At 72.4% G+C, this 47,433-nt stretch carries 4 protein-coding genes; all 4 read left to right on the top strand.

From position 1 onward, the window contains the following. A partial coding sequence (locus ACT2CW_RS49390) for a type I polyketide synthase (protein ID WP_445521343.1) occupies positions 1-6,252 on the top strand: 6,252 nt, incomplete at its 5' end. Between the two features lie 25 nt (positions 6,253-6,277). Then, complete coding sequence (locus tag ACT2CW_RS49385; RefSeq protein ID WP_445521342.1) at positions 6,278-20,551, top strand: type I polyketide synthase; 14,274 nt, start codon at positions 6,278-6,280, stop codon at positions 20,549-20,551. 77 nt (positions 20,552-20,628) lie between these two features. Further along, positions 20,629-45,462, top strand: coding sequence for a type I polyketide synthase (locus ACT2CW_RS49380; RefSeq protein WP_445521341.1), 24,834 nt, complete (start codon positions 20,629-20,631; stop codon positions 45,460-45,462). Between the two features lie 45 nt (positions 45,463-45,507). Further along, a partial coding sequence (locus ACT2CW_RS49375; RefSeq protein ID WP_445521340.1) for a type I polyketide synthase occupies positions 45,508-47,433 on the top strand: 1,926 nt, incomplete at its 3' end.

The following is a 47,433-nucleotide window of genomic DNA, read 5'->3' as shown; positions in this document are numbered from 1 at the left end:
ACCCGCGGTGCTGTTGACGCGGGTGAGGGTGTGTCGGATATGGCGGGGTCGGCGGTGTGGGGTTTGGTGCGGTCTGCGCAGGCGGAGAATCCTGGGCGTCTGGTGCTGGTGGACACCGACGACATCGAGGGTGTCGGGGGTGTGCTTCCCGGGGTGCTCGCTCTGGGTGAGGAGCAGGTGGTCGTACGGTCCGGTGCGATGCGGATACCGCGTCTGGGCCGGTCGCTGCCCTCCTCGGCTGACGCTCCGGAGTCGGGGGTGTTCGGTTCCGGCGCGGTGCTGGTGACGGGCGGCACGGGTGTGCTGGGCGGTTTGGTGGTCCGGCATCTGGTGGCGCGGCATGGTGTGGAAAAGCTGGTGCTGCTGTCGCGTCGTGGTGCGGAGGCCGAGGGCGCTGCGGAGTTGCGGGCTGAGCTGGAGGCGGCCGGGGCTGAGGTGGTGATCGCGGCGTGTGATGCTGCTGATCGTGAGGCTCTGGCCGGTGTGTTGTCGGGGTTGCCGGATGGCTTCGCCCTGAGTGGTGTGGTGCATGCGGCGGGTGTACTCGACGACGGGTTGTTGACGTCGTTGACGCGTGAGCGGGTCGAGCCGGTGCTGCGGGCGAAGGTGGACGCGGCCTGGAACCTGCACGAGCTCACTGCCGGGCTGGACCTGTCGGCCTTCGTGCTGTTCTCCTCGGCCGCGGGCACCCTGGGCGGCCCCGGGCAGAGCAACTACGCGGCGGCGAATGTGTTCCTGGACGGTCTGGCGTCGTGGCGTCGGGCGCAGGGGTTGCCGGGTGTGTCGATGGCGTGGGGTCTGTGGGCCGAGGCCAGCGGCATGACCGGACACCTCGGCGAGCGGGATCTGCGCAGGGTGTCGCGTTCGGGCCTGGTGCCGCTCTCCTCCGAAGAGGGGCTGGAGCTGTTCGACGCGGCTCTGGTCGCGGATGAGGTCGTGCCGGTCCCGGTGCGGCTGGACGTTCCCGCGCTGCGTGCGCAGGGTGCCGAACTCCCCGCCGTCTTCCGCAAGGTCGTGCCCAGCGCGCCGACGCGCCGTACGGCACGCTCGGAGCAGAGCGAAAGCCTTCCTGACGAGCTGCGCCGGCGTCTCGTGGGTCTCCCGCGGACGTCCCAGGACCAGATGTTGCTGGAGCTGGTCCGCACGCAGACCGCGGCGGCCCTCGGGCACGCCACCCCCGAGACCGTCAACACACGACGGCCGTTCAAGGAGCTCGGCTTCGACTCCCTGATGGGCGTCGATCTGAGGAACCGGCTCACCGCGGAGACCGGTCTGCGGCTGCCCGCCACGCTGGTCTTCGACTACCCGACCCCGATGGCACTCGTCGGCCACATCCGCGACGAGATCCTGGGCGGCGAGAGCGCCACCTCGTCGGCGGGCGCGGCGCTGGTGGCCGCGTCGGACGCGGCCGTGGACAGCGACCCCATCGTGATCGTGAGCATGAGCTGCCGCTTCCCGGGCGGTGTGCGGACGCCCGAGGAGCTCTGGAACCTGGTCATGGCGGGCACGGACGCGATGTCCGAGTTCCCGTCCGACCGCGGATGGGACCTTGAGCGCCTGTACGACCCGGATCCCGACCGGGAGGGCACGTACTACGCCAAGAACGGCGGGTTCCTCTACGACGCCCACCAATTCGACCCCGCCTTCTTCGACATGAGTCCGCGCGAGGCGCTGGCGACCGACCCGCAGCAGCGGCTGCTGCTGGAGACCTCGTGGGAGGCGTTCGAGCGGGCCGGTATCGATCCTGTGACCAAGCGGGGCAGCCGCTCCGGTGTGTTCGTGGGCGTGATGTACAACGACTACGGCACCCGGCTGCGGAACGTCCCCGAGGGCTTCGAGGGGTCCCTGGGCAGTGGAAGCGCGGGCAGCGTGGCCTCCGGCCGTATCTCGTACACCCTCGGCCTCGAGGGACCCGCGGTCACGGTGGACACAGCGTGCTCGTCGTCCCTGGTCGCGCTGCATCTGGCGGCGCAGGCGCTGCGCCAGGGCGAGTGCGACCTGGCGCTCGCCGGTGGTGTCTCGGTGATGTCGTCGCCCGGCGCGTTCGTGGAGTTCAGCCGCCAGCGCGGGCTTTCGCCCGACGGCCGGTGCAAGCCGTTCGCGAACGCCGCGGACGGTACGGGCTGGTCCGAGGGCGTGGGCATGCTGCTGCTCGAGCGGCTGTCCGACGCCCGGCGCAACGGCCACGAGGTGCTGGCCGTCGTCCGGGGCTCGGCGGTCAACCAGGACGGTGCGTCCAACGGTCTGACGGCGCCGAACGGCCCGTCGCAGCAGCGGGTGATCCGGCAGGCGCTGGCGAGTGCCCGTCTGTCGGCGGCCGATGTGGATGTGGTGGAGGCGCACGGTACGGGGACGACCCTCGGTGACCCGATCGAGGCCCAGGCGCTGCTGGTGACCTACGGCCAGGGGCGGCCCGAGGGCCGGCCGCTGCTGTTGGGTGCGCTGAAGTCGAACATCGGCCATACGCAGGCCGCCGCCGGTGTCGCGGGGATCATCAAGATGGTGATGGCCATGCGGCACGGGAAGCTGCCGCAGACCCTGCACGTGGATGAGCCGTCGCGCGAGGTGGACTGGTCGGCGGGCGAGGTGCGGCTGCTGACCGAGGCGGCGGAGTGGCCCGAGACCGGGCATCCGCGCCGGGCCGGTGTCTCCGCGTTCGGTGTGAGCGGCACCAACGCGCACACCATCATCGAGCAGGCTCCGCCGGTTGAGGACGAGGCCGAGACGAGCCCGGTTTCCGAGGGCGACAGTGGTGTGACCGCATGGCTGCTGTCGGGGCGTGGCGCCGACGCGCTGCGGGCCCAGGCGGCACAGCTCAGGGCCTTCCTGCTGGAGCGGACCGAGTTGAGCGCGCTGGACGTTGGCCACTCGCTCGTCGCGACGCGCTCGATGTTCGAGCACCGCGCCGTGGTGTCGGGTGCGAACCGTGCGGAACTCCTCGCCGGGCTTGAGACCGTCGCCGCGGGCGAGGTCGCCCCGGGAGTGATCCAGGGCGTCGCGAACACGTCGGGCCTGAGGGCGTTCCTGTTCTCGGGCCAGGGTGCGCAACGGTTCGGCATGGGACGGGAGCTGTACGACGAGTTCCCGGTGTTCGCCCAGGCGCTGGACGAGGTGTGCGCGCATCTGGACGGGCAGCTCGACCGGCCGCTCCGCGAGGTCCTGTTCGCGGCCGAGGGCACCGAAGACGCCGAGCTGCTGGACCGGACGGCGTTCACCCAGCCCGCGCTGTTCGCCGTCGAGGTGGCGCTGTTCCGGCTGCTGGAGCACTGGGGCGTCACCCCGGACGTACTGATCGGCCACTCGGTGGGCGAGGTCACCGCCGCGTATGTGGCGGGGGTCTTCTCCCTGGAGGACGCGTGCGCACTCATCGCGGCGCGTGGCCGGCTGATGCAGGCGCTGCCCGAGGGCGGCGCGATGGTCGCGGTGCAGGCGTCGGAGGAGGAGATCGCGGGCTCGCTGGCCGGGCGTGAGTCCGAGGTGAGCATCGCGGCGGTCAACGGCCCGACGGCCGTGGTCATCGCGGGCGATGAGGTTGCCGCGCTGGAGATCGCCGGACAGTGGGCGGAGCAGGGCCGTAAGACCCGTCGCCTGCGGGTCAGCCACGCCTTCCACTCGCCCCGCATGGACGCGATGCTGGACGACTTCCGCAAGGTCGTCGAGGGGCTGACGTTCGCCCCGCCGGCCATCGCGCTGGTCTCCAATCTGACCGGTGAGCCGGCGGGCGCGGACGACGTGTGCTCGGCGGACTACTGGGTGCGGCATGTGCGGGAAGCGGTGCGGTTCGCGGACGGGGTACGCGCCCTGGAGAAGCTCGGGGTCACCTCGTTCCTGGAGGTGGGCCCGGACGGTGTGCTCACCGCGATGACGCAGGACTGCCTGGTGGCGGACGCGGGTTCGGCTTCGGTCGTGGTACCCGTCCTGCGCAAGGACCGCCCGGAGGCTCAGGCGCTGACGGCGGCGCTGGCCGAACTGCATGTCCACGGTGTCACGGTCGGCTGGGAGCAGGTCTTCGCCGGGCGCGGCGCGCGGAAGGTCGAGCTGCCGACGTACGCCTTCCAGCGGCAGCGCTACTGGCTGGAGGACCGCGCGGAGACGTCGGGCGGTTCCACGGCGGCGGACAGTGTGGACGCGCGGTTCTGGGACGCGGTGGAGCGCGAGGACCTGGAGGCGCTGGCGGAGGCGCTGGATGTCGAGGGAAGCGGTTCACTCGGTGAGTTGCTGCCCGCGCTGTCCTCGTACCGCCGTCAGCAGCGCGAGCGGGCCACGGTCGACGGCTGGCGGTACCGGGTCTCGTGGAAGCCGGTCCCGGAGGTCACGACGGGATCGCTGTCGGGTACGTGGCTGCTCGCCGTGCCCGCCTCGCTCGCGGACAGCGAGCTCACCCAGACGATTTCCCAGGGGCTGGAGAAGTCCGGCGCCCGTGTCGTACCGGTGGCGATTGACACCGACGCGGACCGCGACCGGCTGGCTCGGAGGCTGCTTGCCGCGGTCGATGGCGAGTCCGATGTCCGGGTGCTGTCGTTGCTCGCGCTGGACGAGGAGCCGTACGCCGGGGAGCCGGTGGTCGCGTCCGGACTCGCGCTGACGTTGTGGCTGGTGCAGGCCGTGGCGGGGCTGGGCGTGCACGTTCGGCTGTGGTGTGCCTCGCGGGGCGCGGTGTCGGTGGGACGTTCCGACCGGCTGGCGAGCGCCGCGCAGGCGCAGGTGTGGGGCCTCGGCGGGGTAGCGTCCCTGGAGTACCCGCAGATCTGGGGCGGTCTTGTCGATCTGCCCGAGACGCTGGACGAGCGCGCGGTGGCGCGGCTGGCCGGTGTGCTCTCCGCCGAGAGTGGCGAGGACCAGGTCGCGGTGCGTGGCTCGGGTGTGTTCGCCAAGCGGCTGGTGCGGGCCCCCGCGCCGGAGGCCACGGGTGCCGATGCCTGGCGTGCGAGTGGTTCGGTCCTGGTGACCGGTGGCACCGGCGGGCTCGGTGGCCATGTGGCGCGGTGGCTGGCGCGTACGGGTGCCGAGCATTTGGTGCTGACGAGCCGTCGTGGCATGGAGGCCGAGGGCGCCGCCGAGTTGAAGGCGGAGCTGGAGGAGCTCGGTGCCCGGGTGACCGTGGCGGCGTGTGACGCGGCGGACCGGGATGCGCTGGCCGCGGTGCTGGAGGCGATCCCGCAGGAGTTCCCGCTGACCGCCGTGGTGCACACGGCCGGTGTGCTCGATGACGGTGTCCTGGACGCGTTGACGGTGCAACGGGCGGCCGGTGTGCTGCGCCCGAAGGTGGACGCGGCCCGCAATCTGCATGAGCTGACCGCGGGGATGGATCTGTCGGCCTTCGTGTTGTTCTCCTCGGCCGCGGGCACTCTCGGCGGTCCGGGTCAGGGCAGCTACGCGGCGGGCAACGCCTACCTCGACGCGCTGGCGTCGCAGCGGCGCGCGGACGGCCTCCCGGCCACGTCCATCGCCTGGGGCGCCTGGGCCGGGAGCGGCATGGCGGTCGACGGGGAGCTCGAAGAGCAGATGAGGCGGGGCGGCATGGCCCCGATGAATCCCGAATTGGCGATCTCCGCGCTCCAGCGGGCCATGGACCTGGACGAGACCTTCCTCCTCGTGGCCGATGCCGCATGGGAGCGCCTCGGGGCCGAGCTGGGAGGGGACCGGCCGGCACCGCTACTGGCCGAGCTGACCGGGACACAGCGGCCCAACGCCTCGCCGGTGCCCGCCGACCCGGCGGCCACCGAGTCGGCGGCGGCGGAGCTGCGCGCGAGCCTGGAGCCGCTGCCCTCGGCGAAGCGCCAGCGCAATCTCCGCAAGCTGGTGCGCCAGCACGTGGCCGCCGTCCTGGTGCACGCGACTCCGGACGCCATCGAGAACGATCGCTCGTTCACCGAGCTCGGCTTCGACTCGCTGACCGCCGTCCAGCTGCGCAACCGGCTGGGCGCGATCACCGGCCTGGAGCTGCCGACCACGCTGGCATTCGACTACCCCAATCTCACCGCACTGGCCGCGCACCTGGAGACGGGCATGTTTCCGCAGGGCGGTGGGGCTGAGCAGCACGACCCCGAAGAGGACCGGATCCGCGAGGCGTTGGCCGCCATCCCGCTCGCGCGTTTCCGCGAGGCCGGACTCATGGACACCCTGCTCGAACTCGCTCACCTGTCGGAGAACGGTTCCGAGTCGGCGCCGCAAGAAGAGATGAGTAGCGCGGTCGACACGATGGATGTCGATGACCTCGTCCAGAGGGCTCTGGGCGGCGCTGACCTTTGATGTTGTTGGAAGTGTGGAGCTACTGATGGCTACGTCCTCCGAAAGAGTTGTCGAAGCGCTGCGCGCTTCCCTGCGCGAAAACGACCGCCTCAAGCAGCAGAACCAGCGTCTGGTCTCGGCCTCGAAAGAGCCCATCGCCATCGTCGGGATGAGCTGTCGTTTCCCCGGGGGCGTGCGCACGCCCGAGCAGCTCTGGCAACTCGTCGTGGATGGCGTGGACGCCATCTCCGAGTTCCCGACCGACCGCGGCTGGGACAACGAGTCGCTGTACCACCCGGACCCGGACCACTCGGGGACGAGTTACACCCGTGAGGGCGGCTTCCTCTACGACGCCGACGAGTTCGACCCGCAGTTCTTCGGAATGTCCCCGCGTGAGGCGCTGGCGACCGATCCGCAGCAGCGGCTGCTGCTGGAAGCCTCGTGGGAGGCGTTCGAGCGGACCGGGATCGACCCCGTCTCCCTGCGCAGCAAGCCGGTCGGGGTCTTCGTCGGCACCAGTGGCCTGGACTACGCGACCCACCTCTACGAGGTCGGGGGCGAGCTCGAGGGCTATCTGACGGGCAGTGCGGCCAGCGTGGTGTCGGGCCGCATCTCCTACACCTTCGGCCTCGAAGGGCCGGCCGTCACGGTGGACACGGCCTGTTCGTCGTCGCTGGTGGCGCTGCATCTGGCGATCCAGGCGCTGCGCCAGGGCGAGTGCGAACTGGCCCTGGCCGGTGGTGTGTCGGTGATGTCGTCGCCCGGTTCGTTCGTGGAGTTCAGCCGGCAGCGCGGGCTCGCGGTCGATGGCCGGTGCAAGCCGTTCGCGGAGGGCGCGGACGGTACGGGCTGGTCCGAGGGCGTGGGTCTGCTGCTGGTCGAGCGGCTGTCGGACGCGCGGAAGAACGGCCATCCGGTGCTGGCGATCGTCCGCGGTTCGGCGGTCAACCAGGACGGTGCGTCCAACGGTCTGACGGCGCCGAACGGCCCGTCGCAGCAGCGGGTGATCCGGCAGGCGCTGGAGAGCGCGGGGCTGTCCGCGGCCGAGGTGGACGCGGTCGAGGCGCATGGCACGGGGACCACGCTGGGCGACCCGATCGAGGCGCAGGCGCTGCTCGCCACGTATGGCCAGGGGCGGCCCGAGGGGCAGCCGCTGTGGCTGGGTGCCATCAAGTCCAACATCGGTCACACGCAGGCCGCCGCCGGTGTCGCCGGCATCATCAAGATGGTGATGGCCATGCGGCACGGCACCCTGCCGAAGGTCCTGCATGTGGACGAGCCATCGCGGCAGGTGGACTGGTCGGCGGGGCAGGTGCGGCTGCTGACCGAGGCCACCGCGTGGCCGGAGACCGGGCAGCCGCGTCGGGCGGGTATCTCCTCGTTCGGGCTGAGCGGGACCAACGCCCACACCATCATCGAGCAGCCCCCGGCGGCCGATCCCGAGGGGCAGCAGAAGGCGACGGCGCCCGAGGGCGGCGAGGCGCGGCAGCCCGCCGTACTGTCGTGGCTGGTGTCCGGCAAGAGCGCGGAGGCGCTCTCCGCCCAGGCGAGCCGGCTCCACGCCCATGTGACCGCCCGTCCGGAGCTGGCCGCGACCGATGTGGCCTTCTCCCTGGCCACCACCCGTTCGGTCTTCGAGCACCGCGCTGCCGTGGTCGCCGAGGATCGGGACGGCCTCCTCCGCGGTCTGGAGGCCCTGGCTCAGGGCGAGAACACGGCCCAGGTCGTCCAGGGTGTGGCACGCGTCGAGGACACCCTTGCCTTCCTCTTCTCCGGCCAGGGCGCGCAGCGTCTGGGCATGGGGCGTGAGTTGTACGACGAGTTCCCGGTGTTCGCCCAGGCGCTGGACGAGGTGTGCGCACAGCTAGATGTGGTGCTGGACCGTCCGCTGCGGGATGTGGTGTTCGCGGCGGAGGGGAGCGCGGACGCCGAGCTGCTGAACCAAACGGCGTTCACCCAGCCCGCGCTGTTCGCCGTCGAGGTGGCGTTGTTCCGGTTGCTGGAGCACTGGGGTGTCACTCCGGATGTGGTGATCGGCCACTCGGTGGGCGAGATCGCGGCCGCGCATGTGGCGGGGGTGTTCTCGCTGGAGGACGCCTGCACACTGATCGCGGCCCGGGGGCGCCTGATGCAGGCGCTGCCCGAGGGCGGCGCGATGGTCGCGGTCCAGGCGTCGGAGGACGAGATCGCCTCGTCACTCGCCGGTCGTGAGGCCGAGGTCAGCATTGCCGCCGTCAACGGCCCGACCGCCGTGGTCATCGCCGGTGACGAGGCCGCTGTACTGGAGATCGCCGGACAGTGGGAGCAGGAGGGCCGCAAGACCCGCCGCCTGCGGGTGAGCCATGCCTTCCACTCGCCCCGCATGGACGCGATGCTCGACGACTTCCGGCGGGTCGTGGAACGCCTGTCGTTCGCTTCACCCTCCATCGAACTCGTCTCCAACGTCACCGGCAAGGTGGCGGACGCGGAGGTGTGCTCGCCTGAGTACTGGGTGCGGCATGTGCGGGAGGCCGTGCGGTTCGCGGACGGCGTACGGGCGCTCGAAGCCCAGGGCGTGACCACCTTCCTCGAGGTGGGCCCCGACGGTGTGCTCGCGGCGATGACGCAGGACTGCCTGGCGGAACGGGCCGAGTCCGACCCGGCACCCGTGGTCGTGCCGGTGCTGCGCAAGGACCGCTCGGAGGCCGTGGCCCTGACCACGGCGCTGGCGCGGCTGCATGTGCACGGGTCCGTCGTCGACTGGCGGTCGGCGTTCAACGGGCTCGAGACCAGCAGGGTCGATCTGCCGACCTACCCGTTCCAGCGTCAGCGCTACTGGATCGAGAAGTCCACCGACTCGGCCGGAATCGACGCCGGTATCCGCGACGAGGTGGACGCCTGGTTCTGGCAGGCCGTGGAGCGCGAGGATCTCGAATCGCTCGCGAGGACACTCGACTTCGATGACGAGGCGACGCTGGGCGCCGTACTGCCCGCGCTGTCGGCGTACCGGCGCAGCAGCCGTGAGCAGTCCACGATTGATGGCTGGCGTTATCGGGTGTCGTGGAAGCCGGTTGGGGATGTGGCCGGTGGGTCGTTGTCGGGGACGTGGCTGGTGGTGGTTCCGGCGTCGGGTGCCGGGGACGAGCTGGTGGCGGGGGTGGTCTCCGGGCTCGAGCGGCATGGTGCGGGTGTGGTGTCGCTGACGGTGGACGAGGGGGATCTGGATGCCGGGGTGTTGGGGGAGCGGCTGCGTGGGGTGGTCGCGGATGTGCCCGAGCTGGGTGGTGTGTTGTCGCTGCTGGCTCTGGATGAGGAGCCCTGCCCCGGGCATCCCGCGCTGTCCAATGGCTTTGCCTCGACGTTGATGTTGGTGCGGGCGTTGGTTGAGGCGGATGTCGAGGCGCTGTTGTGGTGTGCTTCGCGGGGTGCGGTGTCGGTGGGTCGTTCGGATCGGCTGGCTGGTGTGGTGCAGTCGCAGGTGTGGGGTCTGGGCCGGGTGGTGGGGTTGGAGCATTCGGCGGTGTGGGGTGGTCTGGTCGATCTGCCCGAGGTGCTGGATGAGCGTGCGATCGCGCGGCTGGCCGGTGTGTTGTCCGCCGAGGGCGCCGAGGACCAGGTGGCGGTGCGCGGTTCGGGGGTGTTCGCACGCCGTCTGACGCGGTCGGCCGCTCCCGTGGCCGACGGGACGACGTGGCGGGCGCGTGGCACGGTGCTGGTGACGGGCGGTACGGGTGCGTTGGGCGGGCAGGTGGCTCGCTGGTTGGTGCGCAATGGTGCCGAGCATCTGGTGCTGACCAGTCGTCGTGGCATCGAGGCGCCGGGCGCGCCTGAGCTGTGCGAGGAGCTCGAGGCCCTGGGTGCCCGGGTGACCGTGGCGGCCTGCGATGTGGCCGACCGGGAGGCGCTGGCGGCGGTGCTGGACGCCGTGCCGGAGGAGCTTCCGCTGCGGGCGGTCTTCCATGCGGCGGGTGTGGAGCAGGCCGCCGAGCTGGCGGGGATGAGCCTTGCGGACGCCGCCTCGGTGGTGTCCGGGAAGGCGGCCGGTGCCGGGCACCTGGACGCGCTGCTGGGCGATCGTGAGCTGGACGCGTTCGTGGTGTTCTCCTCGATCGCGGGTGTGTGGGGCAGTGGTGGCCAGGCCGCGTACGGTGCGGCCAACGCTTATCTGGACGCGCTGGTGGAGGACCGCCGTGCGCGGGGTCTCGCCGGTACCGCGGTGGCCTGGGGCCCCTGGGCCGAAGGCGGCATGGCGACCGCCGAGGGGATGGAAGCAGAGCTTGTCCGCCGTGGCCTGGCGGTCATTCCTCCCACGCTGGCCCTCACCGCGTTGCAGCGAGCGGTCGCGGGTGACGACGGTGTGCTGACGGTCGCCGATGTGGACTGGGAGCGATTCGCCCCCGTGTTCACCTTGGAGCGCCCGAGCCCGTTGATCAGTGATCTGCCCGAGGTCCGGAGGGCACTCGACAGCGCGGGCTCGTCCGCCCGGGCAGGCGACGCGTCGACAGGTCTGCGGGCACGGCTGGCGGGGCTGACCGATGCCGAGATCGACCGGGCCCTGCTGGAACTGGTGCGGAGCCAGGCCGCCGCGGTCCTGGGCTTCGCGGGTGCGGAGGTCGTTGAGCCGGGGCGTGCGTTCAAGGAGCTGGGTTTCGACTCGCTCACGGCGGTGGAGTTCCGTAACCGGCTGAACGCGGAGACCGGGCTGGTGTTGCCGGCCACGCTGGTCTTCGACTACCCGAGCGCCACGGTGCTGGCCGACCATCTGCGTGCCGAGGTGCTCGGGACGCAGGGCGACGTGGCGGCGCCGTCGGCGGTGGCGGCCCGGGTCGATGACGACCCGATCGCGATCGTCGGGATGAGCTGCCGCTTCCCCGGCGGTGTCGGAAGCCCCGAGGACCTGTGGCAGCTGGTGGCGGGCGGTGGCGACGCCATCTCCGACTTCCCGGCCAACCGCGGGTGGGACGTCGATGGAATGTATGACCCGGATCCCGAGCGGTTGGGCACGTTCTACGCGCGCGAGGGCGGCTTCCTGCACGAGGCGGGCGAGTTCGACGCGGGCTTCTTCGGGATCTCGCCGCGTGAGGCCCTCGCCATGGATCCGCAGCAGCGACTGCTGCTGGAGACCTCGTGGGAGGCGTTCGAGCGGGCCGGTATCGCTCCCATGTCCGTGCGCGGCCGACAGATCGGCGTGTTCGTGGGCGCCGCGACCTCGGGCTACGGGGTCGGGAGCGACGGCGCGGCCGGGGAGCTGGAAGGGCAGATCCTGACCGGCAACGCGACATCGGTCGTATCCGGGCGCATCTCCTACACCATGGGTCTGGAGGGGCCCGCGCTGACGGTGGACACGGCGTGCTCGTCGTCGCTGGTCGCTCTCCACCAGGCGGCGCAGGCGCTGCGCCAGGGCGAGTGTGAGATGGCGCTCGCCGGTGGTGTGACGGTGATGGCCACGCCCGGCGCGTTCGTGGAGTTCAGCCGTCAGCGTGGGCTCGCCCCCGATGGCCGGTGCAAGCCGTTCGCGGACGCCGCGGACGGTACGGGCTGGTCCGAGGGTGTGGGCATGCTGCTCGTCGAGCGGCTGTCGGATGCTCAGCGCAACGGCCACCAGGTGCTGGCGCTCGTGCGGGGCTCGGCGGTCAACCAGGACGGTGCGTCCAACGGTCTGACGGCGCCCAACGGCCCCTCCCAGCAGCGGGTGATCCGCCAGGCCCTCGCCAACGCCGGAGTGCCGGCCGCCGAGGTGGACGTGGTGGAGGCGCACGGTACGGGTACCACGCTGGGTGACCCGATCGAGGCGCAGGCGCTGCTGGCGACGTACGGCCAGGAGCGGCCGGAGGGCCGTCCGCTCTGGCTGGGCGCGCTCAAGTCGAACATCGGCCATACGCAGGCCGCCGCCGGTGTCGGCGGAATCATCAAGATGGTGATGGCGATGCGGCACGGGGTGCTGCCGCGGACGCTGCACGTGGATGAGCCGTCGCGCGAGGTGGACTGGTCGGCGGGCGAGGTGCGGCTGCTGACGGAGGCGACGGAGTGGCCCGAGACCGGGCATCCGCGCCGGGCGGGTATCTCCGCCTTCGGTGTCAGTGGCACCAACGCGCACACCATCATCGAACAGGCCCCGGTGGCGGACGAGGCGGAGCCTGCCCCGGCGGCCCCGGCCGACGATCAGTCCATCGTGCCCTGGGCGCTCTCCGCCCGGAGCGCGGAGGCTCTGCGTGCGCAGGCCGAGCGGTTGCGGTCGCATCTGCTGGAGCGTGCCGAGCTCGGCACGCTGGACGTGGGCTACTCGCTGGTGGCCTCGCGCTCGGTGCATGAGCATCGCGCGGTGGTCTCGGGTGCGAACCGTGCGGAGCTGCTGCGCGGCATCGAGGCCGTCGCGGCCGGTGACGTGGCCCCGGGAGTGGTGCGGGGCGTCGCGACGCCATCGGGCCTGATGGCCTTCCTGTTCTCGGGCCAGGGCGCGCAGCGCCTCGGCATGGGGCGCGAGCTGTACGAGGCGTTCCCCGCCTTCGCCGACGCGTGGGACGAGGTGTGCGCCCATCTCGATGTGTCGCTGGACCGTCCGCTGCGGGATGTGGTGTTCGCGGCGGAGGGGAGCGCGGACGCCGAGCTCCTGGACCGCACGGCGTTCACCCAGCCCGCGCTGTTCGCGGTCGAGGTGGCGTTGTTCCGGCTGTTGGAGCACTGGGGTGTCCGCCCGGATGTGGTGATCGGTCACTCCATCGGTGAGATCGCCGCCGCGCATGTGGCCGGGGTGTTCTCGCTGGAGGACGCGTGCACGCTGGTCGCGGCCCGGGGGCGCCTGATGCAGGCGTTGCCGGAGGGTGGCGCGATGGTCGCCATCGAGGCGTCGGAGGAGGAGATCGCGGCGTCGCTTGCCGGTCGTGAGGCCGAGGTGAGCATCGCGGCCGTCAACGGCCCGACCGCCGTGGTCATCGCCGGTGACGAGGCCGCCGCGCTGGAGATCGCTGAGCTGTGGGCGGAGCAGGGCCGTAGGACCCGCCGCCTGCGCGTCAGCCACGCGTTCCACTCGCCGCGCATGGACGCGATGCTGGACGACTTCCGCGCCGTCGTCTCCGGGCTGACCTTCCAGCCGCCGTCCATCGCCCTGGTCTCGAATGTGACGGGCGAGCCGGCGAGCGGCGATGAGGTGTGCTCGCCGGAGTACTGGGTGCGGCATGTGCGCGAGGCCGTGCGCTTCGCGGACGGGGTACGGGCTCTGGAGAAGCTGGGCGTGACCCGGTTTGTCGAGGTCGGCCCCGACGGTGTGCTGTCCGCCATGGCCCGGGACTGCCTGGTGGCGGACGCGGGTGCGGCTTCGGTCGTGGTGCCGGGGCTGCGCAAGGACCGTCCGGAGGTCCAGGCGCTGACGGCGGCGCTGGCCGAGCTGCATGTCCACGGTGTCGCGGTCGGCTGGGAGCAGTTCTTCGCCGGGCGCGGTGCGCGGAAGGTGGAGCTGCCGACGTACGCCTTCCAACGCCAGCGCTACTGGCTGGAGGACACGAGCGGAGCGCCGGGTGGTTCCGCCGCAGAAAGCGTGGACGCGCGCTTCTGGGACGCGGTGGAGCGTGAGGACCTGGAGGCGCTGGCCGAGGCGCTGAACATCGACGGCAGTGGCTCGCTGGGCGAGTTGCTGCCCGCGCTGTCCTCGTACCGCCGTCAGCAGCGCGACCGGGCCACGGTCGACGGCTGGCGGTACCGGATCTCGTGGAAGCCGGTCCCGGATGCGGCGACGGGTTCGCTGTCGGGTACCTGGCTGCTCGCGGTGCCCGCCTCACTCGCGGACAGCGAGCTCATCGTCACGATCACTCAGGGGCTGGGGAAGTCCGGCGCCCGTGTCGTACCGGTGGCGGTTGACACCGACACTGACCGCGATGGTCTCGCCGAGGCGCTGCTGGGCGCGCTCGGTGAGGAGTCCGAGGCGAGTGTGCTGTCGTTGCTCGCGCTGGACGAGGAGCCGTCCGCCGGGGAGCCGGTGGTCGCGTCCGGACTCGCGCTGACGCTGCGGTTGGTGCAGGCCGCCGCGGGCCTGGAGGCGGGCCTTCGGCTGTGGTGTGCCTCGCGGGGCGCGGTGTCGGTGGGACGTTCCGACCGGCTGGCGAGCGCCGCGCAGGCGCAGGTGTGGGGCCTCGGCCGGGTCGCGGCCCTGGAGCACCCGCAGATCTGGGGCGGTCTCGTCGATCTGCCCGAGACGCTGGACGAGCGCGCGGTGGCGCGGCTGGCCGGTGTGCTCTCCGCCGAGAGCGGCGAGGACGAGGCGGCGGTCCGTGGCTCCGGGGTGTTCGGCCGACGGCTGGTGCGCGCGGCGTCCACGGGCGGCGAGGCGTGGCGGCCGAGCGGCTCGGTGCTGATCACCGGTGGTACGGGTGCCCTGGGCGCGCAGGTGGCGCGCTGGGCCGTGCGCGAGGGCGCCGAGCATGTGGTGCTGACCAGCCGTCGCGGTCTCGCGGCGGAGGGTGCCGCCGAGCTGAGGGCTGAACTGGAGGGGCTCGGCGCCGAGGTGACGGTGGCGGCCTGTGACGCGGCCGACCGGGACACGCTGGTCGAGGTGGTCGAGGGGATTCCCGAGCGCTTCCCGCTGCGCGGTGTGGTGCACGCGGCCGGTGTGCTGGACGACGGTGTGCTCGACGGTCTGACCGTTGACCGGCTGGCCCGGGTGCTGGGGGCGAAGGTCGAGGGTGCGCGGCTGCTGCATGAGCTGACGGCGGACCTGGAGCTGGACGCCTTCGTGATGTTCTCGTCGTTCGCCGGTGTGGTGGGCGGTGCGGGGCAGGGCGCCTACGCGGCGGCGAACGCGTACCTGGACGCGTTGGCGGTGGCGCGCCGTGGCGCCGGGCTCCCGGGTACGGCGGTCGCGTGGGGACCGTGGGCCGAGTCCGGTATGGCCGCGAGCGGTCGCGCCGGGGAGCGGGTACGCGGTGGCGCGGTGTCCGCGATGGCCCCGGCGCTCGCCGTGGACGTGCTGAGCTGGGCCGTGGGCCAGGAGGAGGCCTCGCTCGTCGTCGCGGACGTCGACTGGGAGCGCCTGGCCCCGTCGCTGGCCGCGGCGCGCGGTGGCGCGCTCGTCGGCGACATCCCCGAGGCGCACATCCATCTGGCCACGGGCGTCGACAGTGTCGGCGCGGAGGCGGCCACCTTCGCCGGGAAGCTCGCCGGACTGTCGGCGGCCGAGCGGAACGCGGCCGTGCTGGAGCTGGTCCGCGGCCACGCGGCCTCGGTGCTCGGCCACGCCTCCGCGGATTCGATCGAGCCCGGCCGGGCCTTCCGGGACCTCGGGTTCGACTCCCTGACGGCGGTCGAGCTGCGCAACCGGCTGGACCTCGCGACCGGCCTCCGCCTCCCGGCGACGCTGGTCTTCGACTACCCGACCGCCGCCGAACTGGCCGACTACCTGGACGCCGAGGCGTTCGGCACGGCCCAGCCGGCCCTCGACGCCATCGCGCCGAGCGCGGTGGCCGTGGACCACGACCCCATCGCGATCGTGGCGATGAGCTGCCACTTCCCCGGGGACGTGCATACGCCGGAGGACCTGTGGCGGCTGGTGGCCGAGGGCGGCGACGCCATCTCCGGGTTCCCCGCCGACCGCGGCTGGGACCTCGACGGGCTGTACGACCCGGACCCCGAGCGGCTCGGCACGTCCTACGCCCGGGAAGGCGGATTCCTCTACGGCGCCCCGGAGTTCGACGCCAGGTTCTTCGGGATCTCGCCGCGTGAGGCGCTCGCCATGGATCCGCAGCAGCGGCTGCTGCTGGAGACCTCGTGGGAGGCGTTCGAACGCGCCGGAATCGCCCCCGAGTCGCTGCGCGGCGCGCGGGCGGGTGTGTTCGTCGGCACGAACGGCCAGGACTACGCCGGGCTGTGGGTGGACGCCCAGGGCGACCTCGAAGGCCACTTGGGCACGGGAAGCGCGGCCAGTGTGGTGTCGGGCCGCATCTCCTACACCTTCGGTCTGGAGGGACCCGCGGTGACGGTGGACACCGCGTGCTCGTCGTCGCTGGTGGCACTCCACATGGCCATGCAGGCGCTGCGTCAGGGCGAGTGCGATCTGGCCCTGGCCGGTGGTGTGTCGGTGATGTCGACGCCGGGCGCGTTCGTGGAGTTCAGCAGGCAGCGCGGGCTCGCCCCCGACGGCCGGTGCAAGCCGTTCGCGGACGCCGCCGATGGCACGGGTTGGTCCGAGGGTGTGGGCATGCTGCTCGTGGAGCGGCTGTCGGACGCGCGGAAGAACGGCCATCCGGTGCTGGCGATCGTGCGCGGCTCGGCGGTCAACCAGGACGGCGCCTCCAACGGTCTGACGGCGCCGAACGGCCCGTCGCAGCAGCGGGTGATCCGGCAGGCGCTGGCGAGTGCCCGCCTGTCGGCGGCCGATGTGGATGTCGTGGAGGCGCACGGTACGGGTACGACGCTGGGCGACCCGATCGAGGCCCAGGCGCTGCTGGCCACCTACGGCCAGGGGCGGCCCGAGGGGCAGCCGCTGTGGCTGGGCGCCATCAAGTCCAACATCGGCCATACGCAGGCGGCCGCCGGTGTGGCCGGTGTTATCAAGATGGTGATGGCGATGCGCGAGGGCGTGTTGCCGGAGATCCTTCACCTGGATGAGCCGTCGCGCGAGGTGGACTGGTCGGCGGGCGAGGTCCGTCCGCTGACGGAGGCCACCGCGTGGCCGGAGACGGGCCGGCCGCGCCGGGCGGGCATCTCCTCGTTCGGGCTGAGCGGGACCAACGCCCACACCATCATCGAGCAGGCCCCGGCGGCCGAGGAGCCCGCCACTCCGCGGACCGCGGCCCCCGCTCCCGAGGCGGTCGGGTCGACGGCCGTGGTGCCGTGGCTGGTGTCGGCCAAGAGCCAGGAGGCGCTGCGGGCGCAGGCCGAGCGGCTCGCCGCGCATGTGTCGGCCCGGGGTGACCTCGGCGCGCTGGACGTGGGGTATTCGCTGGCGTCCCGGTCGGTGTTCGAGCACCGTGCCGTGGTGGTCGGCGAGGACCGGGAGACCCTGCTGCGCGGCCTTGAGTCCGTGGCCGGGCGCGGGATCGCCTCCGGCGTCGTCCAGGGGCAGGCGGTGCCGGGCGGTAAGACGGCGTTCCTGTTCTCGGGCCAGGGCGCGCAGCGTCTGGGCATGGGGCGGGAGTTGTACGACGCCTTCCCGGCCTTCGCCCGTGCGCTGGACGAGGTGTGCGCGTACCTGGATGTGCTGCTCGACCGTCCGCTGCGGGATGTGGTGTTCGCGACGGAGGGCAGTGCGGACGCCGAGCTGCTGGACCGGACGGCGTTCACCCAGCCCGCGCTGTTCGCCATCGAGGTGGCGCTGTTCCGGTTGCTGGAGCACTGGGGTGTGACGCCGGATGTGGTGATCGGCCACTCGGTGGGCGAGATCGCCGCGGCCCATGTGGCGGGGGTGTTCTCGCTGGAGGACGCGTGCACGCTGATCGCGGCTCGCGGTCGGCTGATGCAGGCGTTGCCGGAGGGCGGCGCGATGGTGGCCATCCAGGCGTCCGAGGCGGAGGTCGCCGCCTCACTCGCCGGTCGCGAGCACGAGATGAGCATCGCGGCGGTGAACGGTCCGGCGGCCGTGGTGATCGCGGGTCATACGCAGGCGGTCCAGGAGGTGGCGGACACATGGAAGGCGAAGGGGACAAAGACTAGGCGTTTGCGGGTCTCTCATGCGTTTCACTCTTGCCTCATGGACAGTATGTTGGACGCGTTCGGCCACGTGGTCCGTGAGGTCTCTTTTGCACCGCCGACCACGGCGCTGGTGTCCAATGTCACCGGTGGGCTGGTGACGGAGGCGGAAACGAGTTCTCCGGATTATTGGGTTCGGCATGTGCGTGAGGCGGTGCGGTTCGCGGATGGGGTACGTTCGCTTAAGGCGTTGGGTGTGACCAGGTTCTTGGAAGTGGGGCCCGACGGCGTGCTCACCGCGATGGCCCAGGACTGTCTCGCGGAAAGCGCCGAGGACGCTTCGGCGGCAATGCTGGTCCCCGTGTTGCGCAAGGAGCGCCCCGAAGCGGGGGCGTTGATGACGGCGTTGGCCGAATTGCACGCACACGGTGCCACGGTGAACTGGGAACCGGTATTCGCCGGTCGCGGTGCCGGCAAGGTGGAGCTGCCCACTTACGCGTTCCAGCGCGAGCGGTTCTGGCCGGAGACATCCGTTGCCGGTGGAGGCCGGGATGCCGGTTCGACCGGCGCGGCGGATTCGGTGGACGCGCGATTCTGGGAAGCGGTCGAGCGCGAGGATCTCGAAGCGCTCGCCGAGGCCCTCGACGTCGATGGCAACGCGCCGCTGAGCGCGGTGCTGCCCGCGCTGTCCGCGTATCACCGGAGCAATCGCGAACAGTCCACGATTGATGGCTGGCGTTATCGGGTGTCGTGGAAGCCGGTTGGGGATGTGGCCGGTGGGTCGTTGTCGGGGACGTGGCTGGTGGTGGTTCCGGCGTCGCGTGCCGAGGACGAGCTGGTGGCGGGGGTCGTCTCCGGGCTCGAGCGGCATGGTGCGGGTGTGGTGTCGCTGACGGTGGACGAGGGCGACCTCGACGCCGGGGCGTTGGGGGAGCGGCTGCGTAAGGCGGTCGCCGACGCGCCTGAGCTGGGTGGTGTGCTGTCGCTGCTGGCGCTGGATGAGGAGCCCTGCCCCGGGCATCCCGCGCTGTCCAATGGCTTCGCTTCGACATTGACGCTGGTGCAGGCGTTGGTTGAGGCGGATGTCGAGGCGCTGCTGTGGTGTGCTTCGCGGGGTGCGGTGTCGGTGGGTCGTTCGGATCGGCTGGCTGGTGTGGTGCAGTCACAGGTGTGGGGTCTGGGCCGGGTGGTGGGGTTGGAGCACTCGGCGGTGTGGGGTGGTCTGGTCGATCTGCCCGAGGTGCTGGACGACCGTGCGGTGGGCCGGTTGGTGGGGGTCCTGTCCGGTGGTGGGGACGGTGAGGACCAGGTCGCCGTACGCGGTTCTGGGGTTTTCGTTCGGCGTCTGGTGAGGGCTGAGGCCGGGGCCGGCGCTGGTGAGGGCGCGGAGCGGTCCTGGCGGGTCGGCGGCTCGGTGTTGGTGACCGGTGGTACGGGTGCGCTGGGTGCGCGGATCGCGCGGTGGGTGGCGGGCCAGGGCGCCGAGCATCTGGTGCTGACGAGCCGTCGTGGCCTTGACGCGCCGGGCGCGGCCGAGCTGTGCGAGGAGCTCGAAGCCTTGGGCGCCCGGGTGACGGTGGCGGCCTGCGATGTGGCCGACCGCGACCAACTGGCCGCAGTGCTGGACGCCGTGCCGGAGGAGTTCCCGCTGCGGGCGGTCTTCCACGCGGCGGGTGTGGAGCAGGCCGCCGAGCTGGCGGGGATGAGCCTTGCGGACGCCGCCTCGGTGGTGTCGGGGAAGGCCACCGGAGCCGGCCATCTGGACGCACTGCTCGGCGACCGTGAGCTCGACGCCTTCGTGGTCTTCTCCTCGATCGCGGGTGTGTGGGGCAGTGGTGGCCAGGCCGCGTACGGTGCGGCCAACGCCTATCTGGACGCGCTGGTCGAGGACCGGCGGGCCCGGGGTCTCGCCGGTACCGCGGTGGCCTGGGGCCCCTGGGCCGAGAGCGGTATGGCGGCCGGAGAGGGCGGCGACCAGCTGGCGCGTCGGGGTCTGCCCGCGATGGCGCCGGGCCTGGCGATGGCCGCGTTGCAGGGGGCGGTCGCGGGTGACGACGGTGTGGTGACGGTCGCCGATGTGAACTGGGAGCGATTCGCCCCCGCGTTCACCATCGGGCGGCCGAGCCCGCTCCTCGGCGAACTGCCCGAGGTCGTAGCGGCCCTGGAGCAGGCCCGTGCCGCCGAGGAGAGCCACGCGGAGGGCGGATCGCGCCTGAAGGAAAGGCTTCTCGCGCTGGCTCCGGGCGAGCGGGAGCGCGCCGTACTCGACCTGGTACGCGGTCACGCGGCCGCGGTTCTCGGATTCTCCGGTATGGAGGGCGTGGAATCCGACCGCGCCTTCAAGGAATTGGGGTTCGACTCGCTCACGGCGGTAGAATTCCGAAACCGGCTGAACGCGGACACCGGTCTGCGGCTGCCCACCACACTGGTCTTCGACTATCCCAACGCAAGGGCCCTCGCGGAACACGTACGAGCGGGCGTCCTCCCCGACGAAGGGACATCCGCCACTCCGCTGATCGCGGATCTGGAAAAACTCGAGGCATCACTCTCCACGGCTGAGCCGGACAACGCCGAGCGAATGGCCATCGCATCCCGACTCCAGGTACTCCTTGCCAAACTGAATGGCGGAGAGGGTGGAGCGACGGAAGCCGAGAGCATTACGCAGCGGCTTGACGAGGCGTCGGACGACGATCTCTTCGATTTCATCGAGAACGAGCTCAGCTAATGGTGACCGCCGAGGTGCAGTTCTCTGGCCTCCTTTCATTCTTCAGTCTTCTTTGACTCGTAATAGGCAAGGTTTTCATGGTGAACGAAGATAGGCTTCGGGACTATCTCAAGCGGGTAACGGCAGATCTGCACCAAGCTCGCCAACGCCTGCGCGAGCTGGAGGCAGGAGAGCAGGAGCCCATCGCGATCGTGGCGATGAGCTGCCGTTTCCCGGGCGGTGTGGGGAGCCCCGAGGATCTGTGGCGGCTGGTGGCCGGTGGTGGCGACGCCATTTCCGACTTCCCGTCCAACCGTGGGTGGGACGTGGACGGGATGTACGACCCGGACCCCGAGCGCTCGGGCACGTTCTACTCCCGTGAGGGTGGTTTCCTTCACGACGCGGGCGAGTTCGACGCGGGCTTCTTCGGGATCTCGCCGCGTGAGGCCCTTGCCATGGATCCGCAGCAGCGGCTGCTGCTGGAAACCTCATGGGAGGCCTTCGAGCGGGCGGGCATCGCTCCGGGGTCGGTGAAGGGCCGCCGCGGCGGTGTGTTCGTGGGCGCCGCCACCTCGGGCTACGGGGCGGACGTCGACGGCTTCCCGGAGGAGATCGAAGGCCATCTGCTGACCGGTACGGCGACCTCGGTCGTATCGGGCCGTATCTCGTACACCTTCGGCCTCGAGGGCCCCGCGGTGACGGTGGACACGGCGTGCTCCTCGTCGCTGGTCGCCCTGCACCTTGCGGTTCAGGCGCTGCGCCAGGGCGAGTGCGACCTGGCGCTCGCCGGTGGTGCGACGGTGATGTCGACACCGGGTGCCTTTGTCGAGTTCAGCCGGCAGCGCGGTCTTGCCCCCGACGGCCGCTGCAAGCCCTACGCGGACGCGGCGGACGGCACCGGCTGGTCCGAGGGCGTCGGCATGCTCCTCGTGGAGCGGCTGTCCGACGCACGCAAGAACGGCCACCCCGTGCTGGCCATCGTGCGTGGCTCCGCGGTCAACCAGGACGGCGCGTCCAACGGTCTGACCGCCCCCAACGGCCCCTCGCAGCAGCGGGTCATCCGGGACGCGTTGACGAGCGCCCGCCTGACCCCGTCCGATGTGGACGTCGTGGAGGGGCACGGAACCGGTACCTCCCTGGGCGACCCGATCGAGGCGCAGGCCCTGCTCGCCACTTACGGCCAGGACCGGCCGGAGGGCCGTCCGCTCTGGCTGGGCGCGCTCAAGTCGAACATCGGCCATACGCAGGCCGCCGCCGGTGTCGCGGGTGTCATCAAGATGGTGATGGCCATGCGGCACGGCGTGCTGCCGCAGACGCTGCACGTGGACGAGCCCTCGCGCCAGGTGGACTGGTCGGCGGGCGAGGTGCGGCTGCTGACCGAGGCCACCGCGTGGCCCGAGACCGATCAGCCGCGCCGGGCGGGCATCTCCGCCTTCGGCGTCAGCGGCACCAACGCGCACACCATCATCGAGCAGGCCCCGCCGACTGACGAGGACGAGGCAGAGGCGAGCCCGGCGTCCGACGGTGACACCGGCGTCGCCACCTGGCTGCTGTCGGGTCGTGGCGCCGACGCGCTGCGCGCCCAGGCCGCCCGGCTCCGGGCGTTCCTGCTGGAGCGGGCCGAGTTGAACCCGCTGGACGTCGGCCACTCGCTCGTCGCGACGCGCTCGATGTTCGAGCACCGCGCCGTGGTGTCGGGTGCGAACCGTGCGGAACTCCTCGCCGGGCTCGAAGCCGTCGCCGCGGGCGAGGCCGCCCCCAATGTGCTTCAGGGCGTGGCCGGGTCGGCGGTCAAGACGGCGTTCCTCTTCTCCGGCCAGGGTGCGCAGCGCCTCGGGATGGGCCGGGAGCTCTACGAGGCGTTCCCGGTGTTCGCCCAGGCGCTGGACGAGGTGTGCGCACACCTGGACGTGGTGCTGGACCGTCCGCTGCGGGATGTGGTGTTCGCGGCGGAGGGGAGCGCGGACGCCGAGCTGCTGGACCGGACGGCCTTCACCCAGCCCGCGCTCTTCGCCGTCGAGGTGGCGCTGTACCGGCTGCTGGAACACTGGGGTGTCACGCCGGATGTGCTGATCGGTCACTCCATCGGTGAGATCGCCGCCGCCCATGTGGCCGGGGTGTTCTCCCTGGAGGACGCGTGCACGCTGGTCGCGGCCCGGGGGCGCCTGATGCAGGCGCTGCCCGAGGGCGGCGCGATGGTCGCCATCGAGGTCTCCGAGGAGGAGATCGCGCCGTCGCTCGCCGGGCGTGAGGCCGGGGTGAGCATCGCGGCCGTCAACGGCCCGACCGCCGTCGTCATCGCCGGTGACAAGGGAGCGGTCCTGGAGATCGCCGCCCAGTGGTCGGAGCAAGGGCGCAAGACGAGCCGGCTGCGGGTCAGCCACGCCTTCCACTCCCCGCGCATGGACGCGATGCTGGACGACTTCCGCCGTGTGGTGCGGGGACTGTCCTTCCAGAGCCCCACCCTGGCGCTGGTCTCCAACGTCACGGGTGAGCCGGTCGGGGCCGACGAGGTGTGCTCGCCGGAGTACTGGGTGCGGCATGTGCGCGAGGCCGTGCGCTTCGCCGACGGCGTTCGCTCCCTCGCGGCCCAGGGCGTCACCGCCTACATCGAGGTGGGCCCCGATGGTGTGCTCTCGGCGATGGCGCGGGACTGCCTCGCGGGGGAGACGGCTTCGGCCCCGGCCGTGGTGCCGGTCCTGCGCAAGGGGCGCCATGACGCCCAGGCCCTGATGGCCGCGCTGACCGAGGCCCACGTCCACGGTGTGACGGTGGACTGGGAGCGGGTCTTCGCCGGGCGGGGCGCCCACACGGTCGAGCTGCCGACGTACCCCTTCCAGCGCCGGCTCTACTGGCTCGAGGGCACGAACGCGGGTTCCGGCGGTTCCGCCGCGGACAGCGTGGACGCCCGCTTCTGGGACGCGGTGGAGCGCGAGGACCTGGAGGCCCTGGCCGAGGCGCTGAACATCGACGGCAGTGGCTCGCTGGGCGAGTTGCTGCCCGCGCTGTCCTCGTACCGCCGTCAGCAGCGCGACCGGGCCACGGTCGACGGCTGGCGCTACCGGATCTCCTGGAAGCCGGTCTCGGAGACCCCCGCGGCCACGCTCTCGGGCACATGGCTCCTGGTCGTCCCCGCCTCCGGCGACGATGACGCGTTCGTGGAGTCGGCGTCCGCCGCGCTCCGGCGGCACGGTGCCGAGGTCGTTCGTGTGGTGGCCGACGAGGCCGACCTCGCCCCCGGCGCACTGGCCGACCGGCTGCGTGAGATCGCCACCGACCCGTCCGGGATCGGCGGTGTGCTGTCCCTGGTGGGCGTGGACGAGCGGCCCTGCGCCGAGCACCCGGCGGTCTCCCGCGGCCTCGCCCTGACGCTGACGCTGGTCCGGGCCCTGGCCGAGGCCGACATCCGGACCCGGCTGTGGTGCGCCACCCGGGGTGCCGTCTCGGTGGGCCGCTCCGACCGGCTCACCAGCGCCGTGCAGGCGGAGATCTGGGGCCTCGGCCGGGCGGCCGCGCTGGAGCACCCCCGCAGCTGGGGCGGCCTTGTCGACCTGCCGGAGACGCTGGACGAGCGCGCCGCCGCGCGACTGGCCTGGGCGCTGTCCGCGGAGGACGGCGAGGACCAGGTGGCGGTGCGCGGATCCGGGGCGTACGCCCGGCGCCTCGCCCGCGTCACGGTCGGCGACGAGTCGGCGGAGCGCGGGTGGCGGCCCCGGGGCACGGTGCTCATCACCGGTGGCACCGGCGCCCTGGGCGCGCAGGTGGCGCGCTGGGCCGTGCGCGAGGGCGCCGGGCATGTGGTGCTGACGAGCCGTCGTGGCCCGTCGGCCGAGGGTGTTTCCGAACTCACCGCGGAGCTCGAGGAGCTCGGCGCCGAGGTGACCGTGGCGGCCTGCGACGCCGCCGACCGCGACGCCCTCGCCGCCGTGCTCGCCGCCATTCCGGAGCGGAATCCGCTCAGCGCCGTCGTGCACGCGGCGGGCATTCTGGACGACGGTGTGCTGGACGGCCTGACCGTCGGGCAACTCGCCGGGACCCTGGCCGCGAAGGTCGAGGGCGCGCGCCATCTGCACGAGCTGACAGCGGAGTTGTCGCTCGACGCGTTCGTGCTGTTCTCCTCGTTCGCCGGCGCCGTCGGCAGCGCGGGCCAGGCCGCCTACGCCGCCGCCAACGCCTACCTCGACGCACTGGCGCAGCAGCGCCGCGCCCAGGGCCTGGCCGCCACCGCGGTCGCCTGGGGCCCGTGGGCCGAGAGCGGCATGGCCGCGAGCGGTCGCGCCGGGGAGCGGATGCGCGGCGGGCCACTGCCCCCGATGGCTCCCTCGCTCGCCCTGGACGCGCTGCGCTGGGCCGCCGGTCATGACGAGGCCGCCCTGGTCGTGGCCGACATCGACTGGGCCGCCATGGCCGCCATGCTGAGCGCGGGCCCCAGCGCCCTCGTCAGCGACATCCCCGAGGCGCGTGAGCTCCTGACCGCCGCGGCCGGGACCACCGGCCGGGCAGCCCCCGGCCACGAGCTGCGGGACCAGCTGGCCGGACGGTCGGACGAGGAGCAGCGCCTCCTCCTGCTGGACCTCATCCGCACCCACGCGGCCTCGGCCCTCGGCCACTTCTCGGCGGAGTCCGTCGAGCCGGGCCGCGCCTTCCGGGACCTCGGCTTCGACTCCCTCACCGCCATCGAGCTGCGCAACCGGCTCGACCTGGCCACCGGTCTGAGCCTGCCCGCGACCCTCATCTTCGACTACCCGACCGCCGAAGCGCTCGCCGACCATCTGTGGCAGGAGCTGGGCGGAGCCCACGCCGAAGCGGCCACCTCGGCGGTGGCGCACCGGGCGCGGCCGGTTGACGACGACCCCATCGCGATCGTGGCGATGAGCTGCCGCTTCCCCGGCGGGGTGGAGACCCCGCAGGAGCTGTGGCGGCTCCTGGCCGAGGGCGGCGACGCCATCGGCGGATTCCCCGGCGACCGTGGCTGGGACGTCGAGGGCATGTACCACCCGGACCCCGAGCACCCGGGCACCTTCTACGCCCGCGAGGGCGGATTCCTCTACGGGGCGCCCCAGTTCGACCCCGCGTTCTTCGGGATCTCGCCGCGCGAGGCCGTGGCCATGGACCCGCAGCAGCGGCTGCTGCTGGAGACGTCCTGGGAGGCGTTCGAATACGGGGGCGTCAAGCCCGCCGCGCTGCGGGGCACCCGGACCGGTGTGTTCGTGGGCACCAACGGCCAGGACTACTCCACGATCATGCTCGACGCCCCCGAGGACTTCGGCGGCCATGTGGGCACGGGCAGCGCGGCCAGCGTGGTGTCCGGGCGCATCTCGTACACGTTCGGCCTCGAGGGGCCGGCCATGACGGTGGACACGGCCTGCTCGTCCTCGCTGGTGGCGCTGCACCTCGCGGTGCAGGCGCTGCGTCAGGGCGAGTGTGATCTGGCGCTCGCCGGTGGTGTGTCGGTGATGTCGACGCCGGGTGCCTTCGTGGAGTTCAGCCGGCAGCGCGGCCTTGCCCCCGACGGGCGGTGCAAGCCGTTCGCGGAGGGCGCGGACGGTACGGGCTGGTCCGAGGGTGTGGGCATGCTGCTCGTGGAGCGGCTGTCCGACGCGCGCAAGAACGGCCACCCGGTGCTGGCGATCGTGCGCGGCAGCGCCATCAACCAGGACGGCGCCTCCAACGGTCTGACGGCGCCCAACGGCCCGTCGCAGCAGCGGGTGATCCGGCAGGCGCTGGAGAGCGCGGGGCTGTCCGCGTCCGAGGTGGACGCGGTCGAGGCGCACGGCACCGGTACGACGCTGGGTGACCCGATCGAGGCCCAGGCGCTGCTCGCCACCTACGGCCAGGAGCGGCCGGAGGGCCGCCCGCTGTGGCTCGGCGCCATCAAGTCCAACATCGGTCATACGCAGGCCGCCGCGGGCGTCGCCGGGGTCATCAAGATGGTGATGGCCATGCGCGCGGGTGTGCTGCCGCGGACGCTGCATGTGAACGAGCCGTCGCGGCAGGTGGACTGGTCGACGGGTGAGGTGCGTCTCCTGACGGAGGCCACCGTGTGGCCGGAGACGGGTCAGCCGCGCCGGGCGGGTATCTCCTCGTTCGGGCTGAGCGGGACCAACGCGCACACCATCATCGAGCAGGCCCCCGACCTGGAAGAGGCCGTGGCCGCCGAGGCGGCCGGGCCCGAGACGTCGGTGTCGGCGGCTGTGGTGCCGTGGCTGGTGTCCGGCAAGAGCCGGGAGGCGCTGCGGGCGCAGGCCGAGCGGCTGTACGCGGACGTGGCCGCCCGGGAAGAGATCGGTGCGCTGGACGTCGGGCACACGCTGGCGTCCCGGTCGGTGTTCGAGCACCGCGCCGTGCTGGTGGGCGAGGACCGGGAGACCCTGCTGCGCGGCCTGCGGGCCGTCGCGGAGGGCGGAGTCGCCTCGGGAGTCGTCCAGGGGCAGGCGGCCACGGGTGGCAAGTCGGCGTTCCTGTTCTCGGGTCAGGGCGCGCAGCGTCTGGGCATGGGGCGTGAGTTGTACGACGCCTTCCCGGTGTTCGCCCGGGCGCTGGAAGAGGTGTGCGCACACCTGGACGTGACGCTGGACCGCCCGCTCAAGGACGTGATGTTCGCGGTGGAGGGGAGCGCGGACGCCGGGCTGCTGGATCAGACGGCGTTCACCCAGCCCGCGCTGTTCGCGGTCGAGGTGGCGCTGTTCCGGCTGTTGGAGCACTGGGGTGTCCGCCCGGATGTGCTGATCGGCCACTCCATCGGTGAGATCGCCGCCGCGCATGTGGCCGGGGTGTTCTCGCTGGAGGACGCGTGCACGCTGGTCGCGGCCCGGGGGCGCCTGATGCAGGCGTTGCCGGAGGGTGGCGCGATGGTCGCCATCGAGGCGTCGGAGGAGGAGATCGCGGCGTCGCTTGCCGGTCGTGAGGCCGAGGTGAGCATCGCGGCCGTCAACGGCCCGACCGCCGTCGTCATCGCGGGCGATGAGGCCGCGGCGCTGGAGATTGCCGGGCAGTGGGCGGAGCAGGGCCGTAAGACCCGCCGGCTGCGGGTCAGCCATGCCTTCCACTCGCCCCGTATGGACGCGATGCTGGACGATTTCCGTGGCGTCGTATCCGGCCTGTCCTTCCAGGCGCCGTCCATCGCCCTGGTCTCGAATGTGACGGGCGAGGCGGCGGACGCGGCCGAGGTGTGCTCGCCGGAGTACTGGGTGCGCCACGTCCGCGAGGCCGTGCGCTTCGCGGACGGCATGCGGGCACTCACCGCCCAGGGCGTCACCAGGTTCCTGGAGGTCGGCCCCGACGGTGTGCTCTCCGCCATGGCCCGGGACTGCCTGACGGAGGACCAGGCCGCGGCCTCGGCCGTGGTGCCGGGGCTGCGCAAGGACCGCCCCGAGACCCAGGCGCTGACGATGGCGCTGGCCGAACTCCACGTCCACGGCGCCTCGGTGGAGTGGGAGTCCGTTGTCGCCGGGCGCGGTGCGCGCATGGTGGAGCTGCCGACGTACGCCTTCCAGCGCGAGCGGTACTGGCCCGAGGTGTCCCTCTCCCTGAACGGCTGGGACACGTCGGCCGCCGCGGATTCGGTGGACGCCCGGTTCTGGGAAGCGGTCGAGCGCGAGGATCTCGAAGCGCTCGCCGAGACGCTCGACGTCGACGGCGAGACACCGCTGAGCGCGGTGCTGCCCGCACTGTCCACGTACCACCGCAACCGGCGCGACCAGTCCACGATCGACAACTGGCGTTACCGGGTGGCGTGGAAGCCGGTTCCGGACGCGGCCGGTGGGTCGCTGTCGGGGACGTGGCTGGTGGTGGTCCCGGCGTCGCGTGCCGAGGACGAGCTGGTGGCGGAGGTCGTCTCCGGGCTCGGGCGGCATGGCGCGGATGTGGTGTCGCTGGTCGCCGATGAGCGGGACCTGGACGCCGAGGCGCTGGGGGAGCGGCTGCGTGGGGCGATCGCCGACACGCCTGCCCTGGGCGGCGTGTTGTCGCTGCTCGCCCTGGACGAGGAGCCCTGCCCGGGACACCCCGCGCTCTCCAGCGGTCTCGCCCTGACGCTGACCCTGGTGCGGGCCATGGCGGACACCGGCATCGAGGCCCCGCTGTGGTGCGGTACCCGCGGCGCCGTGTCGGTGGGCCGCTCCGAACGGCTCAGCCACCCGACACAGGCGATGGTGTGGGCGCTCGGCCGGGTGGCCGCGCTGGAGCTGCCGCAACTGTGGGGCGGTCTGGTCGACCTGCCCGAGTCCCTGGACGAGCGCGCGGTCGCGCGGCTGGCCGGTGTGCTGTCCGCAGACGCCACCGAGGGCGCCGAGGACCAGGTCGCGGTGCGCGGTTCGGGGGTGTTCGCACGCCGTCTGACGCGGTCGGCCGCTCCCGTGGCCGACGGGACGACGTGGCGGGCGCGTGGCACGGTGTTGGTGACCGGTGGTACGGGTGCACTCGGTGGTCAGGTGGCCCGCTGGTTGGTGCGCAATGGTGCCGAGCATCTGGTGCTGACGAGCCGTCGTGGCATCGAGGCGCCGGGCGCGTCCGAGCTGCGCGAGGAGTTGGAGGCGCTGGGCGCCCGGGTGACCGTGGCGGCCTGTGATGTGGCCGACCGGGAGGCGCTGGCCGCCGTGCTGGACGCCGTGCCGGAGGAGCTTCCGCTGACGGCGGTGGTCCACGCGGCGGGTGCCAACGCGGCCGGTCCGCTGGCCGAGACCGGGCTGGCCGACGCCGCCGCCGTGGTCTCCGGCAAGGTGGCGGGCGCCGTCAACCTGGACGCGCTGCTGGGCGACCGTGAGTTGGACGCGTTCGTGGTGTTCTCCTCGATCGCGGGTGTGTGGGGCAGTGGTGGCCAGGCCGCGTACGGTGCGGCCAACGCCTATCTGGACGCGCTGGTGGAGGACCGCCGTGCGCGGGGTCTCGCCGGTACCGCGGTGGCCTGGGGACCCTGGGCCGAAGGCGGCATGGTGGCCGGCGACGAGGGCGACCACCTGGCGCGCCGCGGTCTGCCCGCGATGGCGCCGGGTCTGGCGATCGCCGCTCTGCAAGGGGCGGTCGCTGGTGACGAGGGCGTGGTGACGGTCGCCGATGTGGACTGGGAGCGATTCGCCCCCGCGTTCACCATCGGGCGGCCCAGCCCGCTCCTCGGCGATCTGCCCGAGGTCCAGCGAGCGCTGGCGAGCGCCGGAAGCGCCGAAGGCACCTCGGCCGGCTCGGCACTGCGGGAGCGCCTCACCGGGCTCACCGAGGCCGAGATCGACCGGACCCTCCTCGACCTGGTGCGCGCCCACGCCGCCGCGGTCCTCGGCTTCGCGGGCGCGGAGTCGGTGGAGCCCGCGCGTGCGTTCAAGGAGCTGGGTTTCGACTCGCTCACGGCGGTGGAGTTCCGTAACCGGCTGAACGCGGAGACCGGGCTGGTGCTTCCGGCCACGCTGGTCTTCGACTACCCGAGTGCCACGGTGCTGGCCGACCATCTGCGTGCCGAGGTGCTCGGGACGCAGGGCGACGTGGCGGCGCCGTCGGCGGTGGCGGCCCGGGTCGACGACGACCCGATCGCGATCGTCGGGATGAGCTGCCGCTTCCCCGGCGGTGTGCGCAGCCCGGAGGAGCTGTGGAACCTCGTGGCGGCCGGTACGGACGCCATCACGGACTTCCCCTCCGACCGCGGATGGGACGTCGAGGGGATGTACGACCCTGACCCGGAGCGCCTGGGCACCTTCTACGCCCGTGAGGGTGGATTCCTCGACGGGGCGAGCGAGTTCGACGCCGCGTTCTTCGGCATCTCGCCGCGTGAGGCGCTCGCCATGGACCCGCAGCAGCGACTGCTGCTGGAGACCTCCTGGGAGGCGTTCGAGCGGGCCGGTATCGACCCGGCGTCCGTGCGCGGCAACCAGATCGGCGTCTACGTCGGCGCCGCGACCTCCGGCTACGGCACCGGGCTGCACGAGATCCCCGAGGGGCTCGAAGGACAGCTGCTGACCGGCAGCGCCACCTCCGTCGTCTCGGGCCGCATCTCCTACACGCTGGGTCTGGAAGGACCCGCGCTGACGGTGGACACGGCGTGCTCGTCGTCGCTGGTCGCCCTGCACCAGGCCGCGCAGGCGCTGCGCCAGGGCGAGTGCTCCATGGCGCTCGCCGGTGGCGTCACCGTGATGACCAACCCCGCCGCCTTCGTGGAGTTCAGCCGACAGCGCGGACTCGCCCCCGACGGCCGGTGCAAGCCGTTCGCGGACGCTGCGGACGGTACGGGCTGGTCCGAGGGTGTGGGCATGCTGCTCGTCGAGCGGCTGTCCGACGCCCGGCGCAACGGCCACCAGGTGCTGGCGATCGTGCGGGGCTCGGCGGTCAACCAGGACGGCGCGTCCAACGGTCTGACGGCGCCCAACGGCCCGTCGCAGCAGCGGGTCATCCGCCAGGCCCTCGCCAACGCCCAGCTCTCCGCCGCCGACGTCCAGGTGATCGAGGCACACGGCACCGGAACGACGCTGGGTGACCCGATCGAGGCCCAGGCACTGCTGGCCACCTACGGCCAGGAGCGCCCGGAGAACCTGCCGCTCTGGCTCGGATCGATCAAGTCGAACATCGGTCACACACAGGCCGCCGCCGGTGTCGCGGGCGTCATCAAGATGGTGATGGCCATGCGGCACGGGGTGCTGCCCCAGACCCTGCACGTGGATGAGCCGTCGCGCGAGGTGGACTGGTCGGCGGGCGAGGTGCGGCTGCTGACCGAGGCCGCCGCGTGGCCCGAGACCGGACAGCCGCGCCGGGCCGGTGTCTCCGCGTTCGGCGTGAGCGGGACCAACGCCCACACCATCATCGAGCAGGCCCCGGTGGCGGACGAGGCGGAGCCCACTCAGGCGGCCCCCGCCGACGACCACGGCATGGCCCCCTGGGTGCTCTCCGCCCGCAGCCCGGAAGCCCTGCGCGCCCAGGCCGAGCGGCTGCGCGCCCACCTGTCGGAAGGCGCCGGGTCCGGCGTTCTGGACATCGCCGAATCGCTGGTCGCCACGCGATCGGTGTTCGAGCACCGCGCGGTGCTGCTGGGCACCGACCGCGAGGCATTGCTGCGCGGCCTGGAGACCGTCGCCGCGGGCGACGACGCCCCGGGCATCGTCCAGGGGCAGGCGGCCACGGCCGGAAAGACTGCGTTCCTGTTCACCGGTCAGGGCGCGCAGCGCCTCGGCATGGGCCGGGAGCTGTACGACGCCTTCCCGGTGTTCGCCCGCGCCCTGGACGAGGTGTGCGCACGGCTGGACATGGTGCTCGACCGGCCGCTGCGGGATGTGATGTTCGCGGCCGAGGGCAGCGCCGACGCCGAGCTGCTCGACCAGACGGCCTTCACCCAGCCCGCCCTGTTCGCCATCGAGGTGGCGCTGTTCCGGCTGCTGGAGCACTGGGGCGTCACCCCGGACGTGCTGATCGGCCACTCCATCGGTGAGATCGCCGCCGCCCATGTGGCCGGGGTGTTCTCGCTGGAGGACGCCTGCACCCTGGTGGCCGCTCGCGGCCGTCTGATGCAGGCCCTGCCGGCCGGTGGCGCGATGGTCGCCGTCGAGGCGTCCGAAGAGGAGATCGCGGCGTCGCTGGCCGGTCGTGAGGCCGAGCTGAGCGTCGCCGCCGTCAACGGCCCGACCGCGGTGGTCATCGCGGGCGACGAGGCCGCGGCGCTGGAGATCGCCGGACAGTGGGCGGAGCGGGGCCGTAGGACCCGCCGCCTGCGCGTCAGCCACGCCTTCCACTCGCCGCACATGGACGCCATGCTCGACGGCTTCCGCGCCGTCGTCTCCGGCCTGTCCTTCCAGGCGCCGTCCATCGCCTTCATCTCGAATGTCACGGGTGAGCAGGCCGGTGCCGAAGAGGTGTGCTCGCCGGAATACTGGGTGCGCCATGTGCGGGAGACGGTCCGTTTCCGAGGCGGGGTGCGGGCGCTCGAAGCGCAGGGCGTCACCGCGTACATCGAGGTGGGCCCCGACGGCGTACTGTCCGCGATGGCCCAGGACTGCCTGACCGCACCGGTCGACGACATCGCGGCCGACGACACACCGGCCCCCCTGCTGGTTCCGGTGCTGCGCAAGGACCGCCCCGAGACGCAGGCGCTCGTCGCGGCCCTCGCCGAGACACACGTCCACGGCGAAACCGTCGACTGGCGGGCCTTCTTCGCCGGGCGCGGCGCCCGCCGCGTGGACCTGCCGACCTACGCGTTCCAGCACCAGCGCTACTGGCTGGAGCCCGGTGCCGCCGCGGGAGACGCCGCCGCCTTCGGCCTCGACCCGGCCGACCACCCGCTGCTGGGCGGAGCCGTCCCGCTCGCGGGCGCCGACGGCCTGGTGTTCACCGGAACGCTCTCGCTGCACACCCAGCCCTGGCTGGCGGACCACGTCCTGCGCGGCGAGGCGGTCCTGGCCACCACGGCCCTCGTCGAACTGGCCATCCGCGCCGGTGACGAGGTCGGCCTCGGCCAGGTGGAAGAGCTGGTCATCCAGGCGCCGCTGGTCCTCCCCCGAGGGGGCGGCGTCCAGATCCAGCTCGTCCTCGGCGAGGAGGACGAGTCCGGCACCCGCTCGCTGGAGATGTACTCGCGGGTGGCCGAGCCGGAAGGCGAGGACGAGTGGATCTGCCACGCCAGCGGTGTGCTCGCCCCGGAGCCGGACGACGCCGCGACCGCCGAAGGGGCGGCGCGCTTCGACTCCACCGCATGGCCCCCGCCCGGCGCCGAACGCGTCGATGTGGACGGCCTGTATGAGCTGCTCGCGGGCGACGGCCTCGTCTACGGGCCCTCGTTCCGTGGCCTCCGAGCCGTCTGGCAGCGCGATGACGAGGTGTTCGCCGAGGTCAGCCTGGCCGAGGAGTCCGTCGTGGACGCCCAGCGGTTCGGGCTGCACCCCGCCCTGCTGGACGCGGCGCTACAGCCGCTCGGCCTCGGAGTGCTGGACGGTGTGGGGCGCGGTCGCGTCCTGTTCAGCCTGGCCGGGGTGTCGCTGTACGCCGAGGGTGCCTCCGCGCTGCGCGTCCGGCTCGCCCGCACCGGTCCGGAGACGCTCTCCCTGGCCGCGGTCGACGGGGCCGGCGAACCCGTGCTCTCCGCCGACACGCTGACGCTGCGCCAGGTCGCCGGCGAGCAGGTGGAGGCCCCGGCGCCGGTGGAGGCCGAGACCGCCACCTCGGCCGAGGTGGCCACCGACGCCCCCGCAGAGGTGGCCACCGACGCCCCCGCAGAGGTGGCCACCGACGCCCCCGCAGAGGTGGCCACCGACGCCCCCGCAGAGGTGGCCACGGACACCTCCGCCGGGGAGACCCCCGCCAAGCCCGCCCGTCGGCGCAAGACCGCACGGCGCGCCGCCAAGAAGGGCGCCGGATCGGACTCCGGACCGCTCGCCGCGCTGCGGGAGCGGCTGACCGGGCTCTCCGAGCCCGAGCAGGACCGGGTGATGCTCGATGTGATCCGCACCCATGTCGCGGCGGTGCTCGGACACGCCTCCGCCGACGCGGTGCAGGGGTCGCAGGCGTTCAAGGACATCGGCTTCAGCTCGCTGACCGCCGTCGAGTTCCGTAACCGGGTCGGCAAGGCCACGGGCCTGCGCCTCCCGGCGACCGCGGTGTTCGACTACCCGACCCCCGCCGAACTGGCGAAGTTCGCCCGTGCCGAGGTGCTCGGCGCGCAGACCGGAGCGCTCCAGCCGGTGCCGGTCGCGGTGGCCGGCAACGACGAGCCGATCGTGATCGTCGGCATGAGCTGCCGCTACCCCGGAGAGGTGGCCACCCCCGAGGACCTGTGGAACCTGGTCGCCGAGGGCCGGGACGGCATCTCCCCCTTCCCGACCGACCGCGGCTGGGACGTGGAGAACCTCTACGACCCGGACCCGGACGAGCCGGGCAAGTGCTACACGCAGGAAGGTGGCTTCCTGCACGGCGCCAGCCAGTTCGACCCGGCGTTCTTCGGGATCTCGCCGCGTGAGGCGCTGTCCATGGACCCGCAGCACCGACTGCTGCTGGAGACCTCGTGGGAGGCGCTGGAGCGGGCCGGTATCGACCCGGTCTCCGCGAAGGGCAGCCAGACCGGCGTCTTCGCCGGTGTGACCTACCAGGACTACGGCGGCGTCCTCGCCGGATCCCAGGAGAGCGTCGAGGGCTACATCGGCACCGGTGTCTCGCCCAGCGTGCTCTCCGGTCGTATCTCCTACACCCTGGGCCTCGAGGGCCCGGCCGTGACGGTGGACACCGCGTGCTCGTCGTCGCTGGTCGCCCTGCACCTGGCGTGGCAGGCGCTGCGCCAGGGCGAGTGCTCGCTGGCCCTCGCCGGTGGTGTGACGGTGATGTCCACGCCGATGTCGCTGGTCGAGTTCAGCCGCCAGCGCGCGCTCGCCTCCGACGGCCGCAGCAAGCCGTTCTCGGCCGCCGCGGACGGTGCCAGCTGGGCCGAGGGCGTCGGCATGCTCGTCCTCGAGCGGCTGTCGGACGCCCGCCGCAACGGACACCCGATCCTCGCCGTGGTGCGGGGCAGCGCGGTGAACCAGGACGGTGCGTCCAACGGTCTGACGGCGCCCAACGGCCCCTCGCAGCAGCGGGTCATCCGGCAGGCGCTGGCGAACGCCCGCCTGTCGGCCGCCGAGGTCGACGCGGTGGAGGCGCACGGCACGGGCACCTCGCTCGGTGACCCGATCGAGGCGCAGGCGCTGCTGGCCACCTACGGTCAGGAGCGCCCCGAGGGCCAGCCGCTGTGGCTGGGCGCCATCAAGTCCAACATCGGCCATTCGCAGGCGGCCGCGGGCGTGGGTGGCGTCATCAAGATGGTGATGGCCATGCGGCACGGCGTTCTGCCGAAGACCCTGCACCTCGACGAGCCCTCGCCGCACGTCGACTGGACGGAGGGCGACGTCGAGCTGCTGGCCGAGGCCAGGCCGTGGCCCGAGACCGGGCATCCGCGACGCGCGGGTGTGTCGGCGTTCGGTATGAGCGGCACCAATGTGCACACCATCCTGGAGCAGGCCCCCGAGGTCGAGGCGGACGAGACCGCCGAGACCGAGCCGGCCGACGGCCCGGTGGCGTGGATCGTGGCGGGCAAGAGCAACGACGCGGTGCGGGCCCAGGCGGACCGGCTGCGGGAGTTCGTGGCCGAGCGCCCGGAGCTGCGGGCCGCCGACGTGGCCCACTCCCTGGCGACGACCAGGTCCGCGTTCCAGTACCGGGCCGCGGTGACCGGAACCGGCCGGGAGGAGCTCCTGGAGCGCCTGGCGGCGGTGGCCGAGGGCGCCAAGGCACCGGGCGTGGTCCGCGCGAGCGCCGTCGAGGAGCCGGGCCGTTCGGTGTTCGTCTTCCCCGGTCAGGGTGCGCAGTGGATGGGCATGGCGGTGGGGCTGTTGGAGTCCTCGCCGGTGTTCGCGGAGGCGATAGCCGAGTGTGAGACGGCCCTGTCGGCCTACGTGGACTGGTCGCTGACGGATGTGCTGCGTGGCGTCGAGGGTGCTCCGGGGTTCGACCGGGTGGATGTGGTCCAGCCGGTGTTGTTCGCGGTGATGGTGTCGCTGGCGAAGCTGTGGCGTTCGATGGGTGTCGAGCCCGACGCCGTCATGGGCCACAGCCAGGGCGAGATCGCCGCGGCCTGCGTGGCCGGTGCGCTCTCGCTCCAGGACGCCGCGAAGGTGGTCACCCTGCGGTCGCAGGCCATCGCCGCGGGTCTGGCCGGACGCGGTGGCATGGTGTCGGTCGGGCTGCCGGTCGAGCAGGTCAAGGACCGTATCGCCGCCTGGGACGGTGGAATATCCGTCGCGGCGGTCAACGGCCCCGGCTCGGTCGTGGTGTCCGGCGACCCGGGCGCGCTGGACGAGATGGTGGCTCAGCTGGAGGGCGAGGAGATCCGGGTCCGCCGGGTGCCGGTGGACTACGCCTCGCACTCCGCCCATGTGGAGGCCATCCGCGAGGAGCTGCTGGAGGTCCTGGCGGACCTCGAACCGCGCGTGCCGGAGGTGCCGTTCTACTCCACGGTCTCCGGTGAGCTGGTGGACACCGCCGCTCTGGACGCCGAGTACTGGTACCGCAACCTGCGCCAGACGGTCGAGCTGGAGGCCACCACCCGCACCCTCCTCGACACCGGCCACGGCGTGTTCATCGAGGTGAGCCCGCACCCGGTGCTCACCCTCCCCGTGCAGCAGACCGTGGAGGCCGCCGAGGCCCAGGCCGTGGTCATCGGCACGCTGCGGCGTGACGAAGGCGGCCTGGAGCGGTTCCTGACCTCGATCGCCGAGTTGCATGTCCATGGGGCCGACGTCGACTGGCGCAAGGTGTTCGCCGGTAACGGCGCCCGCCAGGTGGACCTGCCGACGTACGCCTTCCAGCGGCAGCGGTACTGGCCGCAGGCGGCCGAGGACGGCGGGCTCGGCAACGGCCTCGTCTCCGAGGCCGACGCGGTGGACGCCAAGTTCTGGGAGGCCGTCGAGCGCGAGGACCTCGAAGGACTGGCACGGACGCTGGAGCTCGACGGGGAGGCGCCGCTGAGCGCGGTGCTGCCCGCCCTGTCGTCGTACCGGCGGGGCAGGCGTGACCGCTCGACGGTCGACAACTGGCGCTACCGGATCAACTGGAAGCCCGTCATCGACCAGCCGTCGTCCGGCTCCGAGCAGGGCGCCCCGATCACCGGTACGTGGATGGTCGTCGTCCCGCCGGTCGACGCCGCCCGTGCGCTGGCCGAGCGCATCGCGCGGGACGTGGAGCGCCACGGTGCCCGCATGGTGCGGGTCGACCTGGACGAGACGGAGCCGGAGCGGTCGTCGCTGGCCGGACTCCTGCGGGCCGCCGCCCCCGGCACGCCGTCCGCGGACGGTGATGAGCAGGAGGGGACGCTCGCGATCGACGGAGTGCTCTCTCTGCTCGCGCTGGACGAGGAGGCACTGGCCGAACACCCGGGCATTCCGCGCGGCTTCGCCGGAACCGTGGCCCTGGTCCAGGCGCTGAGCGACATCGACATCGATGTGCCGCTGTGGCTCGCCACCACCGGAGCCGTGTCCGTGGGCCGCTCCGACCGGGTCGGCAGCGTCAAACAGTCCCTGGTGTGGGGTCTGGGCCGAGTGGTCGGCCTGGAGTACGCACAGCGCTGGGGCGGTCTGGTCGACCTCCCCGAGTCGCCGGACGCGCTCGACGAGCGGGCGCTCAACCGCCTGGTCGGCCTGATCGGGCGCTCCGGCGACGAGGACCAGGTGGCGGTGCGCGCCTCCGGTGTCTTCGCCCGACGGCTCGTCCGGGCCCCCTTGGGCGACGCCCGGCCGGCCCGCGTCTGGGAGCCTCGCGGCAGCGTCCTGATCACCGGTGGTACCGGTGCCCTCGGTGGCCGTCTGGCCCGCTGGCTCGCCCGTGGCGGTGCCGAGCACCTGGTGCTGACCAGCCGTCGCGGCCTGGAGGCCCCCGGCGCGGCCGAGTTGCGGGACGAGCTGACCGCGCTCGGCGCGCGGGTCACCGTCGCGGCGTGCGATGTGGCCGACCGTGGCGCGCTGCGGGAGCTCCTCGACGGGCTGCCCGCCGAGTACCCGCTGACCGCGGTGGTGCACGCGGCCGGTGTCCTGGACGACGGCCTCATCGACACCCTCACCATCCCCAGGACGCAGGGGGTCTTCCGGCCCAAGGTGGACGCCGTGGTGAACCTCCACGAGCTCACCCAGGACCTGGACCTGTCCGCGTTCATCCTCTTCTCCTCGTACGCCGGAACCGTCGGTGGTGCCGGTCAGGGCAGCTACGCCGCCGCGAACGCCTTCCTCGACGCCCTGGCGAAGCAGCGCCGGTCCCAGGGGCTGGCGGCCACCTCGGTGGCGTGGGGCGCCTGGGGCGGCGGCGGTCTGGTGGACGACGCCACCGCGGCCCAGCTGAAGCGGCGCGGTATGCCGCCGCTGGTGCCCGAACTCGCCGTCGAGGCCCTTCAGCAGGCGCTCGACCACGACGAGGTGGACATCACCGTCGCCGATGTGGACTGGGAGCGCTACGCACCCGGCTTCGCCTCGGCCCGGCCGCGTCCGCTGCTGAACGAACTGCCGGAGGTACGGGAGGCCCTGGAGGCGGCCGAGGCCGAGCTGGGCGCGGCGCTCACCGGGCTGGCCGTGCGCCTCGAGGGGCTGTCGGCCGTCGAACGCGAGGCGGAGGTGCTCGACCTCGTCAGGTCCCACGCCGCCGAGGTGATCGGATACCCGAGCGCCGACGCGGTGGAGCCCGAGCGGGCCTTCCGGGACATCGGGTTCGACTCGCTGACCGCCGTGGAACTGCGCAACGGCCTCAGCGCGGCCGCCGGTGTGAACCTGCCGGTCACGATGGCGTTCGACTACCCGACGCCCACCGTGCTCGCCCGGTTCATCCTCGGCGAGGTGCTGGGCACCGCGCCCGCGCCGGCCGATGACCTGCCGGTGGTGACGGGCACGGTCGTGGACGACGACCCGATCGCGATCGTGTCCATGAGCTGCCGCTTCCCCGGCGGGGTGCGCACTCCGGAGGACCTGTGGCGACTGGTCTCCGAGGGCAGCGACGTGATCAGCGCCTACCCGACCAACCGTGGCTGGGACCTGGACGACCTCTACAACCCGGACCCGGAGAACACGGGCACCAGCTATGCGAGCGGCGGCGGCTTCGTCTATGACGCCGACGAGTTCGACCCGGCGTTCTTCGGCATCGCCCCGCGCGAGGCGCTGACCATCGACCCCCAGCAGCGGCTGCTGCTGGAGACCTCCTGGGAGGCGTTCGAGCGGGCGGGCATCGACCCCACGTCGCTCAAGGGAAGCCGGACCGGTGTCTTCGCGGGAAGCAACGGCCAGGACTACATCGGCCTGCTGCTGACCGCCCCGGGCGGACCCGACGGCTATCTCGGCACCGGCAACGCGGGCAGCGTCGTCTCGGGCCGTGTCTCCTACACCTTCGGCCTCGAAGGACCGGCCGTCACGGTGGACACGGCGTGCTCCTCGTCGCTGGTGGCGCTGCACATGGCCGTGCAGTCGCTGCGCCAGGGCGAGTGCTCGCTGGCGCTGGCCGGCGGTGTCACGATCATGTCCACCCCGGGCTCGTTCGTGGACTTCAGCCGCCAGAAGGGGCTGTCGTCGGACGGCCGGTGCAAGGCGTTCGCGGCCTCGGCGGACGGAACGGGCTGGGCCGAGGGCGTCGGTGTGCTGCTGCTGGAGCGGCTGTCCGACGCGCGGCGCAACGGCCACCCGGTGATGGCGATCGTGCGCGGCTCCGCCGTCAACCAGGACGGCGCGTCCAACGGTCTGACGGCGCCCAACGGCCCGTCGCAGCAGCGGGTGATCCGCCAGGCGCTGGCCAGTGCCGACCTCGCCCCCCACCAGGTGCAGGCGGTCGAGGCACACGGCACCGGCACCCGGCTCGGTGACCCGATCGAGGCGCAGGCGCTGCTGGCCACCTACGGCCAGGGGCGGCAGGAGGGCCGGCCGCTGTGGCTGGGCTCCATCAAGTCCAACATCGGGCACACACAGGCGGCCGCCGGTGTGGCCGGTGTCATCAAGATGGTGATGGCCATGCGTGAGGGCGTCCTGCCGCGGACGCTCCACGTCAACGAGCCCACACCGCATGTGGACTGGACGGCGGGCGAGGTCCGGCTGCTGACCGCGCCGACCGCGTGGCCGGAGGACGGCGAGCCGCGCCGGGCGGGCATCTCCTCGTTCGGCATCAGCGGCACCAACGCCCACACCATCATCGAGCAGGCCCCGGAGTCGGAGACGGTGGAGCGGGTCCGTACGGACGACACTCCCTCGACCGGTTCGGAAACGCTCCCCTGGACGGTCGCCGGCAAGGGCGCCGAGGCGCTGCGCGCCCAGGCCAGGAGCCTGTACGACTATGTGGCGGCCCACCCCGAGCTCGACCTGAACGACGTGGGCCACTCGCTGGCGGCCACCCGGTCCGTCTTCGACCATCGCGCCGTGCTCATGAGCGGCGACCGGGACGGGCTGCTGAGCGGTCTGGAGGCCATCGCCTCCGGTGGCACGGCCCCCGGAGTCGTCCAGGGGTCCGTGGGCACGGCAGGCAAGGCGGCATTCCTCTTCTCGGGTCAGGGCGCGCAGCGTCCGGGCATGGGCCGTGAGCTCTACGACGGCTACCCGGTGTTCGCCCGCGCTCTGGACGAGGTGTGCGCATACCTCGATGTGCTGCTCGACCGGCCGCTGCGGGACGTGATGTTCGCCGCCGAGGGCACTGAGGACGCCGAGCTGCTGAACCAGACGGCGTTCACCCAGCCCGCGCTGTTCGCCATCGAGGTGGCGCTGTTCCGGCTGCTGGAGCACTGGGGTGTCACCCCGGACGTGCTCATCGGCCACTCGGTGGGCGAGGTGGCCGCGGCTCATGTGTCCGGGGTGCTCTCGCTGGAGGACGCGTGCGCGCTCATCGCGGCGCGCGGCCGGCTGATGCAGGCGCTGCCGGAAGGCGGCGCGATGATCGCGGTGCAGGCGTCCGAGGAGGAAATCGCCCTGTCGCTGGCCGGGCGTGAGGCCGAGGTGAGCATCGCCGCGGTCAACGGCCCGACCGCCGTGGTGATCGCGGGCGATGAGGCCGCGGCGCTGGAGATCGCCGAGGACTGGGCGGAGCAGGGCCGCAAGACCCGCCGGCTGCGGGTCAGCCACGCCTTCCACTCGCCCCGCATGGACGCGATGCTGGACGACTTCCGTGAGGTCGTCTCCGGCCTGTCCTTCGAGGCACCGTCGATCTCGCTGGTCTCCAACCTCACGGGCGCGTCCGCGGGCGCGGCCGAGGTGTGCTCGCCGGAGTACTGGGTGCGGCATGTGCGGGAGGCGGTCCGGTTCGCCGACGGCGTACGGGCCCTGGAGAAGCTCGGGGTCACCTCGTACCTCGAGGTCGGTCCCGACGGTGTGCTCACCGCGATGGCCCAGGACTGCCTGACGGCCGACGAGGCCGGAGACGCTCTCACCCTCGTCCCCGCGCTGCGCAAGAACCGCCCCGAGGCCCAGGCGCTGACCACGGCGCTGGCCGAACTCCACGTCCACGGCACCACCGTGAACTGGTCGGCGGCGTTCGCCGGGCTCGACGTCCGGCGAGTGGACCTGCCCACCTACGCCTTCCAGCGGCAGCGCTACTGGCCGAAGGCCGGCGGCCCGATGACGGGGGACATCTCCTCCGTCGGGCTCAGCTCTCCCAACCACCCGCTGCTGGGTGCCGGAGTGGAGCTCGCGGGCCGGGACGGATTCCTGTTCACCAGCAGGCTTTCGGTGCAGAGCCAGCCGTGGCTGGCCGACCACGCGATCGCGGGCGCGGCCCTGTTCCCCGGGACCGGATTCCTCGAACTGGCCATCCGCGCCGCCGACCAGGTCGGCTGCGGCCGGGTCGAGGAGGTCACCCTGGCCACCCCGATGGTCCTGCCCGAGAACGAGCCGGTCCAGGTGCAGCTCTGGGTGGGTGACACGGACGAGACGGGCCACCGCTCGCTCAGCCTGTACTCCCGCCCGGCCGACGCGTCCTCGGACGAGCCGTGGACACAGCACGCGGCCGGTGCGCTGGCCCCGACCGGCCCCGAGCCGTCGTTCGACCTGGCCGCATGGCCCCCGGCGGACGCGGAGGCGCTGGACATCAGCGACTTCTACGAGCGCTTCGCCGCCTCCGGCTTCGCCTACGGCCCGGTGTTCCAGGGCCTGCGGGCCGCCTGGCGCTCCGGCGACGACGTCTACGTCGAGGTCGGGCTCGGTGAGGAGCACGCGTCGGACGCGGCCGACTTCGGCCTCCACCCGGCGCTGCTGGACGCCGCCGTGCAGGCGGTGACCTTCGTCGCCCTGGAGGACGTCGGCCTCTCCCGGCTCCCGTTCTCCTGGAGCGGGGTGTCGCTCCACGCCGGTGGCGCGTCCACGCTGCGGGTGCGCCTCACCCAGCTGGGGCCGGACTCCATCGCCCTCGCGGTGGCCGATGGCACCGGCCGCCCGGTGGCGTCGATCGAATCCCTCGTGCTGCGCCCGGTGTCGGTGGACCACATCGACACGGCCAGGACGTCGGCGTTCCGCGACTCGCTGTTCACGCTGGACTGGACCCCCGTACCGGCCATCGCCCCGGCCGAGACGGCGACGGCGCGCTGGGCCCTGGTGGGCACCGACCACTACGGACTGGCCGCCGGCGCGATCGCCGGAGCCGAGGTGACCGCCTACGCCGATCTCGACGCCCTGGGCGCCGCGATCGACGGTGGCGCCGCCGCCCCGGAGGCCGTACTGGTCTCCTACGCACCGGGCCTCGACGACGAGGCGGCCCAGGGCAGGCCCAAGAGCAAGGCCAAGGGCAAGGCCAAGCGGGGCCTGGAGCCGGCGGGCGCCATCCACGCGGTGACACACCACACGCTCGGCATGATCCAGGGCTGGCTCGGCGACCGCAGGTTCGCCTCCTCCCGGCTGGTCTTCGTGACCTCGGGGGCCATGGCGCCCGAGGAGCGCGACGAGACCCCGGACCTGATCCACGCGCCCCTGTGGGGCATGGTGCGGTCCGCGCAGTCGGAGAACCCGAACTGCTTCGTCCTGGTCGACCTGGACGAGGACGAGGCGTCCAAGGCCATGCTGCCGTCGGTGCTCGCCACCGACGAGCCGCAGGCCGTGGTCCGCGAGGGCACGGTGCTCGGCCAGCGCATGGCCCGGGTCTCCTCGGGCACCGCGCTGCTGCCGCCCGCCGGGGTGCGCGAATGGCGGCTGGACATGCACGCCAAGGGGACGTTGGAGAACCTGGCGCTGCTGCCCTGCCCCGACGCCACGGAGGAGTTGGGCGCGACCGAGATCAGGGTGGCGCTGCGCGCCGCGGGCCTGAACTTCCGCGATGTGCTCAACGCCCTGGGGATGTACCCCGGGGAGGCCGGGCCGCTCGGTGGCGAAGGCGCCGGTGTGGTGACCGAGGTCGGCTCCGCGGTCAAGGACCTCGTGCCGGGCGACAAGGTGATGGGCATCTTCAGCGGGTCGTTCGGCCCGGTCGCCATCACCGACTCGCGCGTCGTGGCCCGGGTCCCGCGGGACTGGACGTTCGAGCAGGCAGCCTCCACCCCCATCGTGTTCCTGACCGCCTACTACGCCATGAGGGACCTGGCGGGCCTGAAGAAGGGCCAGTCGGTGCTGGTGCACTCGGCGGCCGGTGGTGTGGGCATGGCCACGCTCCAGCTGGCGCGGCACTTCGGTGCCGAGGTGTTCGGCACGGCGAGCGAGGGCAAGTGGGACACCCTGCGGTCGCTGGGCCTGGACGACGACCACATCGCCTCGTCGCGGACGCTGGACTTCGAGAAGCGCTTCCTCGATGCGACCGGCGGGCGCGGCATGGACGTGGTGCTCGACTCGCTGGCGCGGGAGTTCGTGGACGCGGGTCTGCGACTGCTGCCGCGCGGCGGCTGGTTCCTGGAGATGGGCAAGACCGACATCAGGAACCCGGAAGAGGTGGCCGCCGAGTACAGCGGCGTCTCCTACCAGGCGTTCGACCTCATCGAGGCGGGCCCCGACCGCATCCACGAGATGTGGAACGACCTGATCTCGCTGTTCGAGCGCGGGGTGCTGCGGCCGCTGCCGGTGCGCACCTGGGACGTCCGCAGGGCGCCCGACGCCTTCCGTTTCATCAGCCAGGCCCGCCACACCGGCAAGGTGGCGCTGACCATGCCGAGGACGCTGGACGGTCCGGGCACGGTGCTGATCACGGGTGGTACGGGTGGTCTGGGTGCGTTGCTGGCCCGTCATTTGGTGGTGGAGCACGGTGTCGAGCGGTTGGTGTTGACGAGTCGTCGTGGTGCGGAGGCGCCGGGTGCGGCGGAGTTGGTGGCGGAGTTGGCGGGGTTGGGTGCCGAGGCGGAGGCGGTGGCGTGTGATGTCGCCGATCGTGCTTCGGTGGAGAGTCTGCTGGCGGGGATTGGTTCGGAGCGTCCGTTGTCGGCCGTGGTGCATGCGGCGGGTGTGCTGGATGACGGTGTGGTGGAGTCGCTGACGCCGGAGCGGGTGGACAAGGTGCTGCGTCCGAAGGTGGACGCCGCGCTGCACCTCCACGAGCTGACCCGCGACCTCGACCTCTCCGCCTTCATCCTGTTCTCCTCCGTCTCCGGAACCTTCGGCGGCGCCGGCCAGGCCAACTACGCGGCGGGCAACGCCTTCATGGACGCCCTCGCCCAGCACCGCAGGGCCGAGGGGCTCCCCGCGGCCTCGCTCGTCTGGGGCCCGTGGACACAGGACGGCGGCATGACCACCGAACTGGCCGACGCCGACGTCACCCGCATGACCAGGACCGGCATGGTCGCCCTCACCCCCGAGGCCGGACTCGCGCTGTTCGACGCGACCCGCGACCTCGACGGGGCCGTCCTGGTGCCCATGACGATGGACATGGCGTCGGTGGGCGAGCCGGTACCCGCGCTGCTGCGCGGACTGGTGCGGGCACCCGCCCGCAGGACCGCCGAGTCGGGCGCCGCGAGCACCACGGCCGACCCGGCCAGCGCGCTCAAGCAGCACCTGGCCGGAAAGTCCGAGACGGAGCGCGAGCGCATCCTGGTGGACCTGGTGTGCGACCAGGTGGCCGTCGTCCTCGGCTACGCGTCGGGGCAGGCGATCGAACCCGGACACGCCTTCAAGGACCTGGGCTTCGACTCCCTGTCGGCCGTCGAGCTGCGCAACCGGCTCAACGCGATCACCGGAACCCGGCTGCCGGCGACCCTGGTGTTCGACTACCCGACGCCGGCGTCGCTCGGACGATTCCTGCGGGAAGAGGTCACCCCCGCGGACGGGCCCGCGACCGAGCCCGTCTTCGGAGAGCTCGACCGGCTGGAATCCACCCTGTCGGCGCTCGACTCCGACACCGAGACGCACGCCCAGATCATGGCGCGGCTCCAGGGCCTGGTGGTCAAGTGGTCCGCGGGCGGCACCGGGCAGGTGTCCGGCACCGCTACGGCGCCGGACGACGACATGGACGACGACAGCGAGATCGAATCGGCCACCGCCGACGAGATCTTCAAACTCATCGACGACGAATTCGGAATGTCCTGACGTGGTGAGCTGGAACTCACAGAGTGTTTCAAGGGGCTGGGGATAGTGGCGGAAGACGAAAAACTCCTTGACTACCTCAAGAAGGTGACTGCTGACCTGCGTCAGGCCCGGCGGCGACTTCGACAGGTGGAGGAGCGGGACCGGGAGCCCATCGCCATCGTGGCGATGAGCTGCCGGTACCCGGGGGGTGTGCGGACCCCGGAGGAGCTGTGGCGGCTCGTCGCCGAGGGCGGCGACGCCATCACCGAGTTCCCGCCCGACCGGGGCTGGGACGTGGACGGCTTCTTCGACCCGGACTCGGACCGGTCCGGCACCTTCTCCGTCCGCGAGGGCGGATTCCTGGACGCGCCCGGCGACTTCGACCCCGGCTTCTTCTCCATGAGCCCGCGGGAGGCGCTCGCCACCGACCCCCAGCAGCGGCTGCTGCTGGAGACCGCCTGGGAGGCGTTCGAACGCGCCGGAATCGACCCGGCGTCGGTGCGGGGCAGCCAGGCCGGTGTGTTCGTCGGCGCCTCGCCCTCCGGCTACGGCGCCGGGGTGAGCGAGATGCCCGAAGGCGTGGAGGGGCTGCTGCTCGCGGGCAACGCCACCTCCGTGGTCTCCGGGCGGGTGGCCTACACCCTGGGCCTCGAGGGGCCCGCCGTGACGGTGGACACCGCGTGCTCGTCGTCGCTGGTCGCGCTGCACTGGGCCTGCCAGGCGCTCCGTCAGGAGGAGTGCTCGCTGGCCCTGGCGGGCGGTGTCGCCGTCATGTTCACCCCCAGCATGTTCGTGGAGTTCAGCCGGCAGGGCGGGCTCGCTCCCGACGGCCGCTGCAAGGCGTTCGGCGCGGGCGCCGACGGCACCGGCTGGGCGGAGGGCGTGGGCCTGCTCCTCCTGGAGCGGCTCTCCGACGCCCGGCGCAACGGCCACCCGGTGCTGGCCGTCGTCCGCGGCTCGGCGATCAACCAGGACGGTGCGTCCAACGGTCTGACGGCGCCCAACGGCCCCTCGCAGCGCCGGGTGATCCGCCAGGCGCTCAAGAACGCGGGCCTGACCCCCGCCGAGGTGGACGCGGTGGAGGCGCACGGCACGGGTACGTCGCTGGGTGACCCGATCGAGGCGCAGGCGCTGCTCGCCACCTACGGCAAGGAGCGGCCGGAGGACAAGCCGCTGTGGCTGGGCTCGCTGAAGTCCAACATCGGCCACTCCCAGGCCGCCGCCGGTGTCGGTGGGGTCATCAAGATGGTGATGGCCATGCGGAACGGCGTGCTGCCCAAGACGCTCCACGCGGACGAGCCGTCACCCCAGGTGGACTGGTCGGAGGGGGACATCCGACTGCTCAACGAGTCGACCCCCTGGCCCGAAACCGAGCGGCCCCGCCGGGCCGGTGTGTCCTCGTTCGGCATCAGCGGCACGAACGCCCACGCGATCCTGGAGGAGGCTCCGGAGCCCGAGGCGGTCGAGGAGACCGGGGCCGAGGTCACCGAGGGTCCGGTGGCCTGGGTGGTGTCCGGCCGCAGCGCGGCCGGACTGCGCGCTCAGGCGGGCACGCTGCGGAACTTCCTGGCCGAGCGTCCGGGGCTGAGCGCCGCCGATGTGGCGTACTCGCTGGTGGCGACCCGGTCGGTGTTCGAGCACCGCGGTGTGGTGACGGGAGCCGATCGCGAGGAGCTGCTGGAGCGGCTGGGCGCGTTGGCCGGGGACGAGGTCGCCTCGGGTGTGACGCGTGGCGTGGCGGATGTCCGTGGCCGTTCGGTGTTCGTGTTCCCCGGCCAGGGTGCGCAGTGGATGGGCATGGCGGTGGGGCTGTTGGAGTCCTCGCCGGTGTTCGCCGAGGCGATAGCCGAGTGTGAGACGGCCCTGTCGGCGTATGTGGACTGGTCGCTGACGGATGTGCTGCGTGGCGCCGAGGGCGCTCCGGGCTTCGACCGGGTGGATGTGGTCCAGCCGGTGCTGTTCGCGGTGATGGTGTCGCTGGCGAAGCTGTGG

The sequence above is a fragment of the Streptomyces sp. NEAU-174 genome (assembly GCF_052665095.1).
Note: the sequence above shows the minus strand (reverse complement) of the source record. Positions and strands in the feature narration are given on the sequence as shown.

Bases quoted from the DNA above. Each gene is read 5' to 3' on its own strand.
- ACT2CW_RS49385 (WP_445521342.1), top strand. From the start codon at position 6,278: ATGGCTACGTCCTCCGAAAGAGTTGTCGAAGCGCTGCGCGCTTCCCTG.
- ACT2CW_RS49380 (WP_445521341.1), top strand. From the start codon at position 20,629: ATGGTGAACGAAGATAGGCTTCGGGACTATCTCAAGCGGGTAACGGCA.